The following is a 43,153-nucleotide window of genomic DNA, read 5'->3' as shown; positions in this document are numbered from 1 at the left end:
CCGGCGGCGCGGCCTCCCCCGGCGGGCCGCCGAGCGCCACCCGGGCGGCCTCGCCCGGCGGGGCGCCCGCGAGGATCATCCGCTGCATGATCTCCAGGCGGGCGACGTCCTCGGGGGTGTAGCGCCGGTGCGTACCGGTGCTGCGGCGGCTCGGGCCGATGCCGTACCGGCGGTCCCAGGTGCGCAGGGTGGAGGCGGCCACGCCGAGCCGCTGCGCCACCGCGCCCACGCTCAGCCCGGCCGCGACGTCCCCTGCCTCCCGCACGCTGACCTCCCCTTCGTCGCAAAGCGTACGATCCACCAGGTCTTCGCCGGGACGGTTCGCGCCGGTTGCATCCGGCGGGGGTCCCCGCGCCGAAGGACGGGTGATGGACACCTCGATCCTTCTGTTCACGCGCGACCTGCGGGTTCGCGACAACCCCGCGCTGGCGGCCGCGTGCCGGGCGGAGCGGGTCGTGCCGCTCTTCGTCCTGGACGAGACGATCCTGCGGGACGCCCCGGCCAACCGGGTCCGGTTCCTGCTCGACGGCCTCGCCGACCTGCGCGAGTCGCTGCGCGGTCTCGGCGGCGACCTGGTGGTGCGGCGCGGCGGCACCGTGGACGAGGTCGCCCGGCTGGCCCGGCGGACCGGCGCGCGGTCGCTGCACCTGGCGGAGGAGCGCTCGGCGTTCGCCGAGAGGCGCCTCGGCGCGCTCCGGGAGCTGGACCTGGAGGTGACCGCGCATCCCGGCGTCACGGTCGTCCCCCCGGGCGCCGTCACACCGGCGGGCGGCGACCATTACCGCGTCTTCACGCCGTACTGGCACAAATGGAGCGAGATCCGGCACAGGCCGGCCGCCGAGACGCCGCGGGAGGTCCGCCTCCCGCCGGGCCTGCGGCCGGGACGGCTGCCGCGCCTGGCGGACCTGACCTCCGGGACGCCGTCGCCCCGTCTCGCGCGGGGCGGTGAGACGGCGGGCCGCGAGCGCATGGAGGCGTGGCTGAAGGAGGACGCGGAGGTGTACGACGACGTCCACGACGATCTCGCCGCGGCGCGCACGTCCCGGCTCAGCGCCCACCTGAAGTTCGGCTGTGTCTCACCGCTGGAGCTGGCCGGCGTCGCGCCGGAGGCGTTCCGGCGCCAGCTCGCCTGGCGCGACTTCCACCACCAGGTCGCCGCCGCGTTCCCCGACCTGCCGAGACGCGACTACCGCCCGCGCGGCACGCGGTGGGACGGCCAGGAGGACGCCCTGGCCGCCTGGCGCGAGGGCATGACCGGCGTCCCGATCGTGGACGCGGGCATGCGCCAGCTCCGCGCCGAGGGCTTCATGCACAACCGCGCCCGGATGATCACGGCGTCGTTCCTGACGCGGAACCTCGGCGTCGACTGGCGGGAGGGCCTGCGCCACTTCGACCGCTGGCTGGCCGACGGCGACGTCGCCGACAACGCGGGCAACTGGCAGTGGGTCGCCGGGACGGGCAACGACACGCGGCCCAACCGGGTACTGAACCCGCTGCGGCAGGCGGCCCGCTTCGATCCGGACGGCGCCTACGTGCGCGCCCACGTGCCCGAGCTCGCGGACGTTCCGGCCCCCGGCGTCCACCGCCCCTGGACGATGCGCGCCGCCCCGCCGGGCTACCCGTCCCCGATCATCGACCTCGATTGAGCCGCGCGCGTGCCGAGTTCCGCCGCGGTCACGACGACTTCCGGCGCCCGCGGCGGCGCAGCGCCGACCCCTTGTGCACGGCCTTCCCGCCGCTCTTGTCGCTGCGGACGGCGTACTGCGGCTCCTCGGGCGACGCCGCGACGGTGCGGCCCGCCTCCTCCCGCCGGTCGGTGATCTTCTTCTCGACCTTGCCCTCGGCCGTCGACCCGTGGCTGCTCCAGGTGACCTCGTCCCCCACCTCGGGCTCGTCGTCCCCTTTTCCATGCGTCTTCCCCATGCGCCGCCCCTACCCCGCGCCGGGGCCCGTACTCGGCCGGGAGAACGCCAGGTCAGGACAGGTCGGCCCGGACGGCGCGCGCCGCGCGGCCGCCGGAGACCAGGGCTCCCTGGATGGAGCCGGTATCGCGGTGATCACCGCACACGTACCGGCCGGGGCCGAGCCGCACCGGGCCGCGGAAGCGCAGCGGCGGCGGCATGGCCGGAAGCGCCGCCTCGATCGGGTAGGTGGCGACGTGCCGCCAGGACGCGGTGTCACCGTAGATCTGTGCGAGCCGCTCGCGGACCCGGGGCTCGTCGGCCGTGCCGTGGACGCCCAGCACGGACGTCGCGATGAGCGCCCGCCCGTCCGCGGAGTACTCCGGCGCCGCGTCGGTGAGGACGAGCGTGTCGGTGATCACGCCCTCGGCGTCGACGACCTGCACGGGCTCGTCCAGCGGCGACCTCGGGGCGGCGTGGTAGAAGGTCGTGACGGCGCGCATCGGCGGCGCCTCCACCTCGGGGACGAGCGTCGCGGCGGTCGCGGGATCGGTGGCGACGACCACGGCGCGGGCCGGGATCGCCTCGCCCGCCGCGGTCTCCACCCCCTCCCCGGTGACCGCGCGCACGGGGGTGCCCAGGGACACGGCCCCGGCGGGCAGCCGGTCCGCGAGCTGCGCGGGGATGCGTCCCATGCCGAGGGCCGGGACGCCGATCGTGCCGCGCGCGAACGTCCGCCAGATCAGGTGGAAGAACCGGCTGGAGGTCTCCAGCTCCCGCTCCAGCAGGACACCGGCCAGGAAGGGGCGCAGCAGCCGGTCCACCATCGTGTCCGAGATGCGCCAGTGCCGCAGCTCCTCCGCCGTCGTGCGCTCGGCGCCGTCCATGATCTTGGAGGCGGGGACGGCGATGTCGCGCGCCGTCAGCGCGGCGAGCGCGGCCTTGTCGGTCACCGGCCCGACGTCGGCGAGGGCGCCGCTCAGCGCCTGCGCCGGATGCCGCCAGGGGAGCATCACCCGGTCGCGCCGCCCGTCCCGGAAGACCAGCAGGCCGGACGAGAACGGCCGCAGGTCCAGCGCCGCGACGTCCAGCAGCCGCGCGGCCGCGGGATAGGCGGTGTTGAAGACCTGGAAGCCGCGGTCGAGGCGGAAACCGTCGACGACGTCGGTGCGCATCCGGCCGCCCACCCCGTCCGACGCCTCCAGCACCCGCACCGGCACGCCGGCCTCGTGCAGGCGCACGGCGCACGCCAGCCCCGCCAGGCCGCCGCCGACGACGATCACCTCGGTCACGTGGACACCTCCGCCGGGCTCCATGCCCGCGTGAGCCCGGAATACGCGGCGCTTGCGCACGCCGGGGCGGGGTACATCCGCCCCTCCGAGGGGCTGAGGAAGGGCGGGGACCCGTGACCGGACGGCTGTGCCTGGTGACCGGCGCCAGCGGCTACATCGGGGGGCGGCTGGTACCGAAACTGCTGGACGCCGGGTACCGGGTGCGGTGCATGGCCCGCTCGGCGCAGCGGCTGCGCGACCATCCCTGGGCGGGACGGGTCGAGATCGCCGAGGCGGACGCCACCGACCCGGACGCGACGCTCCGCGCCCTGGAGGGCGTCGACGTCGCGTACTACCTGATCCACGCGATCGGCGGCGGTGGAGGCTTCGCGGACACCGACCGGGAGGCCGCCCGCACGTTCGCCGGATCGGCGCGCGAGGCCGGGGTCGGCCGCCTGGTCTACCTGGGCGGGATGGTCCCCGACCAGCAGCTCTCGCCGCATCTGCGCTCCCGCGCCGAGGTCGGCGAGATCCTGCTGGCCGGCGGGGTGCCCACGGCCTGGCTGCGCGCCGCGGTGATCATCGGGTCCGGGTCGGCGTCGTTCGAGATGCTCCGCTACCTCACCGAGCGGCTGCCGGTCATGGTGACGCCCCGGTGGGTGCACACCCGGATCCAGCCGATCGCGATCCGCGACGTCCTGCACTACCTGACCGCGTGCGCCGAGCTGCCCGCCGAGGTGAGCCGGGCCTTCGACATCGCCGGTCCGGACGTCCTGACCTACGAGGACATGATGCGCCGCTACGCCGCCGTCGCCGGGCTGCGGCCGCGCGTGATCGTCCCGGTGCCGGTGCTGAGCCCGCGGCTGTCGAGCCTGTGGGTCGGCGGGATCACCCCGGTCCCCGGCGGGCTGGCCCGGCCGCTGGTGGAGTCGCTGCGCAATGAGGTGGTGGCCGCCGAGAACGACATCGCCGGCCACGTCGCGCCGCCGCCCGGCGGGCCGACCGGCTTCGAGCGCTCGGTGGAGCTGGCGCTGCGCCGCATCCGCGAGGCGGACGTCGCCACGCGCTGGTCGTCGGCCGCGGTCCGCGGCGCCCCCAGCGACCCCCTGCCCACCGACCCGGACTGGGCGGGCGGCAGCCTCTACGTCGACGAGCGGTCGTGCCCCGCGGACGCGGCGCCGGGTCCGCTGTGGGACGTCATCGAGGGCATCGGCGGCGACCGGGGCTGGTACTCCTTCCCGATCGCCTGGCGGGTCAGGGGCGTCCTGGACCGGCTGGTCGGCGGCGTCGGCCTGCGCCGCGGCCGCCGCGACCCGCACCGGCTGCGGGTCGGTGAGACCGTCGACTTCTGGCGCGTCGAGGAGATCGAGCCGGGACGGCTGCTGCGGCTGCGCGCGGAGATGCGCCTGCCGGGGCTGGCGTGGCTGGAGCTCGGCATCGGCGAGGTGGACGGCCGGACCGCCGTCACCCAGCGCGCCCTCTTCCACCCGCGCGGCCTGGCCGGGCACGCCTACTGGTGGGCGTTCCGCCCCTTCCACGAGGTGATCTTCGGGGGGATGTGCCGGTCCATCGCGCGCACCGCCTACGAGAACGCCGCCCGGGAGAACGCCGCCCGGGAGAAAGCCGCTCAGGAGAACGCCGTGCGCTCGAAGACGGCCCGCCCGGATGATAGGGGTGAACGTGATCTCGGGTGAAAGGGGCGGACATGGGGCGTTCGTACGTCGTCACGGGAGGCGGCCGGGGCATCGGGCGCGCGCTCGTCGAGCGGCTGCTCGCGGACGGCGCGAGCGTGGCGGTCATCGAGCTGGACCCGGACGCCCTCGCCTGGACCCGTGATCATCCGGCCGGTCCGCGGGTGCTCCCGGTGACCGGGGACGCCGCCGACGAGACCGTCACCGAGCGCGCCGCCGACCTCGCCGAGGAGGCGGGCGCCCTCACCGGCTGGGTCAACAACGCCGCCCTGTTCCACGCCGCGTCGCTGGAGGCGCCGTCCGCCGGGGAGGTCCTGGACCAGGTCGCGCTGAACCTGCGCCCGGCGGTCGTCGGCGGCCTGACCGCCGTCCGCCGCTTCCTGGCCGCCGGATCGGGCGGGGCGATCGTGAACGTCTCGTCCCACCAGGCGCACCGTCCCGTCCGCGGCTCGCTGCCCTACGCGACCGCGAAGGCCGCCACCGAGGGCCTCACCCGCGCCCTCGCCGTCGACTACGGCCCGCGCGGGATCCGCGTCAACGCCGTGGCGCTCGGCTCGATCGGCACCGAGCGCTACGCGGACTTCCTCGACCGGCGGACGCCCGCGGACGCCGCGCGGATCGAGGCGGAGATGCGCCGCCTGCATCCCACCGGCCGGGTCGGGCTTCCCGAGGAGGTCGCCGGGACGGTCGCGTTCCTGCTCTCGGACGCGGCGGGCTTCGTCAACGGCGCGGTCGTCCCGGTGGACGGCGGCCGTTCCGTCCTCGGCCAGGACCCGGAGGAGGCCGCCTGGTAGATCGCCTGGCGGCCGTCTGGCGGGCCGTCTGTCAGGCAGTCTGGCGGGCAGTCTGTCGGGCCAGGTCAGGGGCGGTTTTCGGACTTGATCAGGGGCACCCCGTGCGGCGGCTTGCCGAGCGGGACCGCGGCGTCGTCCACTGGTCGGAGTTCGTCGGGGGACGGGGGGCGCCGTGGGGACGGGCACGGGGATCGACGAGGTCGTCCGGCAGGTGCGGATGGCCGTGCACGACGCGCAGGTCGCGTTCGACTGCGTCGGGCTGGGCGAGATGGAACGGGCCCGCGACTGCATGATCACGGCGAAGGCGGCGCTGGACGCGGCGGAGACCGTGCTGCAGCACGGCCTGGCCCGCTTCGCGCTCATCGACCTGGCCCGGGACGGGGCGGCGGCGGTGGCCGCCGTCGCCGATGAACTGTCTGGTTTGTCCTGATTTTTAGGGTGACCGGCCGGTGACCGGAGTTTCCGGTGGGCGCCAGCGGGAAATCAGGCTGCTAGCGAGGAACGGAGGGCTGGCATGGAGGTCATTCTCGAAATGACCTTGCCGAGGAACGCCGAGAGCGCGCCGCTGGTGCGGCACACGCTCGACGCTTCACTGCGCGGCATGGGGGTCACCTCCGACGTCCGTGCCGACATCGCCCTCGCCCTGGGCGAGGCGTGCGCGAACGTCATCCAGCACGCGGCCGCCATGGAGTACGAGGTGCGCGCCCGGATGGACGGGCTGCGGTGCGTCGTGGAGGTCATCGACGGCGGCGCGGGCGGGCCGATGAGCTGGGACGGCGGGCAGGCCCCGGCGATGGCCGAACACGGCCGCGGGCTGCAGCTGATCCGGGCGTTCACCGAGGACGTGCACTTCGCCGAGCGCGCGACCAGTAACGGGGCGATCGTGCATTTCGAGAAATCATTGGCGAGCTGAATTCCGGGCCCGCCGACCGGGGTGCTTCGGTCGGCGGGCGTCATTCCGGTAGCCTCCGGGAAATGCTCTGAGGCTCGGGAGTGACCGTGGACTTCAGTGTGCACCAGCGCCGTTACGGCGACCGGACGATCGTGGCCGCCGCGGGCGACATCGACGTCGACAGCAGCCCGCGGCTCCGCGAGTTCCTGGTCGGCCTCGTCGACGACGGCGCCCGGCATCTGGTGATCGATCTCGGTGGCGTCACCTTCCTGGACTCCACCGGGCTCGGGGTGATGGTCGGCGTGTTCCGCCGGCTGGGCACCGCGAACGGGTCACTGGTGTTCGCGGGCGGCACGGCGGCGGTGCGCGGCGTCTTCCACATGACCCAGCTCACGAGGGTGTTCGCCCTGCACGACACGCTCGATCAGGCACTACGGCCCGCGCACTGACGGCCCGGGGACGTCTCCCCGGGCCGTCAGTGCGGGCCTCGGTGCCGGCCCTCAGCGCGGGCTCAGCCGGCCGGCCTCACGGCCTTCGGCGTGCGCGGGTCAGCCGGTGACCGGCAGGTCGTGCTTGACCGGGACGGGCACCGGCGCCTCGGCGGGGGTCTTGACGGGCTTGCGGGGCTTCGCGGCCGGCTTCTTCACGGGCTTCTTCACCGGCTTCTTCACGGGAGCGTGTCCGCAGGTGGCGGACGCGACGCGGATCGCCGTGCCGCCGATCGGCAGCGTGAGCTCCAGGGCGGTCACCGAGAGCCGCCCGTCGGGCGTCCGCTGCTGCTTGTTGATGATCAGCGCGGCCCGTCCCACGCCGGAGATGTCGACGGGCAGGGTCGTGTTGGGCGGCGGCGCGGCCGACAGCCGCCGCCCGGCGAGGACGGCGTTGGCCAGGTGCGCCGAGCCGCGGCCGCCGTCGCAGGTGGCCGACACCGCGTCGGCCGTCAGCCCCGCCGTCGGGACGGCCAGCCGCGCGACGCTCGAACTGGCGCGGCCGGGCACGGCCCGCACGTCCAGCACGGACGCGGTGACCAGCCGGGTGGTCTCCTCCTTCAGCAGGGTCTTGCGCGTCGTGCCCGAGCCGGACGACACGGCGGGCACGGGCGGGAGGTTGACGGGCCCGGTCGCGGTGAGCCCGTAGGCCGAGCTCCCGCCCGTGTCGGCGATGGCGGTCCCGGTGAGGGCGGGGACGGCGAGGGCGGACGCGGCGGGCGCGAGCAGGCCGGTGGCCAGCAGCCCGGTGGTGGTCAGGCGTCTGAGGACGGTGCGCATGGGGGGTCGTTCTCCGTTCGTCGTGGAGGTGTTCGTGGAAGGGCCCGCCGGCGCGGGATGCGCCGGTCAGGCGGTGATGAGCACGAGGGTTCCGAGCGGAACCTTCGAGAGCTGCCGCAGTGCCGCCTCGGGCACCCGGACGCAGCCGTGGGTGACGGCCTTGCCGAACACCGAGGCGTCGGGCCAGCCGTGCAGGGCGACCGTCCCCGGGCCGCCGCCGAAGGTGTCCAGGGTCGCCGAGTGCGTGCCGAGCGGCAGGACGATGGGGCTGGGAGTCCGCTTGGCGGGCGCGAGCGTGGCCATGACGAACGTCCGGCCCGGCGGAGTCGGCGTCTTCGGGTCGCCGACGGCGGCCGCCCAGTCGCCGACCTTGCGGCCCGACTTGACCAGCGTGACGCGCCTGTGGGCGACGTCCACGCCGACGGTGTAGGGCGTGTGCGCGGTACGCAGCCCCGGGCCGGACGCGGAGATCCATCCGCTGGACCCGTTGGGGCGGCTCGGCAGCAGGACGCGCCGCCAGTCGCCGGAGCTCTCCACCACCGGGACCCAGGTGGGCGCGCCGAGCTGCTCGGCGGGGAGCGTCGCGACGGGCCGCCCGCCGGGCCGGTCGAGCACGGGCACGGGCGCGGCCGGGTGGATCACCAGGCCGTCCGTCGTGGCCGCCGTCGTGTCCCGGGGGACGCCCGTCAGGGTCGTGAACGTGGTCGCCGCGGGGCCCCCGGCCGCTTCGCGCGGGCCCGCCGCGCCGGCCCGGCCGGGCGAGGGGCCCGGGGACGAGCCGCCGCACGCGCCGAGCAGCAGGGCGGCGGCCACCGGAACCAGCGCTCCGGCCGTCCGTGCCGGGCATCGCCCGGTGAAGGCATTTCTGGTCGCCATGGGCCGGGATGTTAGTGGTGCGGATGGCGCGCGTAGGGGAATTGCAAAAAAGAGGTCCGGAGATGGAACAGAGGCCCACTGATAATGGCCGCTATATTCCGACTTGCATGGCAATTAGTAGAATTAGGGTGAAAGCCAGGTACCGGGCAGGCGTACGCTGTAGCGGCGGCGACGGCCCCGCGAGAGGAGACGATCATGCGGCAGGCCGGATCCGGCCCCGGGCGCGGTGCGGCGCGCGAGGCCGCGCGCGGCGTCTCTGGTGGTGCCCCTGGCAGCGCTCCCGGCGGAGCCCCCGGCGCCGCCCCCTGTGGTGTCCCTCGTGTCGCACGCCGCGCTGCCCTGCGCGGGCCCTCAGGCGAGCATGGAGTAGGAGCCGCCCCCGGGCTCGGCGGCGGCCTCCTGGAACTCCGCCAGCCCCCACAGCAGCGCGGCCCGCGCCGGGGCGGGCATCGACGCCAGCACGCGGGTCAGCTCCTCGCGGCGCCGCAGCCGGAGCCGGTCGAGCAGCGCCTGGCCGTCCGGCGTCAGCCGCACGGTGACCTCACGGCGGTCCCGGCCGGGGTCGCGCAGCAGCAGCCCGGACGCCTCCAACCGGTCGCAGAGCCGGCTCGCCGACGACACCAGCGCTTCCAGCTCGGCGGCGAGGCTGCTGACGTTGACGGGCCCGCGCTCCAGCACGAACAGCGCCCTCAGCTGCGTGGAGGGCACCGGCACGTCCGTGGCGTTGTGGGGGCGGGACCACACCTCCACCAGCGTGGACGCCGCGTCGTCGAGGACGGCCGCGGATTCCGCGGCTTCCTGACCCGGCGGTGCGACCATGCCCTCCACTGTTACACACCATGTCCTCGACGGCATCCCTGGATCGTCCGGCCGGACGCCGCACCCGCCTCGGAGGGGTCATGACGGATCCGCCGGCGCCCCCGGTGGAGGGCCCTCTCCGCGCCGTGGAGAGCGCGCTGTGGGCGGCCTGGCCGGACGAGCTGCCCGGCGTCGCCGCCGAGGCGATCGAGCGGCACTCGGGCGCGACGCTGGTCCGGCTGCTGCTGGTGGACTACCGGCAGGCGCACCTCGTCCCGGTCGCGAAGGGGGAGGCGGACCTGCCGATCGACAACACCCCGGCCGGGCGGGCGTTCGCCGGGCAGCGCGCCGTGCGGGAGGGCGGCGGCACCGTCCACCTGCCGATGAGCGTGCGCGGCGAGCGGCTCGGCGTGCTGACCGTCCGGCTGCCGGACGGGACGCCGGAGCCGGACTGGCTGGAGGGCGCCGCCGGCGTCCTGGCCCGCGCGCTGAAGATCGCCGACGAGGGCACCGACCGGTACCGTCGCATCCGGCGGCGGACGCGGCTGACGCTGGCCGCCGAGATGCAGTGGGACCTGCTGCCGCCGCGCTCGTGCCGGACGGAGTGGTTCGCGTTCGCGGGCCAGCTGGAGCCCGCGTACGCGGTGTGGGGCGACAACTTCGACTGGGCCGTGTCGGAGGAGCGGCTCACGCTGACCGTCAGCAACGGGATGGGGTCGGGGACGCGCGCGGCGGCGCTCACCCACCTCGCGGTCAGCGCGCTGCGCAACGCGCGCCGCTCCGGCGGCGACATCGCCGAGCAGGCGGCCCTCGCCGACCAGGCGCTCTACGGCCGGTACCGGGGCGAGGAGCACGTCGCGACGCTGCTGCTGGACTTCGAGCTGGCCACCGGGCGGGTCCGGGTGATCGACGCGGGCTCGCCGAAGATCTACCGGATGCGCGGGAACGTGACCGAGGGGGTCCCGTTCGAGCCGCAGCTCCCACTCGGCATGTTCGGCGACATCGGCTACGAGGTCGAGGAGTTCACCGTCCTGCCCGGTGACCGGCTGATCGTGGTCAGCGACGGCGTGCACGCGGCGCTCGCCCCGTCCGGCCAGTCCTACGGGGCCACCGCGCTGCTGAACGCGCTGCGCGACACCCGCCTGCAGGACCCGCCCGAGGCCGTCCGCACGATCATCCGGCACCTGGTCGACTACCACGAGGGCTCCGAGCCGGAGGACGACGCGGTGATCGTCTGCCTCGACTGGTTCGGCGGGCCGCCGGGCGGCTGAGCCCGACCCCGCGGGCTCCCCGGCCGGGCGTCAGTTCGGGAGCTTCACCACCGAGACGAAGAAGTCATCGATCTTCCGGACGACCGAGATGAACTGGTCGAAGTCGACGGGCTTGGTCACGTAGGCGTTGGCGTGCAGGTGGTAGCTGCGCAGGATGTCCTCGTCGGCCTCGGACGTGGTGAGCACGACGACGGGGATGCGGCGCAGGCTCTCGTCGGCCTTGATCTCCTCCAGCACCTCCCGGCCGTCCTTGCGCGGCAGGTTGAGGTCCAGCAGGATCAGGTCCGGGCGCGGGGTGCCGGGGTACCCCTCCTCGCGGCGCAGGAAGGCCATCGCCTGCTCGCCGTCGTGGACGACGTGCAGGTTGTTGTTGACCTTGTTGTGCTCGAAGGCCTCCTTGGTCAGCAGCACGTCGCCGGGGTCGTCCTCGACCAGGAGCACCTCGATGGGCTGTGGGCCTTCATTCATCATCAGGGCCTTCATTCATCATCGGGGCCTGCGTTCATCGTCAGGGCCTTCAATCGTCATCCGCCGCTCCGGCGGGAAGGGTCCAGTGGAAGGTCGTGCCCGGGGCGTCGCCCCGGTCGGCGGTGTCGAGCCAGATCCGGCCGCCGTGGTACTCGACGATCTTCTTACAGAGCGCCAGCCCGATGCCCGTCCCGGTGTACTCCTCCCGCGGGTGCAGCCGCTGGAAGATCAGGAAGATGCGGTCGGCGTAGCGGGGTTCGATGCCGATGCCGTTGTCGGCGCAGCCGAACTCCCAGACGCCGCCGTCCCGGTGGGCGTCGACCACGACGCGCGGCGCCGCGTCCGGGCGGCGGAACTTGATCGCGTTGCCGATGAGGTTCTGGAACAGCTGGGTGAGCTGGGTACGGTCGCCGGGCACCGCGGGCAGGTCGGCGATCTCCACCTCGGCGCCGGTCTCCTCGACCAGCGCCGACAGGTTGTCCAGCGCCCGCCGGGCGACCTCGCCCAGCTCGACCGACTCCTCGGGACGCGATACGCGCCCCACCCGCGAGAAGCCCAGCAGGTCGTTGATGAGCGCCTGCATGCGCTTGGCGCCGTCCACGGCGAACTCGATGTACTGGCGCCCGCGCTCGTCGAGCTGGTCGCCGTACCGGCGTTCGATCATCTGGCAGAAGCTCGCGACCTTGCGCAGCGGCTCCTGCAGGTCGTGGCTGGCGACGTAGGCGAACTGCTCCAGCTCGGCGTTGGAGCGGCGCAGCTCGGCGGCCTGCTCGTCGAGCCGCGCGCGGGCCTCGGTGCTGGTGCGCCACTCGTCCAGGATGCGGCGGCGCATCGCGTCGACGATCACGGCCAGCTCGTGGATCTCGGCCGGGCCCCGGACGTCCACCGGGTGCGCGAAGTCTCCCTGCGAGACCGCCCTGACCTGCTCGGTCATCCTCGACACCGGGTTCAGGACGGTGCGGCGGAACAGCACGACCAGGGCGATCGCGGCCAGCACCACGAGCGTGAGCGCGGTGCTCGTCGCCCAGATCGTCCACCGCGCGCGCTCGCGCAGCGTCGAGGCGACCTTGCCATGCAGCGCGGCGAGGGCGTTCTGCAGCGGCCCGACCCGGGCGCGGACGGCGGCGAACAGGCGGCGCCCGTCGGCGTCCCGGCCGGTGGCGAGCCCCCGCCCGTACGGGGCGGCGGCGATCGGCTCGGCGAACCCGGCCCGCCAGCGGTCCGACGCGGCGGTCACCTCGCCGAGAAGCCGGATGGCGTTCCCGCTGCCGGAGACGCCGGACAGGAGGTCGCGCATGGTCGCCGCTGCCGTCCGCTGCTGCGCGGCCGCGGCGCGGTACTCGGTGAGGCGGCGGGCGTCGCCGCTCTCGGCGTACTCGCGGATCGCGGTGTCCTGGGCGCCGAGCGCGCCGGTCACGCGGAACTGCGCCAGCGTCGCCGGGTCGACCCGGTCGATGAGGGTGTCCCTGGCCCGGTTGTTGCCGTACAGCGCGGCCCCCGCCAGCCCGAACGACAGCACCAGGAGCAGCCCGAGGACGAGGGATCCGATCCGGTAGATCTGGCTGAGCCGCAGCCGGCTCAGCCCGCGCGGCGCCGGGAGGTCGGTCACGGGCAGCACGACGGGCGGCCCGATCAGCTCGGCGAGCGCCTCCCCGGCGTCGTCGCCGGACGGGCGGTCCGGGTGCGCGGTCTCGCGCGGCGCGTCCGCGGTCACGGCCGGCCCCGGCCGACCAGCAGGATCGCCAGGTCGTCGGACAGGACGTCGCCGTTCAGCCGCTCCGCCTCGGCGATCAGGCCGTCGAGCAGGGCGTCGTCGCGCTCGCCGCGGGCGTGCGCGGCGCGGGCCAGCGCCAGCAGCCCGGCGAGGTCGAGGCGATCGGGGCCGTCGCCGACACCGCCCTCGATCAGCCCGTCGGTGTAGAGCATCAGTGCCCACTCCTCGCCCAGCTCCAGGTCGACGGCGGGCCAGCGGGCGCCGGGGAACAGGCCGAGCGCCGGGCCGCGCGGCTCGTCCGGGACGGTCCGCACGCCGTCCGGGCCGAACAGCAGGGGTTCGGGGTGCCCGGCCCGGTGCAGCCGGACGCTCCGCCGGTCCGGGGCGAGCGTGAACATGCAGACCGTGGTGAAGATCTCCTCGCTCCAGCGCTCGTGCTCCAGCACCGCGTCGAGCGTCTCCAGCAGCCGCTGCCCGGTGTGCCCGGCGAGCACGAGCGTCCGCCAGGCCATGCGCAGCCGCACCCCGAGGGACGCCTCGTCGGCGCCGTGCCCGCTGACGTCGCCGATCACCCCGTGCACGGCGCCGTCGGGGGTCTGCACCGTGTCGTGGAAGTCGCCGCCGAGCAGCGCCCGGTCGCGGCCGGGCCGGTACCGGGCGCGGTGCAGCACCCCGGTGTCGGCGAGGATCGGGACGGGCAGCAGCCCGCGTTCCAGCCGCGCGTTCTCCCGGCTCAGCGCCCGCGCCTCGACGAGCTGGCGCTCGGACTCGTCCGCGCGCTTGCGCGCGATCGCGTAGCTGATGGCGCGGGTGAGCAGCGCGCCGTCCACGTCCTGCTTGACGAGGTAGTCCTGGGCGCCCGCGGCGACGGCGGCCACGCCCACGTGCGCGTCGGCGAGCCCGGTCAGCACCAGGACGGCGGTGCCCGGGGCGGCCGTCAGCACCTGGCGGAGCGCGTCCAGGCCCTGCGCGTCCGGCAGGGACAGGTCGACGATCACGCACTGGATGCCGGGATGCAGGGCGGTCAGGGCCTCGGCGATCGTCCGCGCGACGGTGATGCGGATCTCGGGCTGAGCCTCGGTCAGCAGGTCCTCGAACAGGAACGCGTCGCCGGGATCGTCCTCGACGAGCAGCAGGTGCGGGGACCCCGCGACCGTCAGGAGCCGTTCGGCACCGCGACTGTGGATCGCGGTCATGGTCTCAGCTCCTTCGCCGGGCGGACGTGCAGGTGGCGGCCCCGTTTGCTTGCTGTCGAGCAAATATAGGCCAGGCCCGAGCCTGTGTGGGGCCGCTCTCCGGCTTTTCTAACGGAACATAGAGAGTTGACACGTTAGAAGTGCTCCGGCTATGACTGCTCCATCAGCACCGTCTGGAGGCACTGACATGACGTTCCCCCTGGTCGCCCGCACCGCGCACCGCCACCTCGACGTGGCCGGGCTGCGGATCTTCTACCGCGAATCGCTGCCCGAGAGCGCCGACGCCCCCGTGCTCCTGCTCCTGCACGGCTTCCCGTCCGCGTCCCACCAGTACCGGCGCCTCATCGACGCGCTCGGCGCCCGCTACCGGCTGATCGCCCCGGACTACCCCGGCTTCGGACACAGCGACGTCCCGGCGCCCGCGTCCACCGGCGGCGCCTTCGACTACACCTTCGAGGGCCTCGCCGACGTCATGGAGGGATTCGTCGAGGCCCTCGGCCTGGACCGCTTCGTCATGTACATGTTCGACTTCGGTGCCCCCGTCGGGTTCCGGCTCGCCCAGCGGCACCCCGAGTGGATCGCCGGGCTGATCGTCCAGAACGGCAACGCCTACGAGGAGGGACTGTCCCCGGGCGCCCGCGACTTCATCGCCCTGCGGCCCGGCGACCCCGAAGCCGAGAAGGCCGTCCGCGACCTGCTGACCCTGCCCTCCACCCGCGGCCAGTACGAGGGCGGGACGAGCGACCCCGCCCTCGTCGCCCCCGACGGCTGGACGCTCGACCAGCACTTCCTCGACCTGCCCGGACGCACCCGCCCCCAGATCGACCTCGCCTTCGACTACCACTCCAACGTCGAGAGCTACCCGGCCTGGCAGGCGTGGCTGCGCGAGCACACCCCGCCCACCCTCATCCTCTGGGGCCGCGACGACATGTTCTTCCCCGAGCCCGGCGCCCGCGCCTACCTGCGCGACGTCCCCGGCGCCGAACTCCACCTCTACGACACCGGCCACTTCGCACTGGAGGAGAAGCTCCCCGAGATCGCCCCCGCGATCGCCGATTTCTTGGATCGCCTGTAACGATCACCCGTCCCGCGCCACTTCCTGATGTCCAACACACCTGGAGGGACGGAGGGGCACCCGGTGGCACACGAAGCCTCCGATGAGAAGCGCTTCACCGCGATTTACGACTCGTACCGGCAGAACGTATGGGCCTTCGCGGCCGGACGTGCGGGCCGGCAGATCGCGGACGAGGTGGTGAGCGAGACCTTCACGGTGGCGTGGCGGCGCCTCGGCGATATCCCCGACCCGGCTCTGCCGTGGCTGCTCGGCGTCGCGCGGAACGTCCTGCGCGACAACCACCGCGCCGAGGTGCGCCGCGACTCGCTCGCGGCGGACCTGCGCCGGTGGGCCCCGAAGCCCACCGGGGACATCGCCGAGGACGTCGCCGAACGGCTCGGCGTCCTGCGCGCGATGGGGGATCTGCCCGACGCGGATCGAGAGATCCTCATCCTCGTCGCCTGGCAGGGCCTCAGCCCGCGCGAGGCGGCCCGCGTCGTCGGCTGCTCGGCCGCCGCGCTGCGCGTGCGGCTGCACCGGGCGCGGCGCCGCCTCGTCCGGCGATCGAGGCGGCGCCCCCGCCCGCCGCCCGCCCGGCGGCGCGTCAGAAGGTTGCGATCATCACTGAGGAGAGGTCATGAACGACGTCCTGAAGACCCTGCGTGAGGCTCGGCCCGACGAACTGGACCCGGCCCTCTCGGTCGCGGAGGAGACCAGGCAGGCCGAACTGGGCCGCGCGATGACCTGGAGCATGGCCGGCGGGTCCGCGCCGGCGAAGCGGCGGGTCGTCCGCCCGGTGTGGGGCCTCGGGCTGGTCGGCGCCGCGGCCGCCGCCGCCCTGGTCGTCACGGCGCTGCCGTCCGGCGGCGGCGACGCCAAGGACAAGGCCGAGGCCGGTGCCGCGCCCGAGCGGCTCGACGCCCGCACGATCCTGGTCGCCGCCGCCGAGAAGATCGAGAAGGAGCCCGACGCGCTCAGCGCGTACTGGCACAACACGACCATCGGCCACCAGTACTTCACGGTGCCCGGCGGCGGCTACTCGGTCGTGGACCGCCAGAAGAACGAGGGCTGGACGCCGAGCCGTCCCGGTGGCAAGGCCGTGTCGCGCGTGCAGAACCTCGGCGCCACTCCCGTCACCGCCGCCGACAAGGCCGCCTGGAAGCGCGCCGGTGCGCCGACGACCTTCAAGCTCAAGGTGCGCGGCTCTGGCGGCACCGACAAGCCGTACCCCGCCAGCACCTCCGCTGGCCCGGTCCAGAGCAGCTCCAGCCCGGTCGCCGGCGGCAAGCCGTTCTGGATCGGCCACAACGTGAGCCTGAAGGAGCTCCGCGACCTGCCCGCCGACCCCGCGAGCCTCAAGAAGGAACTGCTCCGCTGGTACAAGGGCCATGACACCGAGTCCACGGGCACGCCCGCGACCGCCGACGCGTGGCTCTACACCGTCGGCGGGAACGTGGCCGTCAACCTTCCGGTCACCTCCAAGGTGCGCGCGGCCGCCTTCCGCCTGCTCGCGGACCTGAAGTCGGTCGAGGGCATCGCCAAGGTCAAGGACGCCGAGGGCCGCGTCGGCTCCGCCGTCGCGCTGAACACCCAGACGCCGCGCGGACTCGTCCAGCACCGCCTCATCATCGACCGCACCACCGGCAAGGCGCTGGCCGACGAGCACATCCTGCTCAAGCCCGCCTCCGCCGACGACCGCCCCGCCGGATCCCTCATCTCCTCCGACACCGTCATCACCACCAACTGGACCGACTCCGTCAGCTGACCGAGGAACGGTCACACCGACCGTTCCCAGCGCGACCGCGGCATCGCTTCGCGATCAGCCCGGGATGAGGCTCGCTTCCGGCGTCGCCTCACCCGGGCTGGTGCCACGTTCGCGCGACGACCGGCCACACCGAACGACGGCCCATCGCCCCGACCAGATCTCGGGGTCGCCCGATCCCCGATCTCTCACAACTCCATAGCGGCCAAGAGCTTTTCGAGTCGGGCTCACGGGCCGTCGGCGGATTCATCGTTTGATCTTGGTGTCGGGTCCGATGACGGGTCGCGGCAGGTGCGCCAGGTGCGGTGTGCCGGGTGTCGCGGGGCTGGTGTGTTCCGAGCTCGTTGGGCTTGGGGCTACGGGATCACCGAGGGGCGTGCGCGTCGGGTTAGGGGCAGGGCCGTGCCAGGTTGGGGGAGGAGAGGGGGGCCGAGTTTGGCTCGTGCGCTTTGTGGTGGCCGAGGCGGTCGCGAGGGGCGGGGGCCGACATGGTGTTGCTGGAACCGGCGGTGGCCGGAGCCGTGGTCGCGTTGCTTTCTCCACGGGGCATTGAGGCGCGGGGCGGACGCGGAGGTCCGGGGCTCGTCAAGCCGGGGGTGCCGGAATGGAGAGGGCGGCCGTGTTCGAGGGTGCGGGCTGCGGTGACCTGTGAGGCGGACGGACGGTCCGGTGGCCGGGGAGGGCCCGTGATCGGGATGTGATCAGGCGCTTTTGGGGGTTTGCCGGGCGGTTCTCTGAGCCGTCCGGCGTTGCGCGGCGGCGGCGCGGGCGCGGTTGAGGCTTTCCCTGACTCGGGCGGCGCCGCGCATTGCGGTGGCGGAGTCCTTGACGCGGTCGGCGTAAACCGCGAGAACCTCGGCCACCGGCGGCGGCGTCCATTCCTCCTTGGCGGGGACGGCGGGCGGCGGCGGCCCCGCGGCGGCGGCGTTGGCGGGCACGTGGACGAGCGCGAGATGCGATTGGCAGCGTGGGCACTGCACCCCGGTATGGGTGTCTCTGCTCATACCAAGAATCATTACCCATACCTCTGACAAAACCGAGGCGCAGATCCTTTCGGGGTGCTAGGGCGGCGAACTCGCGTTCGATGAAAAGGCGGCCGGGCGTTCGGATCGGGCAGGTCACGTCCCGTGCGGGTGCACGATCTTCCCGGTGCCGGGCTTGAGCGGCCGCCGCCCCGGTGCGGGCACGGGGTCGTGGGTGCGCGGGTGGGCGATGGTCTGGTGGTCAGCGTGCCGGAGGTACGCGGCGCCGCAGCACAGGAGCGCGACGAGCATGGCGAGCCAGGCCATCAGGCGGCCCGCGCGCAGTCCGTAGCCGCTGGTCAGCCACAGCAGGTGCAGGGCCCAGCGGCGCCACTGGTCGGGCTCGGTGTGGCGGCGCACCTCCAGGGCGCTGTAGCGGAGGTCGCGGGACAGGGCGGGATGGTCGCCGTCGGCCGTGGCCCGCGCGAGCTCCCGGTACAGGACCCGGAGGCGGTCGCCGTCGTCCGCGCCGGCGAGGTCGTCGGCGAGGACGGCGCGGCCCCGGCCGTCCCGCCGCCAGGGCCGCCACCGGCGCCGGGCGGGGAGCGTCGGGAACGGGCAGTCGCCGGTGATGCGCAGCAGGTCGGGCCGCTGGACGCCGAGGAAGCTGCATCCGCTGAGATCGACGTCGGCCAGGTGCAGGCCCGCCGAGGCGACATCGCGGAGGGAGGTGAGCCGCACCCTCGATGGATCGGTCCAAGTCGGTTCGGGCACACCCTGGATCGGCTGCGGCAGCGACCGGACGCGGACCGTCCCGGCGAAGGCGGCGCCCTCCAGGTCGAGATCGGCGTGCCGGAGCCGGAACTCGGCGGATCCGCGGACCGCCGCGGCGCGGGCGGTGACCTGCCGGGCCGCCGCGTGGACGCGCAGCCCGCCGTGGGCGCTGGCGTCGGCCAGGCTCACGCGCCCTCCGGCGACGAGCGGGCCGAGCCACAGGCCGTGGCGGAACCGGGTGCGCTCGAACCGGGCGTGCCGGGTCACCAGGACGCGTTTGAACGACACGGCGCCGCCGAAGCAGGCGGCCTGCATCACGGCGTCCCGGCCGAAGCGGGCCCGGTCGAAGCAGGCGACGCCGATGAACACGGCGTGCCCGAACGAGGCGTCGGCGTGCCAGACCGCCTCGCCGAACAGCGCGTCCCCGGCGAACACGGCCTCCTCGAACGACGTGTGCCGGTGGAACCGCGCGGCGTGGAAGGAGACGTTCCCGGAGAAGCGGGCACCCCGGAACGACACGTTGCCGAAGAACCGCGCGTTGTAGAACGAGGCGCCGCCGAGGAAGCACGCGCCGTCGAAGGAGCTGTCCCCCTCGACGCAGGCCTCGTGCAGGACGGCGTGGGACGGCAGGACGGCGCCGTCGAAGCGCGTCCGGCCGAGGTGGGGCCGCCCGTCGGGGCCGGTCATGGCGTCCAGGAGCGCGTCCAGTAGCCAGGCCGGGACGGTGACGCCGCGCAGGTCCAGGTCCGCACCGGGCTGGAGCCCTCCCACGAAGCGATCGAAGTCCCCGGGACTCAGATGGGCGGGGCAGCCGCCGAGTCCGGCGGCGACGCGTCCCGTGCATCCGTCGACGGCGGTGCACCGCGGCCAGAGGACCGCGGTCAGGGGAGGTGGGGAAGGCTCGTGAACTGTCACGGTTCTCGTTCTACCCACACCGGGTTCCGACGGGAAGGTCTCCATGTGGCCAGGTAGGTGCTCCCTTATGGTCACCCAGCGCACGGGCGTGGCCATTGCGGGACAGGCGGATCTCGCGGTTCCGCTTGCGCCGCCGATGTCGCGTTGGTCACACACAGGCACCGCGGCGCGGGTGGGGGGTCGTACTGTGAGTTGCATGACACAGCGGCGGCCGCAGCGGAGCGGAGGACGTCGGTGTGTCCGGCGTTGCCGGGGGGTCTGGGGGGTCGTCCCCTCAGGGTGGTTGGTGGCGGCCGCAGCGGAGTGGAGGACGTCGGTGTCCGGCGTTGCTGGGGGCGTCCCCCAGGGTGGGTCGTGGCGGTCTGAGTGGGGTGTCGGTGGGGTGGAGGGCGTTGGTGTGTCCGGCGTTTTCGAGGGGGCGCTTCCCCAGGGGCAGGTGTGGTGGTGGCCGGAGTGGGGCGCCAATGCGGCGGAGGGCGTCCGTGTGCTCGGAGTGTCGTCCGCTCGGGGTGTTCAGTCGCCGGAGTTAGGCGCGGGCGGCGTGGAGGGCACGGGTGTGCTCGGAGCACCGTTGTCTCAGGGTGGTGGAGTTCGACGGCGGGAGCGGAGCGCCGGTGGGGTGGCGGTCGTGGAGCTGAGCCGGTGGATCGCGGACGTCGACGCGCAGCCGGAGGAGGCGCCCGGCCTCGCGCGAGGCATCCTCGCGTGGCTGGTCGAGGCCGAGGTGGTCGTGGCGGAGCCGACGGACTGCGTGCTGGGCGACGTGCCCGGCGGGTACGCGCCCGGCCCGTCCTGCGGGTCGATCGTGGTGGGCGGCGGCGGCCGGTTCCCGGACGTGTGGCCGAACGGGCTGGAACTGGACGTCGGGCGCAGCGCCTTCTACGGGCCGGTGGCCGGTGACACCCGCGTGACCTGCTCGAACTGCGACGCCTGGCTGCCGTTCGAGGCCGTCCTGCCGGTGGTGGAGGAGTGGCTGGAGGGCGGCCCGGACGCCCTCGTGTGCGCCTGCTGCGCGGTGCGGAGGGGCTTCAACGAGTGGCTGTGGCCGGTGCCGTGCGCGTTCGCCGAGCTGGGGCTGCGGTTCTGGAACTGGCCGCCGCTCGCGGACGCGTTCGTGGCGGACCTGGCGCGGCGCCTGGGGCACCGTCTGGTCGCCGGGGCCTTCGGCGTCTGACGGGACTGCGGACGCCGCCTGTCCGAAGTCGGTGCGGCTGCCGGCCCGGCGGATCATCGTGCCTGGCAGGGCCGCGTGTCACTGTCCGTGTCCGGTCCAGGAGATCGTCGATCGTTTCCGTCGCGCCGGGGCGGACCGTCCGGACGCATGACCGGACGTCTAGGTGCTGACCAGTAGTGGTCTGGACGGTTTCGGTCCGGGGTACGTGATGTCGCGCTCATTCGCCGGGACACGGGTTCCGGTTCACCGAGTGATCTCGGGCATACGGGGCATGATCGTCATATCCGCTCCGGCGGGGCACCCGTCGCGTTCGACTGTCGTTCATCTTGGTCAGGGAAAATAACGGATATGACCGTCAATCCAGGACATCTCCCCCAGAATGCCGAAGCGCTGCCCGAAGACCGCTTCCTGGACCGCGAGGAGAGCTGGCTCAGGTTCAACCAGCGCGTCCTGGAGCTCGCGGAGGACCCCGCGCTGCCGCTGCTGGAGCGCGTCCGGTTCCTGTCGATCTTCTCCAGCAACCTCGACGAGTTCTTCATGGTCCGGGTCGCCGGGCTGGCCCGCCGGATGGCCACCGGCCTGGCCGTGCAGTCCGCCAGCGGCCGGCAGCCGCGCGAGGTGCTGGAACGTACCGCCGCCGTCGCGCACCAGCTGATGCTCCGGCACGCCGCCGCGTTCCGCAACGAGATCCGGCCCGCCCTCGGCAAGGAGGGCGTCGACATCCTGCGCTGGGACGAGCTGGCCGAGACCGAGCAGGAGCGGCTGCGGCGGCTGTTCAGGGACCGGATCTACCCCGTCCTCACCCCGCTCGTCGTCGACTCCGCGCACCCGTTCCCCTACATCTCCGGCCTGTCGCTGAACCTCGCGGTGATCGTCCGCGATCCGGAGACCGAGGCGACGATGTTCGCCCGGGTCAAGGTGCCGCCGCTGCTGCCCCGCTTCATCGAGGCCTCGCCCGACCGGTTCACCCCGCTCGAGGACGTGATCGCGGCGCATCTCGGGCAGCTGTTCGTCGGGATGGAGGTCGTCGAGCACCACGCGTTCCGCGTCACCCGCAACCAGGACCTGGAGATCGACGACGACATCAGCGAGGGGCTGCTGCAAGCGCTGGAGCGCGAGCTGCTGCGCCGCCGGTTCGGGCCCGTCGTCCGGCTCGAGGTGGAGGAGTCGATCTCCGAGGCGGTGCTGGAGCTGCTCACCGGCGAGCTCGGCGTGGACGAGTCGCAGATCTACCGGGTCGTCGGCCCGCTCGACCTCGGCGGCCTGTCGGCCATCGCCGACCTGGACCGGCCCGAGCTGAAGTACCCGCCGTTCGTGCCCTCCAAGGAGGCGCTGCCGGCGGACGCGGGCATCTTCACCGCGATCCGCGAGCGGGACGTGCTCGTCCACCACCCCTACGACTCCTTCACCACCACCGTGCAGCGGCTGATCGAGGACGCCGCCGCCGACAAGCGCGTCCTGGCGATCAAGCAGACGCTGTACCGGACCAGCGGCGACTCCCCGATCGTGGACGCGCTGATGAACGCCGCCGAGGCGGGCAAGCAGGTCGTGGTCGTCGTCGAGCTGAAGGCCCGCTTCGACGAGCGCGCCAACATCGCCTGGGCGCGCAAGCTGGAGACGGCGGGCTGCCACGTCGTCTACGGGTTCGTCGGGCTGAAGACGCACTGCAAGCTCGCGCTGATCGTCCGGCAGGACGCGGACGGGATCCTGCGCCGCTACTGCCACATCGGCACCGGCAACTACCACCCGAAGACCGCCCGGCTGTACGAGGACTTCGGCCTGCTCACCGCCGACCCCGAGGTCGGCGAGGACGTCAGCGCCCTGTTCAACCACCTCACCGGCTACTCCCGGCAGGGTTCCTACCACCGGCTGCTGGTCGCCCCGAACAGCCTGCGCGCCGGGCTCGTCCAGCGCATCGAGCACGAGGTCGCCAACCACCGCGCCGGGCACGAGGCGCGCATCCGGATCAAGTGCAACTCCCTCGTCGACGAGGTCGTGATCGACGCGCTGTACGAGGCGTCCAGCGCCGGGGTACCGGTGGACGTGTGGGTGCGCGGCATATGCGCGTTGCGTCCCGGCGTCCCTGGGCTGTCGGAGACGATCCAGGTGCGCAGCGTCCTCGGCCGGTTCCTGGAGCACTCCCGGGTGTACGCGTTCGAGAACGGCGGCGAGCCCGAGGTGTGGATCGGCAGCGCCGACCTCATGCACCGCAACCTCGACCGCCGCGTCGAGGCGCTCGTCGCGGTCAAGGACAGGGCGCACAAGAAGGAGCTGCTCACCCTCCTGGAGATGGCCATGGAGGACAGCACCCTCGCCTGGACCCTCGCCGGGGACGGAACGTGGACGCGCAACCTCCCCCTGAACGGCCAGCCCATGCTGGACATCCAGACCCACCTCGTCAAGAGCAGGCGGTGGCGGACGGTTGAAAACTGAGTCCCCGATCCGCGCGGCCGGGGCCGTCCTATGGCGGGACGGCCCCGAGGTCGCGCTGATCCACCGGCCTCGCTACGACGACTGGTCGTTCCCTAAGGGGAAGGTCGACAAGGGCGAGCACGTGCTGCGCACCGCCGTCCGCGAGATCGAGGAGGAGACGGGCGTCGTCGCCCGTCTCGGCCGGCGGCTGCCGACCGTCGCCTACTCGATCGACGGACGACCGAAGACGGTCGAGTATTGGGCCGCCCGCGCCGTGGCGGAGGGCGCGCTCCGCCCGAACGACGAGGTCGACCGGCTCGTCTGGCTACCGGTGGCCGAGGCCGAGGCCAGGCTCAGCTACCAGCACGACATCGACCTGCTCCACGAGTTCCTCGGCGGCCCGTCGCACACCTGGCCACTGATCATTGTCCGGCACGGCGCCGCGGGCGAGAAACGGCTGTGGAGCGAGCCCGACGAGCTGCGCCCGCTGGACGAGCTGGGCCGCGCCGAGGCCGTGGACCTCGCCGTCCTGCTGCACTCCTACGGCCCGGCCCGGCCGGTCAGCTCGGCGACCGCCCGGTGCCTGGGGACCGTGCTCCCCTACGCCCGGCGGATGCGGAAGCCGGTCGCCACCGACCTCGCGTTCACCGTCGGCGAGACCGACGCCGGCCGGGCCGTGGAACGCCTCTTCGAGCTCGTCGGCGACGCCGAGCCGACCCTGCTGTGCACGCACGGCGAGGTGGTGTCCGACCTGGTCACCGGCCTGTGCGGGGAACTCGGGGAGAAGGCCCCGGACGATCCCGGCCTGCAGAAGGGCGAGTTCTGGGTCGCCCATCTCGACCCGTCGGGCCCCGGCCTCGCCGCGCTGGAACGGCACTCTCCGGTCAGAAGGACGGCCCGAGGGTCTGCGACCACGTGACGTCCAGCCGGTCCCGGGCGGCCTCCGCCGCGCAGTGCTCGGTCCCGTAGAGGACGCCGAGCGCGAACGCGTCGGACGGCACCCGGGCCCGGGCGCCCGCCACCCGCAGGTGCTCCTGCGCGATCACGCCGTCCTGGTACTCGCCGAGGACCTCCTGGATGCGCTTGGCGTCCTTCGCGACCTGCTTGGCCGCGGCCCCCAGCACCGGGACGGCCAGCTCCGCCGCGTACCGGGCGCGCTTGGCGGCCTTGCGGGTGTCGTGCCGCGCGATGTCCTTGTCGTCGGCGACGGCGATCGACCGGTACGCCTTGGCCATCCGCTCCCAGGACCGCGTGACCAGATCCGGGAGATCCTTGCGCGCCTTCTTGTCCGCGGCCTTGGCCAGCGGGGGCGCCGCGACGATGCCGTCCAGCGTCTCCAGCAGCGCGTAGTAGCGGGGCTCCTTCAGGCTCGCGTTCAGCCGCCGGTAGGCGCCGCGCTCCTGGCGCGCGAGGTCCTCCAGCCACCCGGCCGCCGCGCCGTCGAGACGTTCGGTGAAGCGCATCCGCAGCACCTCCAGGTCGCGGACCTCACCGAGCGCCCCGGCCAGCCACTTCAGCTCGTCCTCGACGGCACGGTCCACTTCCAGGACGGACCGGTAGCTCTTCAGCGTGCTGCGAAGCCGCCGCGTCGCCACGCGCATCTTGTGCACGGCGTCGTCCTCGGCGAGTCGCGCCTTCGGGTCGTACTCGAAGATGGCCTCGACCTGCTCGGCGACGTAGGCCAGCACGGTCTCGCCCGTCGTCACCGAGGGGCCCTTGCCGTTGGACGTCGCCGCCACCAGCCGGGTCCTGGCCGCCGACCGCGCCGCCGCGGGCTCCGACGGCACGACCGCCCCGTCCAGCAGCCGTCCGAGCTTGGAGGACGACGCGGCCCGCTTCGCCCCGGCCCGCCGCAGCCGCTTCCCCACGGCCTTCAGCAGTTCGGGCGTGCCCGCGCCGAGCTCGACCTCGACCTCCCGCCACCGCCGCTCGGGGGCGGGCTCCTCCGCCACCTCGGCGGCCCCGTCGAGGAGGGTCACCTCGGGGGAGACGGCCTCCCGCAGGTCCCGCCCGGTGACCAGGTCGTCGGCGACCTCGGCGAGGACCTCGCCCTCCTCGTCGAGCAGCCGGACCACCGTGCGCTCGGTTTCGAGCGTCGCCACCGGGTACAGCGCCTCCCCGCGGGTGTAGGCGGCGACGAGCCCCGCGAGCCGGGCCGGGACGACCCGGGGCCGGCCGAGCGGAGCCTGGAGCTCCTGCTTGCTGTCCGGGCCCACGGGCATCTTCAGATGCCAGCCCGCGTCCGTTCCGCCGCGGCGGCGCCGCAGCGTGATCCCGTGGGCGGCGAGGCGGAGGTCGGCGGTGTCGAAGTAGCTCGCGTGCAGTTCGTGGATCTCCGGCTCGGCGACCGCGGCGACCTCCGGGAGACCGTCCAGCTCGGGCAGCAGGAACCCGGCGGCGGCGTCGTACTTGTGCTCGATCTCCAGATGCTTGACGGCCACGATCTACTCCTCAGGACGGGGTCGGGCGGCGGTGGTCCACACCCAGGTGGCCAGGATTCCACGCTTAGGTGAACAGATACAGAACGCTCCTCGACTTACGGCTTGGAATGGTCCTCGCGGGCATCTCTCTCCCCGTCCGGCACATCCATCCCACACCGGAAAACCCGCGCCTAGCAGGACCTTCGCCGCCGCTCACCCCGCATCCGCCCCCGAGACGGACATCACAGGATAAGGATGCATCCTCCCGGCAAAGCCCCCAGCAACAAATGATCTTTTCGCCATGGTGCCCGCGGTTCGGGCGGATAACCGACGAGAGCGGCCGACGCCCCGGGGGCCGGAAACGAGATCAGCGGCGCAGGGTGATCTCCCGGTTCATGTACTCCAGCTTGTGGGGGTTGCGCACCGCGTAGAGACCCGCGATGAGGCCGTCGTCGACGCGCACCGCGAGCACGGTGTCGATCTCGTCGCCGAACCGCAGGACCAGCGCCGGATGGCCGTTGACCTGCGCCGGGGACAGCGACCGGGTGGAGTCGAGCCTCCTCAGCGCGCGGGCCACCCGGCCGGCGCCCACGATGGGGACAGGCGCGGCCTGCGCGACCCCGCCGCCGTCCCCGAGCAGGACGACGTCCGGCGCGAGGACGTCCAGCAGGCGCTGCAGGTCCCCCGTCTCGACGGCCCGCTGGAACGCCTCCAGCGCCCCGCGCGTCTCGGCCGCCGAGACGGTCCCGCGCGGCCGCCGCGCCGCGACGTGCACCCGCGCCCGGTGCGCGACCTGGCGGACCGCCGCCGGGCTCTTGCCGACGGCGTCCGCGATCTCGTCGTAGGCCACGTCGAACACCTCGCGCAGCACGAACACCGCCCGCTCCGTCGGCGTGAGCGTCTCCAGCACCAGCAGCATCGCCATCGACACGCTGTCGGCCAGCTCGGCGTCCTCGGCCACGTCCGGCGCGGTCAGCAGCGGCTCGGGCAGCCAGGGCCCGACGTAGGACTCCTTGCGCCGCCGGAGCGTCCGCAACCGGCTCAGCGCCTGCCGGGTGGTGATCCGGACCAGATACGCGCGATGATCCCGGACGACGCCGTGCTCCACCCCCGCCCACCGCAGCCAGGTCTCCTGTAGGACGTCCTCCGCATCGGCGGCGGAGCCGAGCATCTGGTAGGCGACCGTGAACAGAAGGTTGCGATGCGCGACGAACGCCTCCGTGGCGGAGTCCAGTTCGGCCATGCCCATCGTCCGCTCGTTGTCCTCGCTCACAGTGCGCTCCCGCGTCTCCCCGATGACCGTGCCGTACAAGAGACGCCCGCCCGCCCCGTCCTGTGACATCGGTCCCCGGCACACTCCGCCCCATCAATCTCGGAAAGTCCGGCCAGGCTCGCGGTGAGAAGGGGAGACACATCCCCGACGCAGGAGAGTTCTCCATGACCAGGACGGAACACCGGTGACGGCGCCTACCCCGACGGCCCGATCCAGTGACGCGGACGTCATCGCCGAGTCCAGGGACCGCCCGGACCGCTTCGGGGTGATATTCGACAGGTACTTCGCCGACGTGCACCGCTACATCGAGCGCAGGCTGGGCACCGACCTCGCCGACGACGTCGCGTCCGACACGTTCCTGGCGGCCTTCGACAAGCGGCACCGGTACGACCTGAGCCGCCCCGACGCACGCCCCTGGCTCTACGGAATCGCCACCAACCTCATCGGCAAGCACCGACGGCGGCAGACCGCGCAGTTCCGTGCCTACAAGCAGGCGGCCATGGCCGCCGTCGACGACGACCACGCGGACGAGGTGACCGCCCGCCTCAGCGCCCAGCTGAGCCGCGCCGCGCTCGCCGAAGCCCTCGCCAAGCTGTCGGCGGGAGAACGGGACGTCCTCCTGCTGCTGGCGCTCGCCGAGCTCACCCACCAGGAGATCGCCGAGGCCCTCGGCATCTCCTACGGCACGGTCGGCTCCCGGCTCAGCCGCGCCCGCGCCAAGCTGTCGCGCCGCCTGCGCCGCACCTCGAACCTCGCACCATGACGGGAGAGAACATGAACGACCTCGATGAGATCAAGAACCTGATGGACCCTCCCCCCGGGCTCACCGACGCCACCGTCCAGGCGGCGCGCTCCCGCCTGACGGCCGCCGCCCAGGGGACGGCCAGGCCCCGGGTGAGGAGCCGCCGGCGACGCACCGGTGGCCTGCTGGCCACGGCGTCCGTCCTCGCCGCTGCCGCCGCCGTGGCGATCCCCTCCCTACGCGACGGCGATGCCCCGGCACCGGCGGCGCCCGAGCCGTCCGGCAACATCCTGGTGGCCGCCGCCGAACGGATCGGCTCGGCCCCGCAGGGAACCGGCCGGTTCTGGACGACCCACCTCCAGATCGGCACGACCCGCGTTGTCGGCAAGCCGGGGCGTTCATACGTCATCGAGGCGAACAACGACGTCCGGCAGTGGACCGGCAAACCGTCCTACCAGGGCGACCGCTTCAGCGGCTGGCACCCGTGGCGTCCGGTCGACCGCCAGACCTGGCGCCGGGACGGTGCGCCCGGCACCTGGTCCGAAACCGTGGGGGGGCTTCAGGGAACGCTGAGTTCCCGGGCGAGTGGCGGCGGCGTCCAGAAGCTCCAAGAAGAGCTCACCTTCATGCTGTCAGGGCGCAAGGTGACGGCGGACCAGTTGCGCACGCTGCCCACCGAGCCGGCCGCGCTGCGCGACCACCTGCGCCGGAACCGTGGTCCCGCAAAGGAGGGCGCGATAAGCGACGCGGGCTGGCTGTTCGCCGACGCGGAGACACTGCTCCTGGAGGCTCCCGCCCCGCCCAAGGTGCGCTCCGCCGCCTACCGGATGCTCGTCGGGCTGCCCGGCCTCCGCGAGATCGGCCCGGTGACGGACGCGCTCGGGCGCCCGGGGTCGGCGGTCGCGCTGCGCGAGCCCGAAAGGCCGGGCACCGAGCGCTGGCTGGTCGTCGACCGCGCGACCGGCCGCCTGCTGTCCACCCAGGAGGTCGCGACCCGCTCCGGCCGGATCGGCCGCCAAGGCGTCCGCACCGCAGGCGACGTCCTCACCTACCGCGCCGCCCTGGCCGCCCGCTGGACCAACGACCCCCCAAAGACCAGCACCCCCTGACCGACGGCCGCCCCAGGCCCGCGACAACGGACGTCCTCCCACCCGGGCATAAACCCCTTTCGCCCCCGGCTCCAGTGGCACGTGGAGCCCCCATGGGCAGAAGTGAGCAAGCTTGCTCAGGACGTGCACGGCGGTGTGAGCGTCACGTGCTGGGTGTGATGGGCATCAGGGCGGGGGCAGGCGCGGTCTTGGCCAGCACCTCGCGGAAGTTGCGTACGGGGGCCGACCACAGAGTGGGAAGGATGTCGGGAGGTTTGTCGGGCCCGCCGTAATCGACGTTGACGTTCAAGGCTTGCAGTGCCTGGTCGTGCCTCCCCAGAAGGGAGAGGGCCTTGGCGCGTGTGCCCGCGAGGTCGGCCTTCCAGAACGAGGGTGACGCCCCGGCGATCCGATCCGCGTCCTGTAGGAGGGCCAGCACCGTGTGCAGATCGCGCTGGCCGTAGAGACCCACTTTGGCCTCTTCGCATCGGATCATGAGTTGGAGGTCGAGGTCGCCGGTGGTGTCGGCGGCGGTGCGGGCGGTGCGCCACCAGCGGATGGCGGCTCCGTTGTCGCCGAGCCGGGACGACAGGTGTGCGTGGATCATCGTCAGGGCCGCCTGGACTCGGCGTAGCTCGACGATATCTCCGGTGTTGGCGGTTCTGAGTTGTTCGGCCAGGGCGAGCAGGTCGGTGACCAGGTCGTCGCGGGCCTGGGCGGCGGGGCGGGTGCGCAGGGCGTGCAGGTGGTCGAGGCAGGCGAGACGCCAGTCGTCCAGGTCGCGGGGGACGGCCGTCAGAGCGAGGTCGGCGAGTCGTTGTAAGGGGGTGATGTCGAAGGTGCCCGCGCTCACGCCGAGCGTGGTGAGGAGTTGAAGGGCAGCGCGCCCTTTCACATCGTCGTCCCAGGAGTCAGGATCGGTTCCGTGATTATTGGTACCCATGGCGGCCTTGCCCTGATCCGCCGAACCACGTCGGGGTGTGGGCGGTGTGAGGGCTGTAAGGGTGCCGTCGGCGTCCAGTAGGACGTAGAGGCGTTCGGCGATGGCGGTGGAGGGCCGCGTGACGCCATTGATGATCTTAGAGATGTGGGTGGAGTGGCAGGGGACGAGCTTGGCCAGTTTGCGCTGGCTGAGCTGCCGTTCGGTCATGAGCGCGTAGAGCTTCTCGCCGCCCGCCGCTGGGGCGGGCGCCGCTACTTGATCACGTTTTCCTTGGAGTCCAGCCAGATCTGCTGTCCCGTGGGGGTGACCGTCACTCCGAACCGTCCGAAAGCGGGTTCGCCTAGGCGGGTCCATTCTTCCTCCGCTTCGTGCATGACGGACTGCGGGAAGCGTTGCCCGCGCATGGGCATGAACGAGGAAGGGCCGATGAAACGCCCTTCCGCCGTAGCGTCCGCCTGAACCGTCAGGCGGCACAGGGGCCAGTCGGGATGGAAGGTCGGCGCCCAGGGGGCAAGGATCATCCCGCCGGGCTTGGTCTGCTCGACCCAGGCGTAAGGGACGTGGGTCACGGCGGCCGTGACGATGATCCGGTCATAGGGCGCGTTCTCGGGGTGGCCTTTCAGACCGTCCGCCGTCACGACGCGGACCGGGTACCCGGCGGCGCGAAGGGCGTCGCGGGCGTGTTCCGCCACCGTCGCGTCGATCTCAACGGTGGTCACGTTCGGGGTTCCGAGAAGCCAGGCGAGGACCGCCGCGTTGTACCCGGTTCCAGTGCCGATCTCCAGGACGCGCATGCCCGGTCGGACGTCCAGCGCGTCGATCATGATCGCCATGATCTCCGGCGAGCTTCCGGACGAGGTCGGCCACGTGCCCTTGTCCGTGGCCCCGTCGTCGACCTGGGTGATGACGGGCTGGTCATCGCCCGCGACAAGGCGGTTCCACTCCTCGGGATCGTCCTTCCGGCTCAGTGGGACGGCCCAGCCGTCATCCCGGCGAACCCAGATCACGTCCGGCACGAAGTCCTCGCGCGGCACGGCCAACCGGATGTCGGACGCCTTCATGAGCCTTGCTTACCGCTCCCGCTGCAGCCTGTACAGATGACCTCCTGTTTCTGTCCGCCTGCACCGTTGCCTCCCATCTTGATCTTTCCCGTGCCGTTGCACATTCCGCAGTCGACCTGCTTGCCGTGTTTGCCCACATCCATCTCCCTGCTCGCCCAGACGGCCGGCACCGCATTGGGCTTTGAAGGTCCATGCTGTCCGTGACAGAAGACAACGGACAGTTACTGCAACGCTAGTGCTTGGTGCGGTCAGCTGCGGGGCGAACGGTGTCGGTTCAGGCGAAACGGCCCCGCCTCGTTCTTGACCGGAAGGTATCTCCGAGGGTGAACGACCATAGGAATGCAGAGGGCAGGCTGGCTGCGCTTGGCGCACATCTGGATGCGCGTGGTTCGACGTCGGCCGCTCCCCGACGGGTTGCGCGTCACCGACCCGCGCGTCCTCGGGTGCTCTGAGGAGGCGCGCCGGAGGGGCGGGCACCGTGTCGTGCCGGATGCGAGGGAAGGGACGGCGATGCGCTTCCCCGGCGCGTGGCCGGGGTGGTCGCCGTCGGGTCGTCCCGGGGTCAGGTCAGGTGGTACTTCATGCCCATGTGGGACGGGCGGAAGCCGATCTTCTGGTAGAAGCGGATGGCGTCCGGGCGCTGGCGGTCGGTGGTGAGTTGCACCACACGGCAGCCGCGGGCGCGGGCCTGGTCGATGGCCCAGGTGATGAGGGCCTGGCCGACGCCGTGGCCGCGCTGCTCGGCGGCGACGCGGACGCCCTCGATCTGGGCGCGCTCCCCGCCGGTGTAGGTGAGGCTGGGGATGAAGGTCAGCTGCAGCGTGCCGGCCAGGGCGCCGCCGACCTCGGCGACGACGAGGACGTTGTTCGGGTCCTTCTGGATGGCGGCGAAGGCGGCGAGGTAGGCGTCAGGGATCACGTCGGCGAGGGTTTCGCGGGTCGCGCCGAGGGGATCGTCCGCCAGAAGCCGGACGATCCGGGGCAGATCGTCCGCCGTTGCCTCGCGGAAGGTCACTTCTTGATCACGCTGCACAATCACCAGGCTATCCGGACGTTACGGTGCAGTGCCCGCCTCGACTTGTAGTACTACGGCCCGTAGTACTACGTTGGGTGGACATCACCTCGACCCGCGAACTGCCGGTGGCCCGCCGCCGCAGGGAGAAGCCATGCACAACAACGAGAACGAGGAACACTGGACGGATCACGCCATCTGCCGCGGCGCCGATCCCGATCTGTTCTTCCCGATCGGCTATTCCGCGCCCGTGCTGCGCGAGCAGCAGGACGCGGCCAAGGCGATCTGCGCGAACTGTCCCGTCGTGGCCGACTGCCTGGCGTGGGCGCTGCGCGTCGGCGAGCCGGACGGGATCTGGGGCGGGACGACCCCGGAGGAGCGGCGCTACCTGCGCCGGACGGCCGAGGCGCCCGCGCGGCGGCGGCTGCCGGTGATCGTGGTCCGCGGCGACGCGTCCGAGCCGGAGCACGCCTCCGCGGCGTAGCGGGACGGCGCGCCGGAACCACGGACGGGCGGTGACGCGGCGGAGGGCGCCGGGCACGATCGGGTACGACGGGGCGTTGACATCGTGACGGCGCGGGCAACCCGATCTACGGTGGCAGCATGAGCCATACCCCCGACAAGCAGCGTTCCCGTGGGTTCGCCGAGCAGGGCGCCCGCGCGCTGACCGCGGCGATCCTGATCGGGTCGGTGACCGCGGTGATGTGGGCGCTGGAGCTCTTCGACGTCTATGTCGACGACAACAGGCTCGACCGGCTCGGCCTGCAGCCGCGGGACGTCGCCGACCTGCCGGACGTCTTCACCGCGCCGTTCATGCACGGCGGGCTGAACCACCTGGCGGCCAACACGGTGCCGTTCCTCGTGCTCGGCTTCCTCGCCGCCATGCGGGGCATCGCCAAGTTCCTCGTCGCGAGCCTCGTCATCATCGTGGTGGGCGGCCTCGGGGTCTGGTTCACCAGCTCGGTGAACACCCTCGGCTCCAGCATCCTGATCTTCGGGTTCTTCGGCTACCTGGTGGGCCGGGGGCTGTTCGAGCGGAGGCTGCCCGACATCGCGATCGCCGTGGCCGTGGTCGCGGTGTACGGGACGATGCTCCTCGGCGTCATCCCGAACGACCCCGCCATCTCATGGCAGGGCCACCTGTTCGGGCTGATCGGCGGGGTGCTGGGCGCGTGGTTCCTGCGCCGCGACACGGCCGCCTCCTAGCGGGTCAGTTCGGCAGCACCCGCACGTCCGAGATCACCGCGTCGCGCGGTATCTCCAGCGCGGACACCAGCACGCGGGCGACGGTCCCGGGCGCCGCGAAGTCGTCCTCGGCGTAGGGGAGGCCCTCCTGCGCGCGGACGCTGCGCTGCATCTCCGTGGCCGTGCGGCCCGGGTACACCGACGTCACGCGCAGGTCGGACTCCTCGGCGCGCAGGCCGTCGGCGAGGGCGCGCAGGCCGAACTTGCTCGCCGCGTACGCCGACCACTCCGGCTTGGCGCGCAGGCCGGCGGTCGAGTTGACGAACACCACGTGCCCCTGGGCGGCGCGCAGCGCGGGCAGGAGCAGCCGGGTCAGCTCGGCCGCCGACACCAGGTTCACCGACAGGTGGTCGATCCACTCGTCCGCCTCGAGCTCGGCGATCGGGGACAGGTGCACGACGGCCGCGGCGTGGATCAGCCCGTCCAGGCGGCCGGGGAGCTCGCTCTGCGCGAGGGACGCCTCGATGCGGCGCGGCTCGGTCAGGTCGAGGGGGATCGTGCGGATGGTGCGGTGCGACGCCGGTCCCGTCACCCCCGGCCCCGTCACCCCCGGCCCGGTGCCGCCCCGGCCCGTGCTGATCAGCTGGGTGGCGGCGTGCGCGCCGGTCCGCAGCCGCGCGGCCAGCCGGTCGAGCCGCTCGGGTGAGCGGCCGGTGAGGATCAGGTCATGGCCGCGCTCGCGCAGCAGCTCCGCGACCGCGGTCCCGATGCCGCCGGTCGCCCCCGTGATGAAGTACGTGCCCATGCCGCCCATTCTCGTGGATCTCCGGCCCGCCCGCACCGCCCACCCCATACCGGTTACGACGGACCGACCGACCCACCGAGCCCGGTCTGGCGCGCACCTGAAAGCGGCCCTCCGCCCTAACACGAGCGTGTGGCCCGTCTGGCGGGACGCTGCTGGAGGTCGGGCTGCTTGGTTGGTTCGCTTGGGCTGGCATGGGGGTTGCCGTGCGGTGGCCTCGGCCGTCACGCGAGCGCGCTACCTGAGCGGCGGGGCGATGCCGGAGGCGAGCCCCGCCGGGAAGATCGCGAAGCGATTCGCGCTCGCACGAGCACGGTCACGAAGCGAGCGCCGTGGGCCGGGATCGCAGTTAAATACGTCAGCTTGGACGCAGGACGCGGGTGACGCCGGCGATGAGGGCGGTGGCGAGGACCCAGCCCGTGGCGACCAGGATGTAGGCGACCCAGCGGGACCAGCCGACCGCGTCGAACGCCTGCTGCTGGCCGAACGTGTCGAGGGGGATCAGCAGGTCGAGGCTGTAGACGAGGGCGTGGAAGGCCGGGCGCTCGTCCGGCGGCTTGATCGGTTTGGGGGCGTCGAGGGAGAAGACCGCGGTGCCGGTGGCCAGCAGCGCCCCGAACCAGGCGAACGCGAGCCACGGCCGGTAGCCGTAGCCGACCGTCCAGTCGAGGACGTGGCTCCAGGTCCGGCCGACCGGGTTCTGCCTGTGGCGGCGCGTGCGCAGCTTGGCCAGCTGTACCCGTCGGGCGAGGTCGTCCGAGCCGACGCTGTGGTACCAGGCCGCGAGCTGCTCGTAGGGCTGGAGGTGGAAATGCCGGTCGAGCGCCACCCAGTTCAGGCGGTCCTTGAACGTGCCGTCGTTCGAGCGGAGCGTCTCGTAGGTGAGGCCGTTGAGGTACATCCGGTCGGGCCAGTACTTCGGGCTGTCCATGATCACGTCGATCCGGGAGAAGGACAGCGAGACCCTGCCCTTGATCTTCTCCCTGGGCAGGAGCAGCAGCTCGTTCGCCTGCATGTGGCTGGCGTGCAGCGCCATCCGGTCGGGGTCGCAGGAGTCCAGCAGGGCCCTGGAGAACGACAGGATGCCCTCGAAGCGGGCGCTGCGCAGCCGCATGGTGCCGAGGGCGGTGAAGTCGCGGCTGAACTCGGCGGCGTCCTCCACGACCATGTTCTGCCCGTCCAGGGCGATGCGGCCGGGGTTGCGGAGCGTCGTGCCCTCCATGAAAAGCCCGCCGCTCATCCGCGCGCCGACGAACCGCACCCCGCCGGTGATGTCGGCGTTCCGGATGAACGCGCCGACCTCGACGACGAGGCCGCCGCTGAACAGCGCCCACTTCTCCGGCGCGGACGCGATGATCGTGGTGCCGTTCATCCGGAGGCCGCCCGCGAGCTGCGCGCGGGGCAGCCGCACCTCGCCATCGATCCGCGACCCGGACAGGCTGAGGTAGCCGTCGGCGCGCAGGCCGCCGCCGTCGAAGCCGGGCATCCGGCAGCCGGACAGGCGGAGCTGGCGAGTGTGCGCGTTGGCGAAGACGGGCCGCTCCAGGAGCCGGCACCGCTCCAGCCGGAGCTCGTGCTCGACCGTGCCGCCCGACACGTCGAGCGCGCCGACGACGTAGGCGCCGCGCAGCCGAACCGCCGCGACCACCCCGGGACGGGTCTCGCCGGCGCCGAGCAGCAGCCGGGTGATGATCTCGGCGCGGACGATCCGGTCGGGATGCGGGCCGGCGGGCAGGTCGTCGCCGAGCACGACCGTCGTGCCGGCGGGGAACGCCGTCCACAGGCGGCGTTCAGCGTCGTTGAGTCCGGGGGGCTGGGGCACGGGCACCCTTTCTACGGGGAGATCCCCCCTGCGATCAAGACGGGCCTGATCGCAGGGGGACGGCCGACCCCGTTCGGGGCGCGGCCTTTAGAAGAACCCCCTGCGGCGCCCAGCGGTCTGGAGGAAGCCGTCGAGCTCGCGCTCCCAGTCGACCTGCCCGGCGGTCGCGTAGTCGACGGTGAAGCGGCTGAACGAGTCGTGGCCCTCGGTGAAGACCCCGCCGCGCTTGTCGAGCTCCAGCACGACCTCCATCGACTGCGGGTACGACACGAACGTGACCTCGAGCTGGCTGATACCGCGCGCGTACTGGCCCGGCGGCAGGAACTCGATCTCCTGGTAGAACGGCAGCTCCTGGTGGACGCCCCAGATGCGGCCCTTCTCGCAGTCGGCGTTGCGGAACCGGAAGCCGAGGTTGGAGAACGCGGCGAGGATGCGCTCCTGCGCGGGCAGCGGGTGCACCGCGAGCGGGTCGAGATCGCCCGGGTCGACCGCCCCGGCCACCTCCAGCTCCGTCGCGACGCCGACCGTGGTGCCGTGGAGCGGCTGCCCGTACATGTGGGTCAGCGGAGCCTCCCACGGGATCGGGAACTGGAACGGGACGCTGTGCCGCGCCCCCTCCGCCAGCGTGAAGTTCCCGGCGACCGGCATCTTGGAGTACTCCAGGTTCGAGGTGTACTCGCTGTCGCCGGACTCGACCTCCACCCGCGTGCGCAGGGCCAGGTTCACCGACTTGATGTCGGAGTTGAACTGGCCGCCGACGATGGTGATCTCACCCGTGACCACCGAGCCCGGTGTGGTGTTCGGGTCGTGCAGCACCGTCTCGATCGAGGGGCCGCCGATGCCCATCGCCTGACGCAGCTTCTTGAAGACCAAGGATCCGTCCTCCCGTGTTCGAGCGCTCCGGGCGCTCTCGTCCCATAGACGCCCTTACGGGAGGTTACGTTCCACCGTGATCCTGTGACCTGCGATTCGACGGTTTTGGTGGGGCCAACCTGCCTAAGAGGGGGGCGCGCTGCTCAGTGGCCGCCGCCCGCCAGGTTGAGCCCGACCACGCCCGCGACGATGAGCGCCAGCGCACCGATCTTGAACGCGGACACCTGGTCGCCCATGACGATCATGCCGAGCGCGGCCGTCCCGACGGCGCCGATGCCCACCCACACGGCGTAGGCGGTGCCGACGTCCAGGGACTTCAGCGCGAAGTTGAGCAGCCCGAAGCTCGTCACGGCGAACACGAGGAAGCCCACGGACGGCAGCGGTTCGGAGAAGCCCTTGCTCCCCTTCAGGCACAGGGCCATCGCGACCTCGAACAGGCCCGCGACGACGACGAGGATCCACGCCATGAGAACTCCCGGAAGACGAGACGACACGGTCACGCGTCGTCTTCGCCTACCGGGTACGGCGCACCTCGTCCGGGAGGACCCCGCCGGAGCCCTCACCCGCGTCAACGGCCCCCGGCCCCGAAGTGTTCCCGGCGGCACAGTCCCTGGCCCCCGCAGCGCTCCCGGCCGCGCGGTGTTCCTGGGCCCCGCAGCGTTCTCGGCCGCGCGGTGTCCCTGGCCGCACGGTGTTTTCGGCCCCGGAGTGTTCCTGGCCCCGCAGTGTTCTCGGCCCCGCAGTGTTCCCAGCCGCACAGTGTTCTCGCGCAGGACGCGTTCCCGCCGGTGAGGGAGGCACCGGCGGGAACGTGCCCTGTGGTGAAGAGGCGCGGTGAAGAGGCGCGGTGAAGAAGCGCGGTGATGAAGCGCGGTGGAGAAGGGCGTTGAAGAGGGGCCGGGCCGTCAGGAGCGGCCGAGGGCGCGGTACTCCCAGCCGGCGGAGCGCCACTGCGCCGCGTCGAGGGCGTGCCGGCCGTCCACGATCCGCTTGTGCCGGACGACCTTGGCGAGGGCGGTGGGCTCGATCTCCCGGAAGTCCGCCCACTCGGTCAGCAGGACGACGACGTCGGCGTCCTCGGCCGCGTCGAGCGCGCTGTCGCCGTAGCGCAGCTCCGGGTAGGCGCGGCGGGCGTTGTCGAGCGCCGCCGGGTCGTAGACCCGTACGTGCCCGCCGAGGCCGTGCATCGTGCGCGCGACGTCCAGCGCCGGGGCGTCGCGGATGTCGTCGGAGTTCGGCTTGAACGCCGCGCCCCACGCCGCGATGCGCTTGCCGGAGATCTGGCCGCCGAGCAGCTCGCGGACGAGGTCGACGGTGCGGGCGCGGCGCCGCCGGTTGATGTCGTCCACCTCGCGCAGGAACGACACGGCCTGGCCGACGCCGATCTCCTCGGCGCGGTGCGCGAACGCCCGGATGTCCTTGGGCAGGCAGCCGCCGCCGAAGCCGAGGCCCGGCCGCAGGAACTTGCCGCCGATCCGGTCGTCCAGCGCGAGCGAGTCGGCGAGGTCCTTGATGTCGGCGCCGACCGCCTCGCAGACCTCCGCCATCGCGTTGATGTAGGAGATCTTGGTGGCCAGGAACGAGTTCGCCGCGACCTTCACCAGCTCGGCCGTGGCGAGGTCGGTGCGCACGACCGGCGTGCCGAGGTCCAGGACGGGCTTGAACGCCGCCCGCAGCCGCTCCTCGGCCCAGTCCGACGCCACGCCGAACACGAGCCGGTCGGGACGCATCGTGTCGTCGACCGCGAAGCCCTCGCGCAGGAACTCGGGGTTCCAGGCGAGCTCGATCTCGGTGCCCGCGGGCGCCAGCTCGTGCAGGACGCCGGTGAGGCGCTTGGCCGTGCCGACCGGCACCGTGGACTTGCCGACGACGAGGGCCCTGCGCTCCAGGTGGGGCGCCAGGCTGGTCACCGCCGCGTCCACGTAGGTGAGGTCGGCGGCGTCCGATCCCGGCCGCTGGGGGGTGCCCACGCACACGAAGTGCACGTCGCCGAACTCGCCCGCCTCCTTCATGGAGGTGGTGAAGCGCAGCCGGCCCGACTCGAGCGCCTTGGTGAGCAGCTCGGGCAGCCCCGGCTCGAAGAACGGCACCTCGCCGGAGGCGAGCTTGTCGATCTTGCGCTGGTCCACGTCGACGCCGAGGACCTCGAAGCCGAGGACGGCCATGCAGATGGCGTGCGTGGCACCCAGGTAGCCGGTGCCGATGACGGTGAGCCTGGGGGACTCCGTCGGGTTCATTGGCGCTTCTCCCTTGTGTTTGACGCTGTCTTGAGGGTGTGACGGAAGAAGGACTCCCGTGAGCTCTAGGAGCACTTGCCCTTGTTGGTCAGTTGGCCGCCGGTGACCTTGTTGTCACAGGCGACCGTGTTGCCGTCCGAGTGCAGGCCGATGCCGACGCCCTTGCCGCCGCCCAGGTCGATGACGTTGCGGCGGAAGACGTTGCCCGTACCCCAGCCCCGGTACTCCTCGTGGGTCTGGAACCCGTCCGCGACGGTTCTGGCGCCGCGGTTGTCCTCGATCACGTAGTTGTTGCCCTTGGCGTCGACCCAGGAGTCGTTGACGCCGTCGCCGGACAGTTTCGAGCCGTCGAAGACGTTGCCGCTGAGACGGCCGCCCGACGTGCCCTCCTTGATGTCCACCGCCTCGGCGGTGGCCTGGATCCGGTTCGCGGCGACGAGGTTGTTGTCGCTGCGGTCCGGCTGCCCTTGGGTGAGGGCGCCCCAGTTGTTGTGGGACGAGCCCAGATACACGCCCTCTCCGAAGCGCGGGTTGCGTCGCCCCGTGCCGGAGATGGTGTTGAACTGGACGGCGTTGCCGGTGCTGAACCGGCGCAGGTGGACGGCCTCGTCGCCGGTGTCGCGGACGGTCAGCCCCTGCACGACGGAGCCGGACGAGCCGTCCAGCATCACGCCCTTCTGGCTTCGCTGGACGGTGAACCCGATCAGCCGCCAGTGGCTCGCGCCCTCCAGATGGAAGCCGTACCCCTTGGACGTGTTGCCGCCGTCCAGCACCGACCGCGGCGTGCCGCACACGAAGATGGGCTTGCCCGCGGAACCGGACCGCTGGCTGCTGAACTGCCCCGTGTACGTGCCGGGCGCCAGGCCGATGACCTGGCCCGGCTGCGCCGTGTTGAGCCGCTCCTGGAGCTGCATCGCGTTGTGCACGGTGACCGTCGGCTTCGGGCACGCCACGCGTCCTCCACCGGCGGGCAGCGGGAGCGTCTCCCCCGGCCGGCTCAGCGCCGCGGCTCCACCCGGGCCCGTCCCCTCGCCGGGCGGCGTGGTGCCCGCCCCGGCGCCCTCCGCGCCCGCGCCGGCGCCGAGTCCCGCGCCGGCGCCGGGGTCATCGCCCGACGTCTTCTCCCCGGACCCGCCGTCCCCGCCGCCCGTGGCGAGCAGGACGGCCGCGACCGTGGCCGCGGCCCCCGCCGCCAGCACGCCCGCGAACTTCAGATTCTTCACAGTGCACCTTCGCCCCCGTGCGCCCCGTGCGCGTCAGGAGCACTTGCCCTTCTTCGTCAGCTGCCCGCCCTGGACCTTGTTGTCACAGGTGATGGTGTTGCCGCCGGCGGTGTCGTTGATGCCGACCCCCTTGCCGCCGGCCAGGTCGATGACGTTGTTGCGGAACACGTTGCCGCGGCCCCAGCCGTCCAGGATCTCGTGGGTCTGGAAGCCGTCCTGGGGCGTCCCGGTGCCCTTGTTGCCTTCGAGCACGTAGTTGTTGCCCTTGACGTCGACCCAGGAGTCGTTGTGCTTGTCACCGCCGGTCTTCGACCCGTCGAACACGTTGTTGAGGATCTTGCCGCCGGTGGTGCCCTCCTTGATGTCGATCGCCTCGGCGGTGGCCCGGATGACGTTGCCGCGGACCACGTTGTTGTCGCTGTGGTCGATCTTGCCGCCGGAGAACTGCTTCCAGTTGGACTGCGCGGTACCGAGATAGACGCCCTCGCCGAACTTCTCGCGGCGCAGCCCGGTGTTGTAGATCTTGTTGTACTGAACGGTGTTGCCGGTGGAGAAGTTGCGCAGGTGGATGGCCTCGTCGCCGATGTCGTGGACGGTCAGCCCCTGGATGATCGAACCGTTGCTCGTGTCGGCCATGACGCCCTTCTGGCTGTTGCGCACCGAGAACCCGATGAGCCGCCAGTAGCTGGCCTTGTCCAGGTGGAAGGCGTAGCCCTTCTTCACGCCGCCGCCGTCGATGATCGCGCCCTCGTCCCCGCACAGGAAGATCGGCTGCTGCTGCGTGCCGGAGGTCCGCGCGACGAACTTCCCGGAGTAGGTGCCCGGCTTCATCTGGATGACGTCGCCCGCCTGGGCGCCCTTCAGCGCCTTCTCCAGGTCGCCGTCGCCGCCGACGGTCTTCGTCGGCTGCGGGCAGGCGATCCGGCCGGCGCCGCCCGGGACGGGCAGCGAGAGCGTGCCGCCCGGCTGCGCGCCGCCGGCGTCGCCCCCGTCACCGCCGTCGCCCTTGTCGCCCTTGTCGCCGCCCTCGTCGGCGCCGCCGCCGTTGTCCGGCGCGGGACCGACCGTCTCGTCCCCCGACGCCTTCTTGGAATCGCCGTCGCCGCCTCCGGAGGTGACGGCGAACACCAGTCCGCCGACGACCACCGCGCCGATCAGCAGGCCCAGGACGAACTTGATATCGATCTTCACCGTCATTGCCGAACTACTCCTTCGATGACCCTGCGTCGTGCGTCGTGCGTCGGTCGGGACCGGCTAGCGGGCGGCGTGCGCCCCCACCCGTTCGCCGTCCTGCGAGGGGACGCTAGCGGCGCGCCGGAGCAGGTGCACGGGACGCTCCTCGAGCTTGGTCTGCTGCTCGTAAGGATGCGCTCCGCGGCGTCCGATGCGCAGGCCCGCGCCGCGGGAGCGGATCACCGAGATGGCCACCAGCAGGAACACGCCCGCCCAGATGATGTTCATCGGCTTGAAGACCCGCTTGACCCAGGTCCAGAAACCGGCCGTCTTGTGCCAGCCCTTGGTGTGGTTGCCCCCGTCGGCGTACGAGCCCGTGGCGCGGTCGACGTCCATCACGCTCGTCCCGGCACCGGCCAGGGTGTTGCCCGTGATGTTGGTGCCGGTGACGTTCCCGCGCAGCGTGACGCCGTGCCGGTGCGCGGACTGCACCGTGTTGCCGGTGATGGTGCTGGAGGCGTCCCGCACGTACAGGGCCGTGTCGGCGCCGACGATGACGTTGCCCGACACCGTCCCGCCGCGCAGCCCGTCGCGCAGCACGATGCCCTGCCGCTCGGGGTCGCGGATCTGGTTGCCGGAGATCTGGATGCGGGTGCCCTTGTCGCGCGCGACGATCCCCATGTCGCCGCCGGTGATGCGGCTGTTCTGGACGGCGACGTTGTCGCCGCCGAGCAGCTCCACGCCGTAGCGGCGGTTGTTCTTGACGATGCTGCTGCTGACGAGGTTCCCGCCGAACGCGGTGATCGCCTCGCCCGACGCGGACGGCCCGTCGGCGAGCGGCTGCCCGTTGAGGGTGAAGCCGTTGCCGCCGTTGCCCTCGGACGTGCAGTTGGTCACCCGGACGCCCTCGGTGCCGCGCGACAGCACGAACCCGTCGCCGCGGCTGCCGGTGACCGTCGTGTTCTCGATCGTGGCGTTCTTGGCGAACCGGTGCAGCAGCACGCCGTGCACCAGGCTGTTCTTGATCAGGTTGTTGGTGATCTGCGTCTGGTTGGACGCGGTCACGAACAGGCCGTAGGCGTCCCCGTCGAACGTGGAGTGGTCGATGACGCCGCTGACGAGGTTGGCCGCCGGGACGAAGAAGGAGGTGCCGCGGCCCGCCGCGCCCGCCGCGGCGACCTCGACCTCCTGCCGGTTGCCGCGGGTCGCCTCGGTGGCGCCGGACGGCAGCCGGACCGCCTGCGGCGGGCTCGCCGTACCGGTCGGCTCGGCCGCGGTGTCCGGACGGTCCGAGCCGGTCAGCGCGACGCCGCCGGTGCGTCCGCTCCAGAACCCGAGGTGGGAGACCTGGGTGTACTTCATGCTGAACTGGCCGCCGATCGCGCGGATGTAGGCGCGGCCGTCGGCCACCTGCGTGTCGGGCTTGCGGGTTTCGTCGTTCCAGCTGGTGAAGCGGACGGGGTTCTGCGCGGAGCCGTTGACCCGCACCGTGCCGCCCGCGCTGACGATCGAGGCGAACGAGCCGGGGATGCTGCGCATCCGGATCGTCAGCGGCCCCTTGGAGCTCTGCAGGATCAGCTTGCCGCCCGCGGCGACCATGATGTTGACGCCGAGCAGGTAGGACCCGTCGTTCTGGCGCTGGAAGTCCTGCCCGGCGAGCTTGGCCAGCTCCGCCACGTAGTAGGGCTGACGGCGCTGCGGCAGCATCAGCGTGCGGCCGTTCGCGGAGGTCAGCAGCCGCGGGACGCGCGCCGCCGCGGCGGGCGCCCCACCGCCCGCGAGGTCGGACTCCTGCTTGGCGCGGATCTGCATGACCCGCAGGTCCTCCTGGTCGACCAGGGTCGCCTGCTGCCGCGCCGACTCCGCCGACACGTCCTTGACGCCGGGCATGTCGTTGTTGTGGTCGGACCAGACGCGGTAGCCGTAGGCGCCGCCGCCCGCGAGACCGAGCACCAGCACGGTCGTGACGACCTTGCCGAGGCCGCCCTTCTTTCCCTTCCCCGCCGGGGCGCCGTGCAGCTCGACGAACGTCGAGGCCCCGGCCTCGGCGCTGCCGAACCTGACCACGGTGGTGGAACCGAACCGGTCCTCACCCGTCGTGAGGTC

Annotated in this window: 41 protein-coding genes and 1 riboswitch; of the genes, 17 read left to right on the top strand and 24 right to left on the bottom strand. The window is 72.5% G+C overall.

Annotated features, from left to right (window positions below; translation table 11 throughout):
- Positions 1-265, bottom strand: a 265-nt coding sequence (locus tag E1291_RS12335) for a MerR family transcriptional regulator (protein WP_242614109.1), incomplete at its 3' end; no start/stop codon positions are given.
- 103 nt (positions 266-368) lie between these two features.
- On the opposite strand from E1291_RS12335, the gene E1291_RS12330 reads away from it, so the two are divergent.
- The gene (locus E1291_RS12330) at positions 369-1,646 is read left to right on the top strand and encodes a cryptochrome/photolyase family protein (RefSeq protein ID WP_131737899.1); all 1,278 of its coding nucleotides are present in this window, start codon (positions 369-371) and stop codon (positions 1,644-1,646) included.
- 28 nt (positions 1,647-1,674) lie between these two features.
- Here the strand turns inward: E1291_RS12330 and E1291_RS12325 are convergent, their stop codons facing one another.
- Together E1291_RS12325 and E1291_RS12320 are read right to left on the bottom strand one after the other, a co-directional pair.
- The gene (locus E1291_RS12325; RefSeq protein WP_131737898.1) at positions 1,675-1,923 is read right to left on the bottom strand and encodes a hypervirulence associated TUDOR domain-containing protein; all 249 of its coding nucleotides are present in this window, start codon (positions 1,921-1,923) and stop codon (positions 1,675-1,677) included.
- Positions 1,924-1,975: 52 nt separating this feature from the next.
- Positions 1,976-3,193: an NAD(P)/FAD-dependent oxidoreductase gene (locus E1291_RS12320; protein WP_242614108.1), complete on the bottom strand. Its 1,218-nt coding sequence runs from the start codon at positions 3,191-3,193 to the stop codon at positions 1,976-1,978.
- Between the two features lie 113 nt (positions 3,194-3,306).
- Between E1291_RS12320 and E1291_RS12315 the strand changes: the two genes are divergently transcribed.
- From E1291_RS12315 to E1291_RS12295, 5 genes are all read left to right on the top strand, one after another.
- Positions 3,307-4,866, top strand: coding sequence for an SDR family oxidoreductase (locus E1291_RS12315; RefSeq protein WP_131737896.1), 1,560 nt, complete (start codon positions 3,307-3,309; stop codon positions 4,864-4,866).
- 11 nt (positions 4,867-4,877) lie between these two features.
- Entirely contained in the window at positions 4,878-5,657 is a 780-nt protein-coding gene (locus E1291_RS12310; protein WP_131737895.1) for an SDR family NAD(P)-dependent oxidoreductase, read from the top strand.
- A gap of 172 nt (positions 5,658-5,829) precedes the next feature.
- Positions 5,830-6,087 carry a hypothetical protein gene (locus E1291_RS12305; protein ID WP_242614107.1) on the top strand — a complete coding sequence of 86 codons (258 nt, stop codon included), beginning with the start codon at positions 5,830-5,832 and terminating at the stop codon, positions 6,085-6,087.
- Positions 6,088-6,189: 102 nt separating this feature from the next.
- A complete protein-coding gene (locus E1291_RS12300; RefSeq protein WP_242614106.1) occupies positions 6,190-6,570 on the top strand; it encodes an ATP-binding protein in 381 nt (126 codons plus the stop codon).
- An 86-nt stretch (positions 6,571-6,656) separates the two neighbouring features.
- Positions 6,657-6,998, top strand: coding sequence for an STAS domain-containing protein (locus E1291_RS12295; RefSeq protein ID WP_131737893.1), 342 nt, complete (start codon positions 6,657-6,659; stop codon positions 6,996-6,998).
- A gap of 99 nt (positions 6,999-7,097) precedes the next feature.
- On the opposite strand, the gene E1291_RS12290 is transcribed toward E1291_RS12295, so the two are convergent.
- The 3 genes from E1291_RS12290 to E1291_RS12280 form a co-directional block, all read right to left on the bottom strand.
- Positions 7,098-7,817 (bottom strand): choice-of-anchor P family protein, encoded by a 720-nt coding sequence (locus E1291_RS12290; protein ID WP_131737892.1) that lies wholly within the window; start codon positions 7,815-7,817, stop codon positions 7,098-7,100.
- A 66-nt stretch (positions 7,818-7,883) separates the two neighbouring features.
- Positions 7,884-8,693, bottom strand: coding sequence for a L,D-transpeptidase (locus E1291_RS12285; protein ID WP_131737891.1), 810 nt, complete (start codon positions 8,691-8,693; stop codon positions 7,884-7,886).
- A 351-nt stretch (positions 8,694-9,044) separates the two neighbouring features.
- Positions 9,045-9,512 (bottom strand): MarR family winged helix-turn-helix transcriptional regulator, encoded by a 468-nt coding sequence (locus tag E1291_RS12280; protein ID WP_131737890.1) that lies wholly within the window; start codon positions 9,510-9,512, stop codon positions 9,045-9,047.
- An 80-nt stretch (positions 9,513-9,592) separates the two neighbouring features.
- On the opposite strand from E1291_RS12280, the gene E1291_RS12275 reads away from it, so the two are divergent.
- On the top strand, positions 9,593-10,762 hold the full coding sequence (locus E1291_RS12275; RefSeq protein ID WP_131737889.1) for a PP2C family protein-serine/threonine phosphatase: 1,170 nt from the start codon (positions 9,593-9,595) through the stop codon (positions 10,760-10,762).
- A 30-nt stretch (positions 10,763-10,792) separates the two neighbouring features.
- Here E1291_RS12275 and E1291_RS12270 read toward each other — a convergent pair whose 3' ends face one another.
- From E1291_RS12270 to E1291_RS12260, 3 genes are read right to left on the bottom strand one after another with little or no spacing between them, the layout of a single operon-like run.
- Positions 10,793-11,230 carry a response regulator gene (locus E1291_RS12270; protein ID WP_131737904.1) on the bottom strand — a complete coding sequence of 146 codons (438 nt, stop codon included), beginning with the start codon at positions 11,228-11,230 and terminating at the stop codon, positions 10,793-10,795.
- A gap of 49 nt (positions 11,231-11,279) precedes the next feature.
- A complete protein-coding gene (locus E1291_RS12265; protein ID WP_131737888.1) occupies positions 11,280-12,944 on the bottom strand; it encodes a sensor histidine kinase in 1,665 nt (554 codons plus the stop codon).
- On the bottom strand, positions 12,941-14,140 hold the full coding sequence (locus E1291_RS12260) for a PP2C family protein-serine/threonine phosphatase (protein ID WP_131737887.1): 1,200 nt from the start codon (positions 14,138-14,140) through the stop codon (positions 12,941-12,943). Before E1291_RS12260 ends, E1291_RS12265 begins: the two co-directional genes overlap by 4 nt.
- A 187-nt stretch (positions 14,141-14,327) precedes the next feature.
- Between E1291_RS12260 and E1291_RS12255 the strand changes: the two genes are divergently transcribed.
- The 3 genes from E1291_RS12255 to E1291_RS12245 all read left to right on the top strand — a co-directional run bounded on the left by E1291_RS12255 (position 14,328) and on the right by E1291_RS12245 (position 16,959).
- Entirely contained in the window at positions 14,328-15,215 is an 888-nt protein-coding gene (locus tag E1291_RS12255; protein WP_131737886.1) for an alpha/beta fold hydrolase, read from the top strand.
- A 63-nt stretch (positions 15,216-15,278) separates the two neighbouring features.
- Positions 15,279-15,860 carry an RNA polymerase sigma factor gene (locus E1291_RS12250; RefSeq protein WP_242614105.1) on the top strand — a complete coding sequence of 194 codons (582 nt, stop codon included), beginning with the start codon at positions 15,279-15,281 and terminating at the stop codon, positions 15,858-15,860.
- On the top strand, positions 15,832-16,959 hold the full coding sequence (locus E1291_RS12245) for a CU044_5270 family protein (protein WP_131737884.1): 1,128 nt from the start codon (positions 15,832-15,834) through the stop codon (positions 16,957-16,959). Before E1291_RS12250 ends, E1291_RS12245 begins: the two co-directional genes overlap by 29 nt.
- A 698-nt stretch (positions 16,960-17,657) precedes the next feature.
- On the opposite strand, the gene E1291_RS12240 is transcribed toward E1291_RS12245, so the two are convergent.
- Positions 17,658-17,960, bottom strand: a complete 303-nt coding sequence (locus tag E1291_RS12240; protein WP_165495084.1) for a hypothetical protein — start codon at positions 17,958-17,960, stop codon at positions 17,658-17,660.
- Between the two features lie 114 nt (positions 17,961-18,074).
- Positions 18,075-19,463 (bottom strand): pentapeptide repeat-containing protein, encoded by a 1,389-nt coding sequence (locus E1291_RS12235; protein WP_165495083.1) that lies wholly within the window; start codon positions 19,461-19,463, stop codon positions 18,075-18,077.
- 772 nt (positions 19,464-20,235) lie between these two features.
- Here E1291_RS12235 and E1291_RS12230 point away from each other — a divergent pair.
- The 3 genes from E1291_RS12230 (at position 20,236) to E1291_RS12220 (ending at position 24,112) form a co-directional block, all read left to right on the top strand.
- A complete protein-coding gene (locus E1291_RS12230; protein ID WP_131737882.1) occupies positions 20,236-20,781 on the top strand; it encodes a hypothetical protein in 546 nt (181 codons plus the stop codon).
- 348 nt (positions 20,782-21,129) lie between these two features.
- On the top strand, positions 21,130-23,214 hold the full coding sequence (locus E1291_RS12225) for an RNA degradosome polyphosphate kinase (protein WP_131737881.1): 2,085 nt from the start codon (positions 21,130-21,132) through the stop codon (positions 23,212-23,214).
- Complete coding sequence (locus tag E1291_RS12220) at positions 23,204-24,112, top strand: NUDIX hydrolase (protein ID WP_131737880.1); 909 nt, start codon at positions 23,204-23,206, stop codon at positions 24,110-24,112. Before E1291_RS12225 ends, E1291_RS12220 begins: the two co-directional genes overlap by 11 nt.
- Here E1291_RS12220 and E1291_RS12215 read toward each other — a convergent pair.
- Both E1291_RS12215 and E1291_RS12210 read right to left on the bottom strand, forming a co-directional pair.
- Positions 24,078-25,634 carry a CYTH and CHAD domain-containing protein gene (locus E1291_RS12215; RefSeq protein WP_242614104.1) on the bottom strand — a complete coding sequence of 519 codons (1,557 nt, stop codon included), beginning with the start codon at positions 25,632-25,634 and terminating at the stop codon, positions 24,078-24,080. The genes E1291_RS12220 and E1291_RS12215 overlap by 35 nt on opposite strands.
- A 346-nt stretch (positions 25,635-25,980) precedes the next feature.
- Complete coding sequence (locus E1291_RS12210; RefSeq protein WP_131737901.1) at positions 25,981-26,862, bottom strand: RNA polymerase sigma-70 factor; 882 nt, start codon at positions 26,860-26,862, stop codon at positions 25,981-25,983.
- Positions 26,863-27,070: 208 nt separating this feature from the next.
- Here E1291_RS12210 and E1291_RS12205 point away from each other — a divergent pair, with 208 nt between their 5' ends.
- Entirely contained in the window at positions 27,071-27,649 is a 579-nt protein-coding gene (locus E1291_RS12205; protein WP_131737879.1) for an RNA polymerase sigma factor, read from the top strand.
- An 11-nt stretch (positions 27,650-27,660) separates the two neighbouring features.
- On the top strand, positions 27,661-28,737 hold the full coding sequence (locus E1291_RS12200; RefSeq protein WP_131737878.1) for a CU044_5270 family protein: 1,077 nt from the start codon (positions 27,661-27,663) through the stop codon (positions 28,735-28,737).
- Positions 28,738-28,879: 142 nt separating this feature from the next.
- Here the strand turns inward: E1291_RS12200 and E1291_RS12195 are convergent, their stop codons facing one another.
- The 3 genes from E1291_RS12195 to E1291_RS12185 all read right to left on the bottom strand — a co-directional run bounded on the left by E1291_RS12195 (position 28,880) and on the right by E1291_RS12185 (position 31,735).
- Positions 28,880-30,013 carry a helix-turn-helix domain-containing protein gene (locus tag E1291_RS12195; RefSeq protein ID WP_370770981.1) on the bottom strand — a complete coding sequence of 378 codons (1,134 nt, stop codon included), beginning with the start codon at positions 30,011-30,013 and terminating at the stop codon, positions 28,880-28,882.
- Positions 29,911-30,720 carry a methyltransferase domain-containing protein gene (locus tag E1291_RS12190; RefSeq protein WP_131737876.1) on the bottom strand — a complete coding sequence of 270 codons (810 nt, stop codon included), beginning with the start codon at positions 30,718-30,720 and terminating at the stop codon, positions 29,911-29,913. The genes E1291_RS12195 and E1291_RS12190 overlap by 103 nt, the downstream gene beginning before the upstream one ends.
- Positions 30,721-31,282: 562 nt before the next feature.
- On the bottom strand, positions 31,283-31,735 hold the full coding sequence (locus tag E1291_RS12185) for a GNAT family N-acetyltransferase (protein ID WP_131737900.1): 453 nt from the start codon (positions 31,733-31,735) through the stop codon (positions 31,283-31,285).
- Positions 31,736-31,886: 151 nt separating this feature from the next.
- On the opposite strand from E1291_RS12185, the gene E1291_RS12180 reads away from it, so the two are divergent.
- A complete protein-coding gene (locus E1291_RS12180; protein WP_131737875.1) occupies positions 31,887-32,216 on the top strand; it encodes a WhiB family transcriptional regulator in 330 nt (109 codons plus the stop codon).
- 119 nt (positions 32,217-32,335) lie between these two features.
- On the top strand, positions 32,336-32,938 hold the full coding sequence (locus tag E1291_RS12175; RefSeq protein WP_131737874.1) for a rhomboid family intramembrane serine protease: 603 nt from the start codon (positions 32,336-32,338) through the stop codon (positions 32,936-32,938).
- Positions 32,939-32,942: 4 nt separating this feature from the next.
- On the opposite strand, the gene E1291_RS12170 is transcribed toward E1291_RS12175, so the two are convergent.
- The 8 genes from E1291_RS12170 to E1291_RS12135 all read right to left on the bottom strand — a co-directional run.
- Positions 32,943-33,722, bottom strand: a complete 780-nt coding sequence (locus E1291_RS12170) for an SDR family oxidoreductase (RefSeq protein WP_207400697.1) — start codon at positions 33,720-33,722, stop codon at positions 32,943-32,945.
- Between the two features lie 355 nt (positions 33,723-34,077).
- On the bottom strand, positions 34,078-35,541 hold the full coding sequence (locus E1291_RS12165; protein WP_131737872.1) for a hypothetical protein: 1,464 nt from the start codon (positions 35,539-35,541) through the stop codon (positions 34,078-34,080).
- An 87-nt stretch (positions 35,542-35,628) separates the two neighbouring features.
- On the bottom strand, positions 35,629-36,414 hold the full coding sequence (locus tag E1291_RS12160) for a sporulation protein (protein ID WP_131737871.1): 786 nt from the start codon (positions 36,412-36,414) through the stop codon (positions 35,629-35,631).
- 143 nt (positions 36,415-36,557) lie between these two features.
- The gene (locus E1291_RS12155; protein WP_131737870.1) at positions 36,558-36,881 is read right to left on the bottom strand and encodes a DMT family transporter; all 324 of its coding nucleotides are present in this window, start codon (positions 36,879-36,881) and stop codon (positions 36,558-36,560) included.
- 30 nt (positions 36,882-36,911) lie between these two features.
- Positions 36,912-36,977: riboswitch (guanidine-III (ykkC-III) riboswitch) on the bottom strand.
- 342 nt (positions 36,978-37,319) lie between these two features.
- Positions 37,320-38,651: a UDP-glucose dehydrogenase family protein gene (locus E1291_RS12150; protein WP_131737869.1), complete on the bottom strand. Its 1,332-nt coding sequence runs from the start codon at positions 38,649-38,651 to the stop codon at positions 37,320-37,322.
- 65 nt (positions 38,652-38,716) lie between these two features.
- The gene (locus E1291_RS12145) at positions 38,717-39,874 is read right to left on the bottom strand and encodes a NosD domain-containing protein (RefSeq protein ID WP_131737868.1); all 1,158 of its coding nucleotides are present in this window, start codon (positions 39,872-39,874) and stop codon (positions 38,717-38,719) included.
- Positions 39,875-39,907: 33 nt separating this feature from the next.
- On the bottom strand, positions 39,908-41,071 hold the full coding sequence (locus E1291_RS12140) for a right-handed parallel beta-helix repeat-containing protein (RefSeq protein WP_131737867.1): 1,164 nt from the start codon (positions 41,069-41,071) through the stop codon (positions 39,908-39,910).
- 57 nt (positions 41,072-41,128) lie between these two features.
- Positions 41,129-43,153, bottom strand: a 2,025-nt coding sequence (locus E1291_RS12135) for a right-handed parallel beta-helix repeat-containing protein (RefSeq protein WP_131737866.1), incomplete at its 5' end; no start/stop codon positions are given.

Origin of the sequence: Actinomadura roseirufa (genome assembly GCF_900659635.1) — a bacterium.
Lineage (GTDB): Bacteria > Actinomycetota > Actinomycetes > Streptosporangiales > Streptosporangiaceae > Spirillospora > Spirillospora roseirufa.
Note: the sequence above shows the minus strand (reverse complement) of the source record. Positions and strands in the feature narration are given on the sequence as shown.

What these genes read in the sequence shown, in the direction of transcription:
- E1291_RS12330 (WP_131737899.1), top strand. Translation starts at nt 369, where the DNA reads ATGGACACCTCGATCCTTCTGTTCACGCGCGACCTGCGGGTTCGCGAC.
- E1291_RS12325 (WP_131737898.1), bottom strand. Translation starts at nt 1,923, where the DNA reads ATGGGGAAGACGCATGGAAAAGGGGACGACGAGCCCGAGGTGGGGGAC.
- E1291_RS12310 (WP_131737895.1), top strand. Translation starts at nt 4,878, where the DNA reads ATGGGGCGTTCGTACGTCGTCACGGGAGGCGGCCGGGGCATCGGGCGC.
- E1291_RS12300 (WP_242614106.1), top strand. Translation starts at nt 6,190, where the DNA reads ATGACCTTGCCGAGGAACGCCGAGAGCGCGCCGCTGGTGCGGCACACG.
- E1291_RS12290 (WP_131737892.1), bottom strand. Translation starts at nt 7,817, where the DNA reads ATGCGCACCGTCCTCAGACGCCTGACCACCACCGGGCTGCTGGCCACC.
- E1291_RS12285 (WP_131737891.1), bottom strand. Translation starts at nt 8,693, where the DNA reads ATGGCGACCAGAAATGCCTTCACCGGGCGATGCCCGGCACGGACGGCC.
- E1291_RS12280 (WP_131737890.1), bottom strand. Translation starts at nt 9,512, where the DNA reads ATGGTCGCACCGCCGGGTCAGGAAGCCGCGGAATCCGCGGCCGTCCTC.
- E1291_RS12275 (WP_131737889.1), top strand. Translation starts at nt 9,593, where the DNA reads ATGACGGATCCGCCGGCGCCCCCGGTGGAGGGCCCTCTCCGCGCCGTG.
- E1291_RS12270 (WP_131737904.1), bottom strand. Translation starts at nt 11,230, where the DNA reads ATGAATGAAGGCCCACAGCCCATCGAGGTGCTCCTGGTCGAGGACGAC.
- E1291_RS12260 (WP_131737887.1), bottom strand. Translation starts at nt 14,140, where the DNA reads ATGACCGCGATCCACAGTCGCGGTGCCGAACGGCTCCTGACGGTCGCG.
- E1291_RS12255 (WP_131737886.1), top strand. Translation starts at nt 14,328, where the DNA reads ATGACGTTCCCCCTGGTCGCCCGCACCGCGCACCGCCACCTCGACGTG.
- E1291_RS12245 (WP_131737884.1), top strand. Translation starts at nt 15,832, where the DNA reads ATGAACGACGTCCTGAAGACCCTGCGTGAGGCTCGGCCCGACGAACTG.
- E1291_RS12240 (WP_165495084.1), bottom strand. Translation starts at nt 17,960, where the DNA reads ATGAGCAGAGACACCCATACCGGGGTGCAGTGCCCACGCTGCCAATCG.
- E1291_RS12225 (WP_131737881.1), top strand. Translation starts at nt 21,130, where the DNA reads ATGACCGTCAATCCAGGACATCTCCCCCAGAATGCCGAAGCGCTGCCC.
- E1291_RS12210 (WP_131737901.1), bottom strand. Translation starts at nt 26,862, where the DNA reads ATGGGCATGGCCGAACTGGACTCCGCCACGGAGGCGTTCGTCGCGCAT.
- E1291_RS12200 (WP_131737878.1), top strand. Translation starts at nt 27,661, where the DNA reads ATGAACGACCTCGATGAGATCAAGAACCTGATGGACCCTCCCCCCGGG.
- E1291_RS12195 (WP_370770981.1), bottom strand. Translation starts at nt 30,013, where the DNA reads ATGGACCCGCCTAGGCGAACCCGCTTTCGGACGGTTCGGAGTGACGGT.
- E1291_RS12190 (WP_131737876.1), bottom strand. Translation starts at nt 30,720, where the DNA reads ATGAAGGCGTCCGACATCCGGTTGGCCGTGCCGCGCGAGGACTTCGTG.
- E1291_RS12180 (WP_131737875.1), top strand. Translation starts at nt 31,887, where the DNA reads ATGCACAACAACGAGAACGAGGAACACTGGACGGATCACGCCATCTGC.
- E1291_RS12175 (WP_131737874.1), top strand. Translation starts at nt 32,336, where the DNA reads ATGAGCCATACCCCCGACAAGCAGCGTTCCCGTGGGTTCGCCGAGCAG.
- E1291_RS12170 (WP_207400697.1), bottom strand. Translation starts at nt 33,722, where the DNA reads ATGGGCACGTACTTCATCACGGGGGCGACCGGCGGCATCGGGACCGCG.
- E1291_RS12155 (WP_131737870.1), bottom strand. Translation starts at nt 36,881, where the DNA reads ATGGCGTGGATCCTCGTCGTCGTCGCGGGCCTGTTCGAGGTCGCGATG.
- E1291_RS12150 (WP_131737869.1), bottom strand. Translation starts at nt 38,651, where the DNA reads ATGAACCCGACGGAGTCCCCCAGGCTCACCGTCATCGGCACCGGCTAC.
- E1291_RS12140 (WP_131737867.1), bottom strand. Translation starts at nt 41,071, where the DNA reads ATGACGGTGAAGATCGATATCAAGTTCGTCCTGGGCCTGCTGATCGGC.